Raw genomic sequence first — 45207 nt, forward strand, 5'->3', positions numbered from 1 at the left:
CGATGCAGTTGGGTGAAGAGGTAATGACCGAACTGCGTCAGCTGGATAAAGTGGCGTACGTTCGTTTTGCTTCTGTTTATCGCAGCTTTCAGGACATCAACGAGTTCAAAGAAGAGATTGAGCGTTTGTCTCAGGGTAACGGCGACGCCGCAGATGTGGCGCGTGCGTTGGCCGAGAATCCGACAGGGAAAGGCAAGGTATGATTTCAGACCGCGACAGGGCAATGATGGCACGGGCTATCCAGTTGGCTTGGCGAGGTCGTTATTCCACCCATCCTAATCCACGTGTGGGATGCGTGATTGCCAGAGGCAATCGTATCGTAGGTGAAGGCTGGCACGAGCGAGCCGGTGAGGCGCATGCCGAAGTGCATGCATTGAGCCAGGCCGGGCAGGAAGCACGAGGCGCAACGGCTTACGTAACCTTGGAACCGTGCAGCCATTATGGCCGGACACCGCCATGCGCGAAGGCGTTGATGGAAGCTGGGGTGGCTCAAGTGTTCGTGGCAACGAAAGATCCGAACCCGACGGTTTCTGGCCGGGGGCTGGATATGCTGCGGGATGCGGGCATCAGGGTAACCGAGGGCGTGCTGAGCGAAGAAGCCGCGCGCCTGAACCCGGGTTTTATGAAGCGCATGAACACCGGCCGGCCGTGGGTTCGCTTAAAAATGGCAGCCAGCCTTGATGGCCGAACGGCGATGGCATCGGGCGAAAGCCAGTGGATTACAGGACCTGAGGCGCGACGTGATGTGCAGCGCCTGCGAGCCATGAGCGATGCCATTCTCACGGGCGTAGGTACGGTGTTGGCTGATGATCCCGCGTTAACAGTGCGCCTCGATGACATGGGCGATTTGGGAGAAGCTGCGGCGCCATCACGCCAGCCGCTGCGAGTGATTGCCGATCGTGATGCGCGAACGCCAACGTCAGCCCGCATTCTTCGGGGCGGCAATGTGCAGGTGTTCTGCGCCAGCTCAACCCGGCCAACGGCACCGGCACAGGATTTGGCCGCGCTGGGTGTGAGTATTGCCGGTGTGGCCTGGAGAGATAACGGGGTGGACGTGGTCGAACTACTGGACGCCCTCGGAGAGAAAGGCATAAACGAATTACTGGTAGAGGCCGGGCCAACGCTGGCGGGTACCTTTATCAACGAGAATTTAGTGGATGAGCTTTGGTTGTATCAGGCTCCGGTGTTTTTAGGGAGTACAGGGCGGCCAACGGCTCATCTACCCATAGAAGTTATGGCAGACAAAGTGCAATGGAAGGTGCTGGATCGCCGTCAGGTGGGTGAAGATCAACGGTTGATCCTCGCTCGCAGTTAATCATTCAATTCATTCCTCTTGGCTGTCATTGCGGATAGCCGGGGTGACAGGGTGCAGAAGCGTATGGCACTGAACAGCATTGAAGACATCATCGAAGATATTCGACAGGGAAAGATGGTCATCCTGATGGATGACGAAGACCGCGAAAACGAGGGTGATCTGGTGATGGCTGCAGAACATTGCACGCCGGAAGCGATCAATTTTATGGCGCGTTTTGGCCGTGGCCTTATTTGTATGCCAATGACCCGGCAGCGTTGCGAGCAACTGGGCTTGCCGTTGATGGTTCAACAGAATGCCTCTGGGTTTGGCACCAAGTTCACCCTGTCGATTGAAGCCCGTGAAGGCGTAACCACAGGCATTTCCGCAGCGGATCGTGCCCGCACCGTACAGGCCGCCGTGGCGCGCGATGCAAAAGCATCGGATCTGGTGCAGCCGGGGCACATCTTCCCGCTGATGTCTGATCCGGGCGGCGTTTTGAGCCGTGCCGGTCATACCGAAGCGTCTTGCGATTTGGCATCGCTGGCGGGTTGTGAGCCCGCGGGCGTGATTTGCGAAATCATGAACGATGACGGCTCGATGGCCCGTCGTGAAGATCTCGAGAAGTTTGCGGAAGAGCACGATCTGAAGATCGGCACCATTGCCGATTTGATTCACTACCGCACCATGAACGAGAAAACCGTGGAGTGCGTGGAAGAGAATGACCTGGATACCGAATACGGTGTCTTTAAACTGCGCACCTACCGGGACAACATTCAGGGATCAACCCACCTCGCGATGGTGATGGGTGATATCAGCTCTGAAGAGCCGGTTCACGTTCGTGTTCATATCACGGATACCCTGCGTGATTTGTTGGGCGCGCGCCGCAAGGATTCCCGAAGCTGGCCATTGCACCACGCGTTGGAGAAGGTCGCCAACGAAGGCAAAGGTGTCGTCGTACTTTTGAACAGCGCAGAAGACAGCCGTAACCTGGAAGATCGCATGCAGGAGTTTTTTGACGAGGGCCGTGGGTCTTCGGGCAAGGGCAGCTCCGGTGTGTACTTCACCGTAGGTACCGGCTCTCAAATCCTGCGTGACATTGGTGTTGGCAAAATGCGTTTGCTGAGCCCGCCCGTTAAATTCTCGGCTATCTCCGGTTTCGACCTGGAAGTTGTGGAATACGTACCTTATACCCCCGAATGATAAATCTGGCTGCAGCCGGAACGCGCTGCAGCCCGCGAAGGAGCCCGAGATGGCAGATATCAAAGTAATTGAAGGTGATTTTACCCAGTGTGGCGGACGTTACGCGTTGGTGGTGGGCCGTTTTAACGGTTTTGTAGTTGAGAGCCTGGTAGAAGGTGCCATCGACACTCTGCGTCGTCATGGTATTGCCGAGAGCGATATCACTGTGATTCGCGTACCAGGCGCTTACGAGATGCCGCTTGCGGTTAAGCGCGTAGCAGAAACCTCTGACTATGATGCCATTATCGCGTTGGGTGCCGTTATTCGTGGTGGCACCCCGCACTTTGAATACGTGGCTGGTGAAGCGTCCAGTGGTTTGGGTGCCGTTAGTCTGGAAACCGACGTGCCAGTGACCTTTGGGGTGCTGACCGTGGATTCCATCGAGCAGGCCATTGAGCGTTCAGGAACGAAGGCTGGCAACAAAGGTGCGGAAGCAGCAATTACTGCCCTGGAAATGGTCAGTTTGTTCAAGAAGTTAGGTGAGTAATGAGCGAAGCAGGCGATAGCAATCCCCAACCGGGGAATACAAATAAGCCCAAAGCCGGTGATCGTCGCCGTGCCCGGGCGCTGGCAATGCAGGGGTTGTACCAGCGGCATTTCAGCAAAACCCCTATTTCGGATATTGAAGCCGAGTTCATGGTCGATAACGACATGAGCAAGGTGGATATCATGTATTTCCGGGACATTTTGAGGGGTGTGCACCGCGAGCAGGCGGAACTGGACAGCCTTGTGGAGCCTTTCCTGGATCGTCCTATGAAAGAAGTAGACGCGGTTGAGTTGGCTATCGTTCGTCTGGGTGCTTATGAGCTGAAGTACCGCATTGATGTGCCCTATAAAGTGGTGATCAACGAAGGTGTTGAAATGGCCAAACGTTTTGGCGGCACCGAAGGTCACAAGTTCGTGAACAGTATTCTGGACAAGCTCAGTCGCCGCTTGCGGCTGGCTGAAACCCGTCCACGCTGATTCATGGGCGAATTTGAGCTGATCCGTCAGTATTTTCAGCCGTTGGCTGATAACGCACGGCAAGGGCAGCTCATTCTTGGTCCCGGTGACGATTGCGCCATTCAGCGCGTCCCACCGGGGCAGGATTTAGTGTTTTCAGTGGACACTCTGGTCGAGGGTGTTCACTTCCCCCCGAATTACCCCCCTGAATACCTTGGCTGGCGGTCGTTAGCCGTCGCAGTCAGTGACTTGGCTGCAATGGGGGCCGACCCTGTCTGTTTTACACTCGCGCTCTCGTTGCCCTGTGCAGAGCCGGAATGGCTGGCTGGCTACTCCCGTGGCCTGGCTCGAGCAAGCGATGCGTTTGGTATCACGCTGGCTGGCGGAGACACCACGCGAGGCCCGCTAACATTGACGCTTCAAGTTCATGGTACAGTTCCGAAAGGGATGGCGCTGCGGCGTTCTGGCGCGTGTGTAGGCGATCTTGTGTGTGTGACCGGGCCGTTGGGTGACGCCGGTGCAGCTCTGGATTTTTTGGGGAGCCCGGACCCGACAGGTAATGAACAGGCCGTACTTGCGCGTTACCACTATCCCGAGCCCCGCTTGGCATTGGGCAAAGCGTTGGTTGGCAAAGCGTCTGCCGCCATTGATATTTCAGATGGGCTGCTCTCCGATTTACAGCATATTCTCGACGCGTCTGAAGTGGGGGCTGAGCTCGATGCAGACAAAGTTCCATTATCCAAGGCGTTGGTGGCGCTGAAAGGGCGGGAGGCGCTAACCTGTGCGTTAACCGCGGGCGACGATTACCAGTTATGTGTCACGATTGCGGATGAGCAGCTGGCGTTGATGGATTTGCATGTTCGTGAGCAGCTCATCACTATTGGCCGTATACAGGCTAAGCCCGGGCTAAACGTTGCCAATACAGCGCAAATTGGCTCTCGTCAGGGATTCGATCATTTTAGGAGGTCTGATTGACGGACAACAACGTGATGCAGGAGCCAGATAACGTAAAAGCCATACTGCCGCCGGGGTTTCTGCGCCATCCGGTGCATTTGCTGGCTTTCGGGTTTGGCAGTGGCGCTGCGCCTAAGGCGCCGGGCACCTGGGGAAGCCTTGCGGCAATTCCGTTATGGTACGGATTTGCGTGGATGCCGCCGGTGGCCTATTGGTTGGTTGTTTTGGCGGCATTTGTGATCGGCATCTGGCTGTGCGGCAAAACCGCCGAAGATTTGAAGGTTCACGACCACGGCGGCATCGTCTGGGACGAGTTCGTGGGCATGTGGATTGCGCTGGGACTGTTTCCGGACCAGGTGTATGGGGTGTTGATGGCATTTATGTTGTTCCGGCTGTTTGATGTGCTCAAGCCGTGGCCGATCAGTTGGCTGGATGCCCGTATGCCCGGTGGATTAGGTATTATGTTTGATGATGTCGTTGCAGGTTTTATGGCACTAGGGTGCCTTGCCGCCATTGACCATTGGATAATGCCGTTCATGGTGTGATGGGCATTGCATAGCAGTGAAACGGGATGCGTTGTTAGTGAACTTGTTCTTCAGGCAATAACTTAACGACGTGAAGAAAGCGCTTTAGCCCAATCTCGGCGCGTTCTTTTGAGGCGAAGGGGCCGCTGTCGAAGCCTTCGCGGGTGGTGAAGTACCATTTGCCCCCGACACAGAAGAAGCGGCTGCTCCGAAACGGAGGGGGGCTCTTCTCGCCGGCCCGCTGTTGAGTATCCATATATCCTCCTTCTGCTACGTTGGGGTTCGGGCGTCGATGTGTTTGGCGTATCCTGTTTAGAATTAGCTCAAATACAACCGAATTCAAATTTTTTCTCAAAAAGGATGTGTAAATGAGTATGTGTCACGTTGGTGGTTTTTACAAATTGGTGCTGGCTGTTTTGACGGTTGCGGTTGCAGGGTGCGCATCTTCCTTGGCCAGAATTGATACCTGGGAAGGCAGTTTGCCGGCCGCGACCGAGCCTGCCGTGCTCAAAGCACCTGGAACCATTCGGGTGACCGAGGTCAATGGCAAGGCCATGACCAACTTCCTTATGGACGATCTGGCGTTGGATTACGGCTTGCTGCCGGGCGGTAACGAAGTGGTGTTCACTTATAAGACCATTTGGGCAAAGTCGGGCATTGTTGAAGATGGCGAGTCCAAAGTTCATGTCATCGAAACAGCGCCGCAGGTGGTTCGTTTCGATGCTCAGCCGGGCACGGTTTATGAGTTTGCCGTCGATAAGCCAACCAGCCGTCGTGAAGCGGAAGCGTTTAGCGAAAACTTCTCCGCAACGATTGTGAGTGCCGGTGGTGACGAAGTAGCGGAAGCCAGCGTTTGGGAAGGCCGGACCGCAAGCCGTACGCCGGTGTTTGCCGGTGGAGAAGGCAACCATGACAGCGAAGCCGGCCATACGCTTGAGAAGATGAAGCGTTTGTGGGGAGAAGCGACAGACGAAGAGAAGAAAACCTTCCTTCGCTGGGCGTTCGAGTAACGCGCGTGTTGGCGCTAGCCGAGCGGGCTAGCGCCTAAAACGAAGAGGGCGCTTTTTTAGCAAGCCTTCAAGAAAACTGTAAATTTCGTTCGATAGGGTTCTTGGGTTTTCGCCCACTAGCTGATCCATGGCGGCTTCGCCCGCAGCTTCTGCCCGCGTTTCAATCGCATCAAGGCTGTCATGAACCAAACTTTCCAGGCTCTCACTATCGCGGACCACATCCGGGCACAGGGTGAAGGTGAGCGTTAGCGTTCCTTCATAGCTGACGGCAACTATCACCAGCCCCATGCTGTCGAACAGGGGCGCGGTGTTGTATTGCTGCACCAGCCTGGCGCCTTGCAGGTACACGGGGACTTGGGGCCCGGGTACGTTGGTAATCGGCAGGTTGAACAGCGGTTGGTAACTGCGGCCGACTCGAAGCTCTGAATAAAGCCGAGCGGACAGTGCCAGCAGTGTAGACGGCAGCAATTCGGTTAAGCGGTCGGCGGCGATGGCTTCCCGATAAGGTTCCGTTTTGACGGCATTATGATGGATGTAGCGGATCCGGAGTGCCGGGTCAGCCTCGTCGGTTGCTAGATTTAACAGCATCGCAGACATCTGGTTGCCGGTGGCGCGTCTTAAGCTGCTGGAGCGCACTGAAATTGGGGTCATTGCCACTAGCGGTGTGCTGGTTTTGGTGCCTTGGGTAATCAGATATCGGTTAAGAGTTTCCGCGCAGAGGCCAAGCACCACATCGTTCAGAGTGACATCGCCCAGTTGTGCTTTGATGGTTTTTAGCCGAGCCAAGTCTACGTTGGCAGAAACAATGGACCGATTGCCAGTGATCTGACGGTTGAACGGGCAATGCGGTGCGGTAAAGAGTGACCTCGGCAGCGGGAGTTTGTGAATTTGCTTTTGCACGATGCCGCGCGCGGCCGCCTCTGCGGTATTGAAGGCCAGTGACGCGAACTGCATCGGTGCCTTCAGCATATTGGCCCCGGCCTGCAGAAAGACCCGCTCTTCGGAGGGCTCGGTTCGGGGTTGCCAGGGGCTGGGCGGGTTAATGGCTTTGGGGGTTGGAGAATACTCCAGTAACTTGCCCATGATTTCCTCGCCGCTGAAGGCATCGATTGACGCGTGGTGTAGCTTAACGATCAGAGCGAAGCCGTCTTTGTCGCCATCCGGGGTGTCCAGTTTGAAACCGTCGACAAAGGTGATCTGCCAAAGGGGGCGGTCCCGTTTGAGAGGTTCTTCCAGAATCTTCGCGGCAAGGGCGTTGACGCAGGATTGTTTTCCGCGCTCGCCAAGAGAGACGTAAGCCAGATGGCGTTCGATGCTGAATTCGGTATCGTCTACCCAGTATGGGCGCCCGAGCCGAAGCGGGATCTCCTTGAGTTTCTGCCGAAACATCGGCGCAACGTGCAGCCGGCTGCAAATGTACTTGATGAATGTGGCGTAGGAGACGGGAGTTTCCAGGCTGCTGGCATCAAAAAGATAAACGCCTCCGATGTGCATCGGGGTGGTTTCTGATTCCAGGTACAGAAACGAGGCGTCCAGTTCCGACAGCTGGTGCATGCGAAGAGCTCCCTATAGCGAGTATGTAGCCGGGTCGCCGCAGTATAGCCTAGAACGCATGATACCTTGGTTGGCCGGAAGGCCTTGAATTTGAATGCTTTCCGGCCAGTATTCGATTCTCTATTCGTCAGCTTACGCGAGCGACGGCGGCTTCTGTCAGCAATTCCAGAGCTTCATGATAAGGCGATTCCGGCAAGCAGTTTAGCAGGTTGCGTGCGGTCGCAGCCTCCTCTCTCGCTTTGTTCATAGTGTATTCAATGGCGCCGGACGCTTTCACGATGCTGAGGACTTTGGGGAGGTCGTCCAGGCCACCTTTGCGAATGGCCTGGCGAATCAGTTGGCGCTCGTCCTCACTGCTGTTTTCCATCGCGTAGATGAGAGGTAGCGTGGTTTTGCCTTCGGCCAGGTCGTCGCCCACATTTTTGCCCATGGCTTCGGCATCGCCCTGATAATCCAGTACGTCATCGACCAGCTGGAACGCCAGGCCCAGATGTTTGCCGTAGTCTTTCAGTGCTGTTTCCTGTTCATTATTGGCTCCTGCAAGCAGGGCGCCTGTGTGGGAAGAGGCTTCGAACAGCATGGCGGTTTTGTTGTGGATGACGACCATGTACTGATCTTCCGTAAGATCAGGATTCTTCACGTTCATCAGCTGCATGACTTCACCTTCGGCGATAACCGCGGTGGCGTGGGACAGTACGTTCATAATAGGAAGGCTTTGCAGCTCGACCATCATCTCGAAGGCGCGGGCGTAGAGGAAATCACCTACCAGCACGCTGGGTGCGTTACCCCATTTTGCGTTGGCTGTACTGCGACCCCGGCGCATATCGGAGGTATCGACAACATCGTCGTGTAAAAGGGTGGCGGTGTGCAGGAATTCGATCACCGCAGCCAGCTTCAGGTGGTCATCCTTGCTGTAGCCTGCCGCCTGGCTGGAGAGTAGAACCAGCAATGGCCTCAAGCGCTTACCGCCGCTTTCGATGATGTATTGGGCGATTTTCTCGACCATCGGGACATCCGAGGCAAGCCGCTGGATAATAAGATCGTTCACGCGGCTGAAGTCTTCCGCTACGGTGTCGTGGATGCGCTGGGCTGTCATGGGGCTGATAAGTCCCTTACTGGTATGTTCGTTGAGTTTTCGGGCAGGACGCGGCAATGCTAGGTATTGCTGCGTAGAGTGTCAACTTGAGTCGTAAACTCCCTTGTATTGGTCGGCGGCTTTTCGTACAATCACGCGCCCAACTCATCCCAACCTGCGCTCCCTGCAATAGGGTTGCCGAAGCGCTTCCCTTAGAACCAGGCGGATAAGAGCAGGGATGGGTCAATCGCGGAGACAGAAAATGTACGCAGTTATTGTTAGCGGTGGTAAACAGCACCGTGTAAAAGAAGGCGAAACACTGAAGCTGGAAAAGCTCGAAGTTGAAACCGGCGGCTCTGTTGAGTTTGATCGTGTTCTGCTGGTAGCCAATGGCGACGACGTTAAAGTCGGTGCTCCAGTTGTTGATGGTGCTAAAGTGACTGCGGAAGTGGTTAGCCACGGTCGTCACGACAAGATCAACATCATCAAGTTCCGTCGTCGTAAGCATTCCATGAAGCGTCAGGGCCACCGTCAGTGGTTTACTGAAGTTAAGATCACGGGTATTCAGGGCTAAGCTCTGAACATTCCCCTTAAAGAAGGAGGCTGGTAATGGCTCATAAAAAGGCAGCAGGTAGTACCCGTAACGGTCGCGATTCCGAGTCGAAACGACTTGGTGTCAAGCGCTACGGCGGCGAGACTGTATCTGCAGGTAGCATCATCGTTCGTCAGCGCGGCACTCGTTTCCACGCTGGCAACAACGTAGGCCTTGGCAAGGACCATACCCTGTTCGCGAAAGCGGAAGGTCAGGTGAAGTTCGAAGTTAAAGGCCCGCAGAACCGCAAGTTCGTGAGCATCGTTCCGGCTGCGTAAGCAGCGGCGATCCGGTTCTGTCGAACCTTGGATTTCCTGATATGCTGATTTAATCAGTCCTCAGGTGAATCCGGAGCCCCGCAAAGCTTCCATGAGGCTGCGGGGCTTTTTAGTATATGCAAAGGCATTTGACGTATGAAATTTGTAGACGAAGCCACCATCATTGTTGAAGCGGGAAAAGGCGGCCATGGTTGCCTGAGTTTCCGGCGTGAAAAATACGTACCCAAGGGTGGTCCCGACGGCGGTGACGGCGGGGATGGCGGTTCCGTCTATCTGGTAGCAGACGGTAATCTGAATACCTTGATCGACTATCGTTTTCAGCGCAAACACAAAGCGCAGAATGGTCAACCGGGGGCAGGTCGGAACTGTACTGGTATCAAAGGCGATGATCTGGAGTTGCCGGTGCCGGTGGGCACAACGGTAGTGGATATGGACACCCATGAAGTTTTGGGTGATCTGACCAAAGAGGGGCAGCGCCTGAAGGTGGCTCAGGGTGGTTTTCATGGCCTTGGGAATACCCGCTTCAAGTCATCGGTCAATCGGGCGCCGCGTCAGACCACCAAAGGCTCTGACGGTGAGGCCCGGAATTTACGTCTGGAGCTGAAAGTACTGGCAGACGTTGGGTTGTTGGGGATGCCCAATGCGGGCAAGTCCACGTTTATCCGTTCGGTGTCAGCGGCGCAGCCAAAAGTGGCGGATTACCCGTTTACCACGTTGGTGCCGAACCTCGGTGTGGTCAGTGTTCAAGCCCATCAGAGCTTCGTTATTGCCGATATTCCCGGGTTGATCGAAGGGGCCGCGGAAGGCGCGGGCTTGGGCATTCGCTTCCTGAAGCATTTGGTACGTACCCGTTTGTTGTTGCACCTGGTGGATGTGGCACCTTACGACGGTTCTTCTCCGGTTCAGGCAGTTGAAGCCATTGCGCACGAATTGGAAAAGTTCAGCGAAACCCTGGCAAACCGCCCCCGTTGGTTGGTGCTCAATAAAGTCGATATGGTGCCCGAGGAAGATCGAGAGGCGCACTGTCAGGCGATTGTGGATGAACTCGGCTGGGAAGGGCCGGTGTTTGTTGTCTCTGCGCTTTCTGGTGAGGGTACGAAGCCTTTGGTTCAGGCGGTGATGCGCTGGATTGAAGAGCAGGCGGAAGAAGAAGCCGAGAATCCCGAAATTGCTGAGCAGGAAGCGGCTCGCCGTCGCCAGATGGATGATGAAGCGCGAGCTAAAATTGAGGCCGATCGCAATGCTCGTCGGGCGGCTCGTGAAGAAGACGACGATGACGACTTTGACGACGATGATGACGTCGAAGTGGTTTACGCTCCCGAATAACCCGCAAACCTGAAGAGATATTGCTGCTGTCATGAGTGAACGCATCCAGCTTAAGAAAGCCCGTCGATTGGTGGTAAAAATTGGCAGTGCTTTGTTGACCGATGACGGTAAAGGGCTGGATGTTGCTGCGCTGGGCCACTGGGTCGATCAGATTGCCGGGCTGATACGCAGCGGCGTCGAAGTTGTGGTGGTGTCGTCCGGCTCTGTGGCGGAAGGTATGAGCCGGCTGGGCTGGAGTGAGCGGCCGCAGCATTTGCACGAGCTGCAGGCGGCGGCTGCGGTGGGCCAGATGGGCTTGGTGCAAACCTGGGAGGCCCAGTTCAAACGCCACGACATTCATACAGCGCAAATTCTCCTCACCCACGACGACCTTTCCGACCGAAAGCGTTATCTGAATGGCCGCAGTACGCTGCGTACGCTTCTGGATTACGGCGTGGTGCCGATCGTTAACGAAAACGATACGGTGGTCACCGATGAAATCCGTTTCGGCGATAACGACACCTTGGGTGCATTGGTCGCGAATTTGGTTGAAGCGGATGGGCTCATTATTCTGACCGACCAGTTGGGTTTGTTCACCAAGGATCCCCGCAAGCACGAAGATGCCGAACTGGTAACCGAGCGTAAGGCGGAAGATCCCGAGTTGGATGCGATGGCGGGCGGTGGCGCCGGAGCGTTGGGGCGGGGTGGTATGCTGACCAAGTTGCGGGCGTCCCGGTTGGCGGCGCGTTCGGGTGCGTTTACGGTGATTGTGGGTGGTCGTATCGAGAATGCGATTGATCGTTTGCGGCAGGGCGATGTTATTGGCACCTTGCTGTTGCCGGAGCAGGGCAGGCTGGCGGCCCGGAAGCAGTGGATTGCCAGTCACTTGCAGACTCGCGGCACCTTGGCCCTGGATGATGGGGCGGTAAAGGTGTTACGCCAGGGTGGGCGTAGCTTGCTGCCGGTTGGCGTAAAAGCCGTAAGCGGACAGTTTCGTCGCGGTGAAATGGTTATGTGCGTCGATTTGGCCGGGCGTGAGATTGCTCGCGGGCTGGTTAATTACGATGCGGACGAGGCGGGTGTGATTGCTGGCCATTCCAGTGACCGTATTACCGAACTGCTGGGGTATGTGTCCGATGAGGAAATGATTCATCGGGATAACTTGGTGGTTGTGTAGCGCTACAGGGTGCGCTCCAGGTTTCAGGCATAAAAAAACCGGCTCGTTAGCCGGTTTTTTTATTTGATCGCAAAATCAGGCAGTTTTCAGGGCCTTGATTTTTGCGTTCACACGGCTCTTATGACGAGCAACTTTGTTCTTGGCGAAGATGCCTTTGTTGACCATGCTGTCCAGAACTGGCTGGGCTTCTTTCATGGCTGCCTGAGCTTCTTCGTAGTTGCCGGCCTTGATCTTGGCGTCAACTTTTTTCATGTAAGTACGTGCCATGGAACGCAGGCTGGCGTTGTGCTTGCGGTTTTTCTCGTTTTGACGAGCGCGCTTTTTGGCTTGCGGGGAATTTGCCACCGTAAAACTCCTGAATTCGTTGCTATAAATACGGAATATGTTTAGATCGCGGGCGCGCCATAACGAGCGCGTCGATATAAATGACGCGGAACTATGCCGCCGTAAGCTTGAAATGTCAAGGTTGTTGGCGTAGTAATCCCCGCGTACTGCAGGCCTGTGGTACACTCGCGCATCGCTGCACGGGGCATACTGCGGCGCCTAGGCCCGCCCTGTGGAATACCGAAACGCCGCTCAGGCCTGAACTCTGAAATTGGATTCTCGCAACATGCCCCCGGAACCGCAACCAGCACACGCGTCGTCGCCCCGAAAAGAGCCGCCTAAGCCGCCCGGTTTATTGCGTTCGTCCGGCGTGGTGGGTGTTATGACCATGCTGTCTCGGGTGCTGGGTTTGGTTCGGGACATGGTTATTGCACGTTATTTTGGTGCCGGAACCGCGGCGGATGCCTTCTTTGTAGCCTTTAAAATTCCGAATTTTCTGCGCCGGCTGTTTGCAGAAGGGGCCTTCTCCCAGGCATTTGTGCCGGTGTTGTCGTCCTATCGCCAAAAGGGCGACGTTTCTGAGGTGAAGCGGCTGGTTGATGCAGTGGCTGGCTCCCTGGGTCTGGTGCTTTTGGCGGTCACGTTGGTGGCCATGCTGGGTGCACCGGTGCTGACCGCTGTCTTTGCCCCCGGGTTTCTTGAGGATGATACGAAGTTTGCGCTGGCCAGCGATATGCTGCGCATTACCTTTCCCTATCTTCTGCTGATCTCGCTTACCGCGTTCGCGGGCGGAATACTTAACAGTTACGACCGATTCGCAGTGCCGGCATTCACGCCGGTACTGCTTAATCTGGCGATGATCGCGGCGGCCGTTTTCCTTACGCCGCTGATGAGCGAACCGGTTATGGCGCTCGCCTGGGGCGTTTTTATTGCCGGAGCGCTGCAGTTGTTTTTCCAACTGCCGTTTCTGATGCGGCTTGGCTTGATGCCGCGGCCGCGGGTGGATTATCGCCATGACGGGGTAAGCCGGATCTTGAAATTGATGATGCCGGCTCTGTTCGGGGTGTCGGTGAGTCAGATCAACCTGTTGTTGGATACGGTGCTGGCATCGTTCCTGCAAACCGGCAGCGTGTCCTGGTTGTACTATTCCGATCGTTTGTCGGAATTGCCTTTGGGTGTGTTTGGCATTGCCATCGCAACGGTGATTTTGCCCAGCCTGTCCCGCAAGCATGCGGCGGAATCAAAAGATCAGTTCGCCGCCACACTGGATTGGGCCGTTAGGGCGGTTTTGTTAATCGGTGTGCCGGCAGCGTTGGCGCTGGCGCTGTTAGCGGAGCCTTTGATTGCCACGTTGTTCCATTACGGTGAAGTGACCGATCGGGATGTGGCGATGTCAGCCCAAAGTTTGCGAGCCTACTCAGCCGGGTTGTTAGCGTTTATGTTGATCAAAGTGCTGGCTCCGGGCTTTTTCGCCCGTCAGGACACCAAAACCCCGGTGAAAATTGGCATCATCGCGATGGTGGCCAACATGGCGTTTAATCTGGCGTTGATCGTACCTCTGGCTCATGCCGGGCTGGCGTTGGCTACGTCTATGTCTGCTTGGCTAAACGGTTATCTTTTGTGGCGCGGTTTGCGCAAAGACGGTGTTTGGGAAAGTCAGCCGGGATGGCCTAAGTTTCTGATTCAACTGATGGTGGCGAACAGTGCGCTGGCTGCTGTGGTTATTTGGTTGAATGCGCCGGTGGCCGATTGGCTGGCCTCTGGCGGGCTGCAAAGAACGGCTGATATGGCCGTGCTCGTGGCGGCCGGTGTGGCGGCGTATTTCGTGACATTGCTGCTGTGTGGCGTGCGTCTGAGTCAGTTCCGGCAGAGGTAAGCGTCTTCACGATTTTTACCATACTCGCGACTGGGGTATAATCGCGCGTTTTCTCACCAGTGCATATTCCGTAGGTGTGTGCACCCAAAGCCAGCTGGCAAGTAAAGGTTCGCAGTAGATGCGTCTGATCCGAGGCCTCACCAATCTTAAGCGTTTGTCCGCATCAGCGGACTCGCCGCTCGCGAGTGGCTGCGTTGCAACCATCGGTAACTTTGATGGCGTTCATCTGGGCCACAAAACAATTATCGAGCAGGTGCGGCAAAAAGCGCTGGAGTTGGGTGTTCCGTCGGTGGTGATGTTTTTCGAGCCTCAGCCTCGGGAGTTTTTCCAAGGCAGTGACGCGCCGCCCCGGCTGATGCCATTCCGGCAGAAATTCGAAGCGCTGTTGGCGGAAGGCATCGACATTGTGCTGTGCATCCGTTTCGATGACACCTTCCGCAGCTTCTCGGCTATGGAATTCATCGAAAACGTGCTGATTCACGGTTTGGCGGTTCGCCATTTGGTGGTGGGGGATGATTTCCGTTTCGGCTGTGATCGGGCAGGCGACTTCCGTCTGCTGGAACAAGTGGGGCGGGAGCACGACTTCACCGTTGAGAATACCCGCACGGTCACCGTGGACGGTGAGCGTGTCAGCAGCACCCGGGTTCGCAAGGTTTTGAATGTGAACGGGCTTGAGGACGCGGAGCGGCTTTTGGGGCACCCTTACCGGATTCACGGCCGGGTGGTGTATGGCCGGCAGCTCGGTCGCCAGCTGGGCGCGCCTACGGCTAACATCTTGTTGAGTCGCATGCCCGCATTGCGTGGCGTTTATGTGGTTCGCGCCCACCTTGAGACGGGCGAATGGCAAGATGGCATTGCAAATATTGGCCTTCGACCCACGGTGGACGGCAAACGGCCGGCGCTGGAAGTGCACCTGTTCGACTTTGCTGGCACACTCTACGGCCAGCATTTGAATGTGGTGTTCCGCCATGGCCTGCGGGACGAAGTGAAATTCGATTCTGTTGATGAGTTGCGGCAACAGATCGCCCGGGATTTCGAGCATGCCCGGGCCTGGCTGGCGGACAACCCCGCCCGGCCCAATAACTGATTTAACTGACCAACCAGAGAGTGCGCACACAAACATGAGCGACTACAAGCATACCCTGAATCTGCCGGAAACCGCCTTTCCGATGCGCGGTAACCTGGCCAAGCGTGAGCCGGATATGCTCAAGCGCTGGCAGGATCTCGATGTCTACGGCAACCTGCGCAAGCAGCGCGAAGGCCGGGAAAAGTTCATCCTGCACGATGGCCCTCCTTATGCGAACGGCAGCATTCATATCGGGCATGCGGTCAACAAAATTCTGAAAGACATGATCGTGAAATCCCGTAGCTTCATGGGATACGATGCGCCCTACGTGCCGGGCTGGGACTGCCACGGTCTGCCCATTGAGCACAAGGTCGAGCAGGAAATCGGCAAAGCCGGCGTGAAGGTGGATTACAAAACCTTCCGTCAGGCCTGTCGCGACTACGCGGCGAAGCAGATCGACGGCCAGAAAGCCGACTTCATCCGTTTGGGTGTGATGGGTGAGTGGGATAAACCCTACCTGACCATGGACCCGAAAGTAGAAGCGGGCATCGTACGAGCGCTTGGCAAGATCGTGGCCAAAGGTCATCTGGTTCGTGGCTTCAAACCGGTTTACTGGAGTGTGGTTGGTCAGTCCGCACTGGCGGAAGCCGAGGTTGAGTATCAGGACAAAACCTCTACCCAGATTGACGTGCGCTTTACCGCGGTTGATCAGGCGGCTGTGCTCAAGCTGTTTGGGACCGACGAAGGTGAAGGTGACGTTTCGGTGGTTATCTGGACCACCACTCCGTGGACCATTCCGGCCAACCAGGCGGTTTCTCTGGGTGCTGATCTGGAGTACGCCTTGGTTCAGGTAGATACCGGCAACGGCCCGGAGCGGATGATTTTGGCTACCGATATGGTTGCAGGCATCATGGCGCGTTGGGGGGTGGAAGATTTCCGCGTGCTGGCCAATGTCACCGGTTCCGCGCTTGAGCATCAGTTGCTGCAGCATCCGATTTACGACAAGCAGGTACCTGCGATCCTTGGCGATCACGTTTCTCTGGATGCTGGTACCGGTGCCGTACATACCGCGCCCGACCACGGCATGGAAGACTTTGAAGTGGGCAAAGCCTACGGCATCGAAACCATCAATCTGGTCAAAGCCGACGGTACCTATACCGATGCCGCAGGCGAGTTTGCCGGTATTCACGTGTACAAAGCCGATGAGCCGGTCAGCTCTGCACTGGAGCGTGAAGGCACATTGGTGCGTGCCGAGAAGTTCCGCCACAGCTACCCGCACTGCTGGCGTACCAAAACCCCGCTGATCTACCGTGCAACGCCGCAATGGTTCATCAGCATGGACAAGCTCAACCTGCGCGACGATGCGTTGGAAGCCATCAAAGGTATCCGTTGGGTGCCGGGCTGGGGCCAGAACCGTATTGAAGCCATGTTCCAGCAGAGCCCGGACTGGTGTATCTCCCGTCAGCGCACTTGGGGCGTGCCGATCACCTTGTTCATTCACAAGGAAACGCAGGACCTGCACCCGAACACCCAGGAACTGATCGAAAAAGTCGCGCAAGCGGTTGAAGCCGGTGGTATCGACGCGTGGTACGACATCGACCAAAACGAATTGCTGGGTGACGATGCAGGCCAGTACGATAAGGTGCTCGATACTTTGGACGTCTGGTTTGATTCCGGTGTGACCCACGAATCCGTGCTGCGCGCACGGGAAGAACTGGGGCAGTTCCCGGCGGATCTTTATCTGGAAGGCTCGGACCAGCACCGAGGCTGGTTCCAGTCTTCCCTGAAAACGTCCATCGCGATGAACGGCGTAGCGCCCTACAAGCAGGTGCTGACCCACGGCTTCACCGTGGACGCCAAAGGCTACAAGATGTCTAAATCGATGGGCAACGTGATCGCGCCGCAAGAAGTGATGAACGAATTGGGGGCTGACATCCTGCGATTGTGGGTATCGGCCACCGATTACAGCGGTGAAATGTCCGTTTCCAAAGACATTCTGCGCCAGACTGCAGACGGTTACCGCCGTATCCGGAACACCGCCCGTTTCCTGCTCAGCAACCTGAACGGTTTCGAGCCGGCGCAGCACATGGTGGCGCCGGAAGACATGATCGCCCTTGACCGCTGGATGGTGGATCGCGCCCTGCAGCTGCAAAACGAGCTGCAAGAAGACTACGAAAACTACGCCTTCCTGCGTATCTACCAGAAGGTGTACAGCTTCTGTGAAGCAACATTGGGCGGTTTCTATCTGGATATCATCAAAGATCGCCAGTACACCACTCAGGCCGATAGCCTGGCGCGCCGTTCGTGCCAGACTGCGCTTTACCACGTGGCGGAAGCGCTGGTGCGCTGGATTGCACCAATCCTCAGCTTTACCGCTGACGAGATCTGGCAGCACTTGCCCGGTAAGCGTGGCGAAACCGTGTTCTACGAAACCTGGTATGAAGGTTTGACGGCGCTGCCGGAAGACGCAGAGCTGGGCCGCGACTACTGGCGTGAAATCTACAGCGTGAAAGAAGCGGTCAACAAATGCCTGGAAGACGTTCGTGCCCGCGGTGACATCAAAGGTTCTTTGAGTGCCGAAGTGACCTTGTATTGCGAAGGCAGCTTGGCCGAACGCCTGAACTTCCTGGGTGAAGAGCTGCGCTTTGTGCTGATCACCTCCGAAGCCACTGTAAAACCGGTCAGCGAAGCGGAAGGCGCTGAGCAAACCAGCCACGAAGGCTTGCTGGTGAAAGTGACTCCGGCTACTCACGACAAGTGCGAGCGCTGCTGGCACCACCGTGAAGACGTTGGCCAGAACGACAAATATGCAGACCTTTGTGGCCGCTGTGTCAGTAACGTGGAAGGCCCGGGCGAAACCCGCGCCTACGCTTGATGGACGCTGCAATGGTTGATGAGCGAGAAGGCAGCAAGCTGAAGTGGTTATGGCTGGCCGTGTTGGTGATCGCGGTGGATTTGGGTACCAAGTACCTGGCCACCGCCATGCTGACCTACGGCAACCCGGTTCCTGTGATCCCCAGCTTTAACTTAACGCTGCTGCACAACACGGGCGCGGCGTTCAGTTTTCTGGCCGAGGCCGCTGGTTGGCAGCGTTGGTTTTTCGTCACCTTGGCCTTGGTGGTCAGTGTGGTTTTGACGGGTTGGCTGAAAAAACTTAAAGCCAACGAAACTTGGACTGCCATCGCCATCGTGCTGATTTTGGGCGGCGCCATCGGCAACGTGTACGACCGTGTCGTTCACGGTTACGTGGTCGATTTTCTGCACTTTTACTGGCAGGACTGGCATTTCCCCGCTTTCAATCTGGCTGACACCGCCATCACCATTGGCGCAGCTATGATGGTAATTGATGCATTCCGCAAACCCGCTGGAGACAGCAGGGATGCCGACAGGAGTAACTGATCCTATGAACGACCTGCCAATCGACAAAGGTACCCGGGTAACCCTGCATTTCGCCCTTAAGTTTGAAGATGGCGAAATTGTGGATTCCACCTTTGATAAAGAACCGGCCAAATTGGAAATCGGCGACGAAAACCTGCCGGAGAATTTCGAAGCTTATCTGCTGGGCCTGAAGGCCGGGGACCGCAAAACGTTCGAAGTGCCACCCGAAAAAGCCTTCGGCCAGCACAACCCGAGCAACCTGCAAACCTTCAAACGCCACGAATTCAGTGCGGATATGGTGCTGGAGAAAGGGGTGGTTATTTCCTTCGCCGATGCTCGACAGCAGGAACTGCCCGGTGTGATTAGCCGAGTGGAAGGTGATGAAGTGGAAGTCGACTTCAACCACCCGCTGGCAGGGCGTACACTGAGCTTTGAAGTACAGATCATCGATGTGGAGCCCGCCGGGCAAACACACTGAAGGGCGAAGATATGCAAATCCGATTAGCAAACCCCCGTGGCTTCTGCGCCGGTGTAGACCGTGCCATAGAAATCGTAAACCGCGCGCTCGACGTCTTCGGTGCGCCCATCTACGTGCGCCACGAAGTCGTCCACAATAAGTTTGTGGTTGATAACCTGCGCAATCGGGGCGCTGTGTTTGTTGACGAATTGCACGAAGTGCCTGATGACACCTTGGTGATCTTCAGCGCCCACGGCGTATCCCAGGCTGTTCAAAACGAAGCAGCTCGCCGTGGCCTCAAAGTTTTCGATGCCACCTGCCCGCTGGTCACTAAAGTGCACATGGAAGTCATGCGCAACAGCCGCGACGGCCGTGAATGCATCTTGATTGGCCACCACGGCCACCCGGAAGTTGAAGGCACCATGGGCCAGTACGACCACAGCAACGGCGGGAACATCTACCTGGTTGAAGACGAAGGCGATGTTGAAAAGCTCGAAGTGAAAGACCCCGAGCGTTTGGCCTACGTGACCCAAACCACGCTCTCCATGGACGACACCGCCCGGGTGATCGACGCTCTGCGCGCCAAATTCCCGAAAATCGAAGGCCCGCGCAAAGACGACATCTGCTACGCCACCCAGAACCGGCAGGATGCCGTGAAACAACTGGCCGGCGACTGCGATCTGATGCTGGTAGTGGGCTCCCCGAACAGCTCCAACTCCAACCGCCTGCGCGAGCTGGCGGAGCGTATGGGCACCCCGGCTTTCCTGATTGATGAAGCATCGCAAATCGACAAGCAGTGGCTGGAAGGTAAGACTGCGGTGGGTGTGACCGCGGGGGCCTCCGCGCCTGAAGTGCTGGTGGCGGATGTGATTAACCGCTTGAAGGAACTGGGTGGGGAAGACCCTCAGGAGATTGCCGGACGGGAGGAGAATATTGTGTTTTCTATGCCTAAGGAGTTGCGGATTGATGCGGTGAATGTGGGATAGTGCCAATAAGTGCTAACAAGATCCTCGGTCTGCCCAGACAATAAAAAAGCGTGATTACGGTCACGCTTTTTTATTGTCTGGCTACCGCTCACGCCCGGTTTATCACCGTTTGTCGTTTAGCGGTAGGTGTTCTTTACAGAGTTTCGTAAGCTGAAATTGAGATAATAAGAGGTTTGATCTATGCGTGTCCGGAGTGACGGCGGTTTTACGTTGGTTGAGTTGGTAATCACTGTTGCAGTGATCGCAATCGTTGCAACGATTGCCATACCTGCGATGAGCGATATGGTTACCCGAAATCGCACTACAGGGGCTTTCAACGAACTCAAAGGGTTGGTTGCGTATGCGCGCAGCGAATCAGTTAAAAACGTGGGAGAGTCCGTGCTGCTTTGTGCATCAAACGATGGTGCTGGCTGCACGAACAATGCCGATTGGAGCGTGGGGTGGCTTGTTGTTCGAGACTCCAACGGCAATGGAGCATTCGACAGCGGCGAGCCCTTGTTAAAGGTCATTGGCCCTTTGCCAAACGGGATAAACCTTAGTGTTAAAACCGGCAATAGTACGCAGTTTAATTCTATATCTGTTGCAATTTCAGGTGATGGAGCTCCCGCTGGTGGTAACCCGATAACGTTCAAATTATGCGATGCATTTGGGGCGAGTGAAGCCCGTGGGCTTATCGTATCGGTGTCCGGTCAGGTGCGGGATGCAGCGCGGGATAGTAGTGGGAATCGTGAAGATCATAGAGGAGTCGATTTTCAGTGTTAAAACAACGGCTCGAGAACAGCGCTATGACGAAACGGAAGGAGAATAAGGTGACATTCTCGAACAGACAGCGCGGAATGACCTTGATAGAGATCTTGGTGACGGTACTTGTACTGGCTGTTGGCTTGCTGGGTATGGCCAGTTTGACGGTGGGCAGTCTCAAAAACAACCAAGGCGCATTTTTACGGACGCAAGCAACAATTCTTGCCTACGATATGGCTGACCGTATGAGAGCGAACTCTGCGGAAGCTATTGCGGGAAGCTATGACGGGTTGAAAACGAAAACAGCGAGTGCAGCAACTTGTGGTACATCTGGTTGCACAGAGAGCCAGCGGGTTGCTGCGGATGTTTTTGAGTGGAAGCAGCAAGTCGAAGGGGTTAATGGAAGCATGGCAATGTTGCCCGGAGGGGAAGGCGAAATATCAGGCGGCGGTGGTGCGACAACCGCAGGAAATGCTTTCACGATAACAATCACTTGGAAGGAAGACCGTTGGAGCGAAGCTGATAGTTCAGTTACCACGCAAGACCAGCAGACCGTTATTGGATTCACCCTATGAATACGTTCCGTAGAAACAGCGTGACAGTGCTAAGAAATTTTTCAAGAAAACGACAATCAGGGTTGTCGTTGGTTGAGCTGATGATTGCTCTCGCTCTGAGCGCAACTCTTATCCTTGGTATTTTCACGATTTACATGGATACATCCCAAACGACGAGGGTAGGCGAATCCTTGGCGCGAGTACAGGAATCCGGGCGTATCGGTTTAGAAATAATGTCCAAAGAAATTCGGTTGGCAGGTTATCAGGGCTGCTCGGATACTTACACGGTGCCGATACGCGTTATTGCCAATAATCCTCCGGCATCTTTAACCCCAGAGACGAGAATGTATGACGTAGGGCTCAGAGGTTGGCAGGTTACTGCTGCAACTCAAACGACTTGGGATGCAGGTTCTGATTTCGAAGATGTGGGGATTATCGAAGACGAAGCTCTACCCGGTAGTGATGTTTTAATGGTCCAGCGAGCGCGGCAGCTGAGTGCCGAAATCGAGCCAGGAAGCACCTCAACTAAAGTGAATATCACGGATCCGGATGGTCTATTTGGATCGGGCGCGCGATTTAGATCGGGATCTTTGTTGATGATCGCGGATTGTGAAAATGTCGATATATTCAGGTTGAGTGAGGATCCTACCGGTACTCCTGTTGAGCTAAAGCATGCAGGGTCTACTAATACGAATGGCCAGCTATCGGTTGTTTATGCCGCTGACGAAGATGCCGCTCTATATTCTTTGGAGAGCACAGTTTTCTTTGTCGCAGATACGGGTCGTGTTGACGGTCAGGGTAACAGCATCTCTGCGCTATATCGGGCGACAAACAACTTCCCGAACAGTGCAACACCGAGCTTTCAGCGTGAAGAACTCGTCGAAGGCGTTGAAGCGATGAAAATACAATACGGCATTAGAACCAGTGCAAACAACAACACGATTAATTATGTCGATGCATCGGCGGTTGGAGCTAATGATTGGCGAGATGTTGTTGTTGTTCGGGTTGGCTTGCTGGTGAGTGCTTCGGGCAGCGCACTTGGACAGAATGATACGCAAACCTACCAGTTGCCTGGAACAGTGTTTGTAGCAAGTAGTCCGGGCACAGGGGAGCAGTTGCATGCGGCGGATAGGCGGCTTCGGAAAACCTTCGTAAGCACGATTGATATTCGTAACCGGCGTTGTGGTGAGTTCAAACAGTTGGGGGCCACGGGGCAGTGGGAGTGGGAATCAGCAGATGAAAACGGTGGAGATGGTGACCCATGCAATTAATAAATAGCGATGTTCGTTCGCACGCTCGCGATAGGTCCGCTTTAGTCATGGCTGGAAGTTCACGAGAGCACGGTGCAGCACTGATTATCAGTTTGGTGATATTGGTGGTCATTACGGTCATTGGGATTGGCAGTATGAACTCGTCGATTCTTCAAGAGCGTATGTCTGCGAACGCTCAAAATGCACGCCAAGCGTTTTTCTCAGCCGAAGCGGCGAACCAGGACTTGTTTCGGAAGTTGGAGCCTATGGACTCCAGTTCAGCTGAATGGAAAAGAGCCTTGGATGCGCAGGATGCAGGGATTCTCGTAGCGGGGCCAACAAAGAGCTATGGGGGCGGTGCTTCAGGGAGCGTTGCAACGTCAGAAGTCCGTTATCTCGGCGAGGCCCAGCCACTCAACTATTCGATGGGCGAAGATATAGAGACGTATCGTCATCGGTTCGAGATTATCGGAGATGCGACTGTAACGGGCACTGGAGCAACAGATACCGTGTTTCGTGGTGTGCAGGCTGTCTTTTACTAAAAGTGTTCTAGTCGAATATTTGTTCAGGAGTGAGCTTATGAAATATTTAACAAAAGCTATAGCGCTTGCATGTACCGTCGCGATGCCAATGTCTTGGGCGCAAGAAGCGCCTTCTGCGTTTCAGTATGGAAAGATGACAATGATTGAGGACGCTGTGGAGTCGCCGAGTGTGACCGTTGTTCACTCGGACACCTCTGGGGTGGTAGAAGTTCGCTTCCAAGAGTGTGAAGGCTGCAGTTTTAAAAGCCTTCTCCCGTCGAAGGAGATAAGTTTTGGTGTTGGTGATGGCTCGCTGTCAGCGGCTATGGCCGCAAAAAAATATAAGAATAGCGCCGGAACGGTTTTCTTTGACACTACAACGTCAATGGTGAACCGAGTTCAGTACTTTCAAGCCCAAAAAGGGGGTGAGAAATGAGATCAAATAAAAATAAGTGCACATCTTTTTTAAGCGGATTTATTCTGGCTCTAGGCTCAACAGTTACGTCCGCGGATGATACAGAGATATTTTTTAATACTCAGACATCCACTAGTATTCGGCCGAATTTGCTATTTATACTGGATAATTCTGGCAGTATGAGAACGGAAGTGGAAATTGAAGTTCCCGCTACTGATTATGATTCCGAAAAAACTTACTCGGGTGATTACAAATCCGACAGGATGTATTTCAAAAAATCTAAAGATGGCGAATATGATGACGACGATGAAGATTCTTTCCCCATTGCCAATCTAAAGTGCGAGGATGTTAAAAGTCGTCATAAGAATGGTGTCGGTGAGTTCAAAAGTCATCGAATGGCTTATAAGAATAATAAAGGAAAATGGAAGCCTGTAAAAAAGAATAAAGTTGGTAATCGAGACGTACATTGTGAAAGTGATGGGGCAGTAGAAGGGCTCGATAGTTGGAGTGATATAAAAATATTTGATTATGCTTTTGGTAATTATCTTAACTGGGGGGGCGGTGAGAAAAAAACAGTTAAAAAGTCGCGTTTAGAAATAATGCAGGAAGTTGCTGGCAGTCTCGCAGATAGCACATCAGGCGTAAATATCGGTCTGATGGCCTTTAACCAGAGTCAGCCAAGTGATGGTGGACGAGTTCTAAATGGCGTAGAGGATGTTAAAACAAATGCGGGCACTTTTAAACAAAAAGTTAATGCTTTAAGGGCAAGCGGTAATACCCCGCTGTCGGAAACAATGTTTGAAGCTATGTATTACTACCAGGGAGGTAAGCCGTTTGCCGATAGAAATCCACCGTCGGATGTTCTTGACCTAAACGGTAACTATATATCACCCATTGAGTATGAGTGTCAGTCTAATAATATAATACTTTTGAGTGATGGTGCGCCGACTTCAGATACGACATATAACAATAAGATAGGGACAGTCGTTGGATCTAGATGCAGTGGAAATTGTCTTGATGAACTTGCGGGACATATGAAAAATAAAGATATGTCGTCAGGTTTCGCGGGTGATCAGGTTGTTACAACATACACGGTAGGGTTTGCGATTGACCATAGTTTGCTGGCAAGCACGGCAAAATCTGGTGGGGGGCAGTATTATATAGCAAATGATGCGGAGGAGTTAGCGGACGCCTTTGATGATATTGTAAGAAGTGTTCTTGATACAAGCAGTACTTTCGTAGCGCCTGGTGTAGCCGTTAACTCTTTTAATCGGCTTTCACATTTGAACGCGCTCTATTATTCGGTCTTTGAGCCGGAAACGCGTCCTCTCTGGCAAGGAAACCTGAAACGCTACAAGATTAACGATGATGGTGAAATTGTAGACGTTAAAGGTAATGCAGCCGTTGACTCTGCAACAGGATTTTTCAAAGATACAGCGCAAAGCTGGTGGGCGACTGCAGCAGATGGGAAGGCCGTCACTGCTGGAGGAGCACGCTCTCAGTTGCCAGACGTCGTGAATAATCGGCAGGTGTTTACGTCTATCTCTGGGGCTGCTTTAACTGCTATATCGACAGCAGAGAAAGGGACGTTAACTAAATCGCTATTTGGTGATCCAAATATGAGTGATTCGGATCATGAGAATTTGATCCGTTGGACTCGTGGTGAGGATGTTAATGATGAGGATGGGGATGGCCAAACTACAGATGCCCGCAAGTTTCTTGCGGACCCACTTCACTCGGAACCAAAGTTAATTGTTTATGGAGGCACTGAGAGCGCCCCGGATACGACAGTGTTTTTTGGGGATAACCAGGGCTATATCCATGCTGTTGATGGCGAGACAGGTCAATCCTATTTTGCGTTTATGCCTAAAGAACTTCTCGGCAATCAAAAAACTTTGATGGAAAACAGAAAAAGTGAAGGTTCGCGAGTCTACGGCATGGATGGCTCGATCGTAAGCTGGGTCGGCGCATCGGGTCCTAGCGAACATGTTTACTTGTATTCAGGTATGCGCAGAGGCGGACGAAATTACTACGCATTGGATGCGACCGACAGGAATGCGCCTAAGTTCAAGTGGAGCATTTTGGGTGGCTCAGGTGATTTCCAAGAACTAGGGCAAACCTGGTCGACTCCAGTGAAGAGCAAAGTAAATATAGGTGGCACGGCTAAAGACGTATTATTCTTTGCTGGAGGGTATGACCCCAATCAGGATGACGTAAGCACACGAACAGAAGACTCTATGGGGCGTGCGCTCTATATTGTCGATGCCAAGACAGGCAGTCGATTGTGGTGGGCCGGACCTAAAGGTTCGGGGGCAGACCTGGAGTTGGATGAGCTGAAGTACAGCATACCTGCTAGCCCGAAAGTTCTGGATATGGACGGAGATCACCTTGCAGACCAAGTGTATGTTGGTGATATGGGCGGTCAGGTTTGGCGTTTTGATTTGAATAATGGGAAAGCCGCGAGTGACTTTGCTCATGGCGGGCGCATAGCCGACTTTGCGGGTAGTGAAGTTGCGAATGCTCGCCGCTTTTACCACACCCCAGATCTTTCTATGAGCCAGTATTGGGGTAAGCGATACCTTAATTTGATGATTGGTTCGGGGTATCAAGCGCATCCCTTGAACAAGGTGATAGACGATCGTGTGTATATGATCCGCATGCCGAACCTTTACGACGCGCCGGTTGACCCAGGTACGGGCACCGTCAAGTACACCGCAATAACAGAAACGGATTTGCTGGATATTACGGATAATGCTATCGGCCAGGGTACTGACACAGAAAAGCTTGTTGCCGAGAAAGCGTTGTCGACCAAGAGCGGGTGGATGCTACAGCTCGAAAATGTTGGGGAAAAGATGCTTTCTTCAAGCCTGGTGGTTGATGGGGTGGCTACAGTCACAACTTATCAGCCTGCCCCCTCACTTTCGGCATGCGCACCTTCGACAGGCCGCTCACGGTTGTATTCGGTTAATCTGCGTGACGGAACGCCGGTAAGAAACTACGATGAAATAGGTACGGATACGGAGCTTACCAAGGGTGATCGGAGTAAGGATATATTAGATCCAGGGCTTCCCCCTACGCCAAAGTTGTTGCGGACCCCTAAAGACCCGTTCATTTGTGTTGGTACGCATTGCTTTAAGGTTGATAAGATTAACTCTTTGACCCAGACCTATTGGAGGGAGATTGAGTGATCAACCGTAAGCAAATTGGCTTTACTTTGATCGAGCTTATGATTGTGGTAGCCATTGTCGGCATTCTTGCCGCAGTGGCCTATCCATCCTATCAGGAGCATGTGAAGTCTTCTCGTCGAGCTGAGGCACAGTCAGCGCTGATGGGGTTGGCCTCCGCAATGGAGCGGCATTTTACGGCAAATAATACCTATAAAGGTGCAGGGGCTGGCGGGGACACCGGTGCTCCTAGCATCTATTATGATCAGGTGCCAAATAGCGGTGGGACCGCATACTATAATTTGACGATTACGAGTGCTTCAGACACGGCCTTTTTGGTGACGGCAACCCCGGTGAATGCACAGGCCGGGGATGGTTTCCTCGACCTGAATAATCAGGGTGTTAGGCGCTGGGACCGAGATAATGGAGGTAGTATTGGTACTGGCGAGAATACCTGGAAAAAATAGTGGGTATTCCTTGGGGTTAGCACTGAATCAGTGCCCCCCAAGATAGCCGTATTTTATTGTCTCTATCATGGTCATGCACTGCGCGGAACCGACCGCCACGATTGATGGTGAGGAAGGTCATTGGCTGGTTGGAGTTCTGCGTTGGGCATGCGACTAATGAGCCGCTGGCTCCATGAATGAGGCCGCTTGGGTTAAATGTTAGGTAGCCCCGTCCTCCTGTTCTGGATCTTATGTGATATCTAGGAGTGGGCGGAATTAGCTTCCAGATAATATCATCGTCTGGCCTCAGGTCTTTGTTTCTATCTGGAAATATGGCCGCAGGATTTGTCCAGTCGTCTATACATCTGTTTTCTGAAGATAGGGGGCATATAGTTACGAGGCGCCCTGTATGAACCGCTTGCGCCCGGGCAAATGAAAAAGCGCTATTATAAGTTGTTATTAGTTCTCGTTGCCTTGCGTTAGTCACTTCTCGATCCAGCGCGGGAACTGCGATGCTAAAGCTGATTGCAAGGATGACCAGCGTAATTAGCAGCTCAACAAGAGTTAAGCCTTTGTTGTAATAGGTATTCATTATGCCTCCTTGGCGTCATATAGCTTTCGTCCTGAAAGCCAGATACGATTATCTACTCCATCCCCAACTTCTTCAACCGATACCGCATCGCTCGAAAACTGATCCCCAACCTTTTAGCCGCCGCCGTCTTGTTCCATCGAGTAGCTTCAAGTGCCTTTTCAATGGCCTGCCGCTCGATCGTCTCAAGATAATCTTCCAGATCAATTTCCCCTTCCGGCACTAAATCCGAAATTCCTTCGCCGCCATTGCTGGGTCCGCGCGCGGCACTACCGTGTGCCACACTGCCACCAAGATGCAGGTCCTCCGCATCAATGCGATCCTCATCACACAGCGTAAACGCCCTCTCAAGAATGTTCTCAAGCTCCCGCACGTTGCCCGGGAAATCGTAGCTTTTCAGCCGGTTGATCGCTGCTGTGGTGAGGGTGGCTGGCTCGCACTCGTACTCTCCGGCAATGCGTTCAAGTATGCGCTCGGCCAGCAAGGGGATGTCGTCTCGTCGTTCGCGAAGGGCCGGTACGGCCAGTTCGATCACGTTGATGCGGTAAAACAGGTCTTGGCGAAAGTCTCCGGACAGCACCAATTCAGGTAGGTTCTTGTGAGTGGCGCTCAGCACGCGAATGTCTACCGGGATCTCTTTGGTATCGCCAACGGGCCGCACGGCTTTTTCTTGAATAGCACGCAGCAGTTTTACCTGCATGGCGAGGGGTAAATCGGCCACTTCGTCCAAAAACAGGGTGCCGCCATCAGCACTGCGGAACAGACCGTCTTTATTCTCTACGGCGCCGGTGAAGCTGCCTTTTCTATGCCCGAAGAATTCGCTTTCCATCAGCTCTGAGGGAATTGCACCGCAGTTAACGGCAATGAACGGTGCTTCAGCTCGTGGGCCCTGCAGGTGAATCATTCGGGCAACCAGTTCTTTACCGCTGCCGGATTCACCGCTGATAAACACCGGTGCCTGGCTGCGGGCGAGCTTGCGGGTTTGGTTGCGAAGTTTGCGGAGTTCCGGGGAGTTGCCCAGCAACAGGCCGGGATTGTCGGCCTCGGCCGTCGTTTCGGTTTTGGGTTCCGACAGTTTCAGGGCGCTGTTCACCAGCTCACGCAGCCGGGGCAGTTCGACCGGTTTGGACACGAAATCAAACGCGCCTGCTTTTAGCGATTCAATGGCGGTGTCCATGCTGCCATAGGCGGTGATAACGGCCACGGGGGTGCTGGGGCTGTGTTGTTGGATCCATTGCACGAGTTCAATGCCGTTACCGTCCGGCAGGTTCATGTCGGTCAGGCACAGTTGGGGTTTGTGCTCGTCCAGTATGGCGCGTGCGCTAGCCAGATCGGCGGCGGTATACGTGGTGATACCCATGCGCACCAACGTAATTTCCAGAAGACTACGAATATCCGGCTCGTCGTCTACGATCAGCGCTGTGTGATTACTCATGGTGTTACCGGTTCCCTGTTGAATTGCTAACGCCCGATGGTCGTTGTTGCTTAAATCATCCGCCCGGGATGCGCGAACGTGATGCGAAAGCGGCACCCCGGCTGTTCGTCTTCCACCAGCGACAGGTGTGCTTGATTGGCTTCACACAGTTCTTGCGCAAGGTAAAGCCCAAGCCCGGTTCCGTTCTTATCCAAGGTGAAAAACGGTTCGAAGACCGAGTTGCGATACTCGGGGGCTATGCCGGCTCCAAAATCCCGAATATCAATGCGAGCCCGCTCGCCGTCGGGAGTTGCGCCAACCAGCAATTGTATCTTTTTTTTACCGGTGTTCTGTTCGCTGTACCGCAAACCATTGTCGCACAGGTTAACCATGACTTGTTCAATCTGGCTTTTATCAAAGCGGGCGCCGGGCACCTCGTCTTCAATCAGCAACTCAATGTTCGCGGGAATGCTGCCGGCCTGACTTTGCTGGAAATCGTTGCAAAAGCTCGTTAACCACGCTTGGACATCGACAAGCTCGGTGTTGGCCATACGCCGTCGCGACAGATCCAGAACGTTCTCGATAATACCGTTAACCCGCTTGGAGTGCCGGCGAATAATGTCGAGCATTTGCTGATCGTTTTGGTCTATGTGGGGTGACTCTTCCATCAGTTGAGCCGCATGACTAATGGCCCCTAACGGGTTTCGGATTTCATGCGCGATCCCCGCGGTTAGCCGTCCCAGTGATGCCAGTTTCATCTGCTGAGCCTGTTGAGTGACTTTGCTCATGTCTTCAATAAAAACGAGGATGTGATCGCCGCGCTCTTGATCGAGTTGGGTGAAATTGGCCTGTAGTAGCGGGGAGGTTGGGGTGGCTTGGAACGGTTCGATTTTCGTGTGGTGATCGTTCAGCCAAGCGCTCAGCCCATCTTCTAATGGTGCTGGTAGAGTGAGCGGTTGGTGCATGCCATAGAGATGCGTGGCAGCCTCTTCGAACAACATTTCGTCGGCAGCGGCATTTGCCAAACGAATTTGCCCGAATTGATCCAACACGAGAATGCCGGTGCGCATGCGCTGTATGATTTGCTGGTTGATCTGCTCAAGCTCCGCAATGCTCTTGGCGCGGCTGGTGGCCAATGCTTCGCTTCGAATTACCCGTTTCGAAATACTTTGCAAGATAAAGGCTGCGGCAAAATACAAAATGCCCAAGGAACCTGCTCGAACAATATCGTCGGCCGACGCATTAAGGGTCAGGGTGGCCCAGATGGATATGCTCAGTGAACAGAGGGTTGCAAGCGCCGCGTAAAAGGTGCCCAGGCGGTTCGGGGCAAGGATGTTGCCCGCCGCAACCGACACAATGACCAGGTTGGCCAAGCCGCTGGTGATGCCGGAACTGGCCAGTAATAAGCTGTGAATGATGAGTATGTCGGCCAGAACGGATAGGGTGATGTGCCGTTGGCGGGGATAGAAACCGGCTAATAGTAACAAGGCAATGAGCCCGTTTACGCCGAAGTAGGACAGTGCGCCGATTTGGTAGGTGTCCAGCCAACGGAACTTTGCTTCCGCCATGAAAGGTTCAACAAACAGCAGGCCGACCAGCAAAGTGCTGATCACTAGGCGGTAGTGGTTGTAGACCCGAAATAATCTCGCTTGCTGGTCTGTTGCATGAGGCCCGAAAGGCGAGCGTGCAGTACTTGTCGGAGAGTCTGAGGCCATATCGGAAGTTATCTGTTGTCAGTCAGGAGAATTCCTTGTCTGTGCGTGGTTATAATAGCCTTTTAACGGCAATAAGTTACAGGAGCCTTTTTGCATGACGGCACCCGGCAAAGTATCCGAGGAAGCTAGCCCCGTGAAAAAATTGCGGGTGGTAATGGCCCAGTTGGATTTTCTGGTAGGAGATATTCCCGGTAACACCGAGCGGGTGATTCAGGCCGCGCGTGAAGCATGGCAAGAGCATCAGGCCGATATCGTGGTGTTTCCTGAGCTGTGTCTAACGGGTTATCCGCCGGAAGATCTCCTGCTGCGCCCAAGCTTGGGCATTCGTGTGTCGGATGCTGTCGAGCAGCTTAAGCAGGCAAAGTTGGAACCGGCGATTGTTGTTGGGGCACCGGTGCGTTCGGGTGGATTGCTCTACAACGCCGCACTGGTTATTGAAGACGGTGTCTTGGTGGGAAAATATTTCAAACGGTGCCCGCCCAACTACCAGGTGTTCGACGAAAAGCGTTATTTCGCAGAAGGTCAGAATGCCAAAGTGCTGAACATCAAAGGTGTACAAGTTGGTCTTACCGTCTGTGAGGATATCTGGGCCGATGGCCCGGTTGAAGATGCGGCAGCGGCAGGAGCCCAGCTCATTTTGAACCTGAATGCCTCACCGTACGACATCGACAAACAGGCCCGTCGCAAAGCGCTGCTGGAGCGTAAGGCTGCCAATAACAATGTGAGCATTGTTTATGTCAATCTGATGGGCGGGCAAGACGAGCTGGTGTTTGATGGCGGTTCGATGGTGGTTGACCATTCGGGCACGCTGGCCGCCGAAGTGCCGCAGTTTAAAGAAGGGTTGTTCCCGGTCGAGTTTTTATGCGAACACCATTGCCAGCCGGTGTCGCAATTGCCGTGCCCGGAGCCTTCGCTCGAGGCTAACGTGTACAACGCCTTGGTCATCGGTGTTCGGGACTACGTGAACAAAAACGGCTTTAAATCTGTTGTGCTCGGGTTATCCGGCGGGATCGACTCGGCCCTGACCCTGGCGATTGCGGTGGATGCGCTCGGGAAAGAGCGCGTAAGGGCTGTCATGATGCCGTTCCGCTACACCTCCAGTGCAAGTCTGGAAGACGCGGAAGCTCAGGCCACAACCATGGGCGTGCAGTACGACGTGTTCTCTATTGAGCCAATGTACGACGTGTTCATGAAAACCCTGAAAGCGCCGTTCGAAGGTACCCAGCCGGATACCACCGAGGAAAACCTGCAGGCGCGCCTGCGCGGTGTGCTGCTGATGTCGTTGTCCAATAAGTTTGGTTCGCTGGTGTTAACCACCGGCAACAAGAGCGAGCTCGCGGTGGGCTATTCCACCTTATACGGCGATATGGCTGGCGGTTTTGATGTGCTTAAAGATGTGCCGAAAACGCTGGTGTTTCGTTTGTCCCGTTATCGAAATACGATAGCGCCGGTGATTCCGAAGCGGGTGATAACCCGGCCGCCTTCGGCCGAACTTGCGCCGGACCAGAAAGACGAAGACAGCCTGCCCGGCTACGACACGCTCGATGCCATTTTGCATCTGTACGTTGAGCGGGATTACAGCGCCGAAGCAATCGTGGCCGAAGGGTACGAGCGTGCCGACGTGGAAAGGGTGACCCGCTTGGTGGATATCAACGAGTACAAACGCCGGCAGGCGCCGATTGGTGTGCGTATTACTGAGCGAGGCTTTGGTAAAGACCGCCGGTATCCAATTACCAACGGCTGGAAGATAGGCAAGTAAGGCGTTACGCCTTACTCGTCGCCCAAAAGTCCGAAGGTTACAACATTCAGAAGCGAGCGGTTTTGCCGCTCGAACTGGTTGGCCTGAAACTCGCCGTTGCTGTTGAAGGCTTCGCTGTCCGGGAAGTTTTCACGCAGGGTGGCGATGGCATCGTCGGCACCTTTGTTCAGATCCATAAACAGGAAGGTGTCAGCCAGAATGATCAGCGCATCTTCAACGGCCGGCGACGACGGGTAGTTTTCGACAACGTAGCGCGCGCGGTTGTTGGCCGCTACATAGGCTTCCCGCTTGATGTAGTAGCGAGCCGCGTGAATTTCCAGTTCAGCCATGCGGTTACGAATCGAGATCATGCGCTGACGGGCATCGGGCGCGTACTCGCTGTCAGGGAAACGGCTCAGCAGTTGTGAGAAATCACGGAACGCCTGAAGTTGTTCGCCCGGATTACGTGCGGACGCATCAATCGGGAAGTAGCGGGCGGCTAAGCCTAAATCCAGATTGTAGGAAGCCAGACCGCGCATATAAAGGGCGTAATCCAGCAGCTCACTCTGTGGATTCAGGCGCATAAAACGGTCTGCCGCGGCGCGGGCGCCTTCCAGATCAAGATTTTGGTAGCGGGCGTAAATCAGGTCCAGCTGCGCCTGCTCGGCATAGCGACCGAATGGATAGTAAGTTTCAAGGGCATCCAGATTTTGCTCGGCTTCATTGAAGTTGCCGGCATTCATGGCCTTACGCGCGTTCTCGTAGTAGGTTTGTTCCGGTAGCACTTCCACGTCTTTATTGGAGGCGCAGCCGGCAGCCAGCGCGATGATGGTGGAAAGTAGCAGTAAACGGACAACTGATCTCATGCCGGAATCCCGTATAATGGTCAGACTTATGATTGGATTGGCCATTGTAACGGGGAAGGCTGCCCATGTGCAGTGCTAACGCAAGTATCTCCGGCTAATCTGACTGAAACGTAACATCGGTACCAAGCCGGTGTCCTCACATTTGAAAGCATAGTGGCGAAGCGAGGCTTGATGTCTTCCGAAAACAGAATCACCGGCCAGTTCAAAATTCCTCCGGGTTTGAGCGATAAACGACTCGATCAGGCGGCGGCCGAGTTGATGCCCGAGCATTCCCGCTCCCGTTTGCAGTCGTGGATTAAGAGCGGCGTACTGACGGTTAATGGCAAAACCTGCAAGCCCCGAGACAAAGTAATGCTCAACGACCTGCTTGAGCTGGATGCCGAGCCGGAAGTAAAAGTGACCTGGGAAGCTGAGCCCATCACACTCGATATCGTATATGAAGACGAGCATTTGCTGGTTATCAATAAACCGGCTGGCTTGGTGGTGCACCCGGCTGCAGGCCATGCCGATGGCACCCTGGTAAACGCATTGCTCAATTACGCACCGGAGGTGGAAAACCTGCCTCGCGCCGGTATTGTGCACCGACTGGATAAAGACACGTCGGGCATTATGGTGGTGGCCAGAAGTTTGATTGCCCACACCTCGCTGGTAAACCAGCTACAGGAACGCACCATGGGCCGGGAATACGAAGCCGTCGTGGTGGGTTCGTTGACCGGTGGCGCCACGGTAGATGCACCGATTGGCCGACACCCTCAGGATCGCAAGCGCATGGCAGTGGTGTCGTCTGGCAAGCCCGCGGTAACCCACTACCGTTTGATCGAACGTTTTGCCGCCCATACCCATGTGCGGTGCAAGCTCGAAAGTGGGCGGACGCACCAGATTCGTGTGCACATGACCCACGTTCGGCACCCGCTGGTGGGTGACCCGGTGTATGGAGGGCGTCTGCGTTTACCCAAGGGCACAACGGAGGAGTTGCGAGCCGAGTTGGCCGCTTTCAATCGTCAAGCTTTGCATGCTCGCAAATTGACGCTGGAGCACCCGGAAACCGGTGAAACCATGAGCTGGGAAGTCGACTTGCCAGAAGATATGGTTCAGCTCATAGCCGCATTGCGCAAGCACGCCCGCGAGCTGGAAGAAAATGATTTCTGAAAGGGATCTTATTCGCCCGGACTTGCCCGTATCGAATCGTGTGCGGGCTCTCTGTACCACCCGAAAAGGTGGGGTGAGTCAGTCGCTCTGGCAATCGTTGAATCTGGGTGTGCACGTGGGCGACAACCCGGTTGATGTGGAGCAAAATCGTCAACGCTTAGCCGCGTTTATGGGAATGGATTCCGGCCAATTGGGCTGGCTGAATCAGGTGCACGGCACGCATGTGGTAGAGCTGACGCACGATAATCTGAACGACTGCTCCGATGCCGATGCCAGCTTCACTCGTGAACAAGGCGCGGTTTGCGCAATCCTGACCGCGGACTGCCTGCCGGTGATTGTGGCGGACCGCGATGGCGAGGTGGTTGGTGCGGCTCATGCCGGTTGGCGGAGCCTGTGCGGCGGCGTGTTGGAAAATCTGATTCGTGCCATGGCGGTGGATCCATCAAAGCTGATTGCGTGGTTCGGGCCCTCTATTGGTCCCGCAAACTTTGAAGTCGGCCCGGAGGTTCGAGCGGCTTTCGTCGCGCAGCAGGCTGAATCGGAGACGGCTTTCTCCGAATGCGGTGCCCGTCCCGGCCATTTTGTCGCAGACATATACGAGTTGGCCCGGTTGCGCCTGTCTCGAGCAGGGGTTTCCGATATCTCCGGGGGCGGACTGTGCACCGTGAACGACCCTGAACGATTTTATTCCTACCGCCGAGACGGCCAAACGGGTCGAATGGCTACCTTGATCTGGCTTGCCTGACGAGCGTCAATTTTCTGACATTATTTCAGTTTGCTTCCTTGAAGTCCCTTTTCTAGCCCCTACATTAGTTATCAAGACATCGCGAACGCCGTTCATGCCACGCGTCTAGCCAAGTGTGGAAATGTCGGCGCGCAAAAGCTATTCGGGGAAAAGACATTATGAGAATTGATAAGTTGACCAGCAAGTTGCAGAGCGCCCTCGCGGATGCTCAGTCGATTGCGGTTGGGAAAGATCACAACTTTATTGAGCCGGTGCATTTGATGCAGGCTTTGCTGGACCAGCATGGTGGTTCAGTCAAACCGTTGTTGCAGCAAATCGGTGTTGAACCTAATCGGGTTCGACAGGCGGTTGCGAATGAAATTGGAACCCTGCCGGAAGTGCAAGGTAATGCCGGGGACGTGTCCATGTCGAACGACATGGGGCGGCTGTTCAATATATCCGACAAATTGGCCCAGAAGCGTGGCGACCAGTTTATTTCCAGCGAACTGATCTTGCTGGCGGCCGTTGAAGACCGTGGCTCGCTAGGCCGTATTCTGCGTGAGCATGGTGTGGATAAGGCGGCTTTGGAAAAGGCCATTGATGAGGTGAGAGGTGGTGAAGCTGTGAATGATCCCGGAGCGGAAGAAAACCGACAGGCGTTATCGAAGTACACCATTGATCTCACCGAGCAGGCCGTTGCCGGCAAACTGGACCCGGTAATCGGTCGGGACGACGAGATTCGCCGCACCATTCAGGTGTTGCAGCGCCGCCGTAAGAATAACCCGGTGCTCATCGGTGAGCCGGGGGTTGGTAAAACCGCTATTGTTGAAGGCTTGGCGCAGCGCATTGTGAATGGCGAAGTGCCGGACAGTCTGAAAGAGAAGAAAGTGTTGTCGCTGGATATGGGGGCCCTGATCGCCGGAGCCAAGTTTCGCGGAGAATTTGAAGAACGTCTGAAAGCGGTTCTGAACGAATTGTCGAAACAGGAAGGTCAGATCATTCTGTTCATCGACGAGCTTCATACCATGGTCGGTGCCGGTAAGGCAGAAGGCTCGATGGATGCGGGCAATATGCTCAAGCCAGCGCTGGCGCGAGGTGAGCTGCATTGCGTGGGCGCCACCACTCTGAACGAATATCGGGAGAATATCGAGAAAGACGCGGCCCTGGAGCGCCGATTCCAGAAGGTGCTGGTTAGTGAGCCGACCGAAGAAGACAGTATTGCCATTCTGCGTGGTCTCAAAGAGCGTTACGAGGTGCACCATGGGGTGGAAGTGACAGACAGCGCCATCATTGCTGCGGCCAAACTATCCCATCGGTACATCACCGACCGCCAATTGCCGGATAAGGCGATTGATTTGGTGGACGAAGCGGCCAGTCAGATCCGCATGGAAATGGATTCCAAGCCGGAAGCGCTGGATCGTCTCGAGCGGCGCCTGATCCAGCTCAAGATTGAGCGGGAAGCGCTGAAGAAAGAAACCGATGCGGCATCTAAAAAGCGTTTGGAAGAGTTGTCGTCTGTGATTGGTGATGTCGAGCGTGAGTACGCCGATCTGGAAGAAGTCTGGAACACGGAAAAGGCTGCTCTGCACGGTTCCCAGAAAATCAAAAGCGAGCTGGAGCAGACTCGAATCGATCTGGAAAACGCCCGTCGCAGCGGCGACCTTGGCAAAATGTCGGAATTGCAATACGGCAAGATTCCGGAGCTTGAACGGCAATTGGATATGGCCAGTCAGGCTGAAATGATGGAGATGACGCTGCTACGCAATCGCGTCACAGAGGAAGAAATTGCCGAGATTGTTTCCAAGTGGACCGGTATTCCTGTCTCCAAGATGATGGAAGGCGAGCGCGATAAGTTGATGCGCATGGAAGAGGCGTTGCATGGTCGGGTGATTGGTCAGGACGAAGCGGTGGAGGCGGTTTCTAACGCCGTACGCCGTTCTCGCGCTGGCTTGTCGGATCCCAACCGCCCCAACGGTTCCTTCTTGTTCCTTGGGCCGACCGGTGTTGGTAAAACCGAGCTGTGTAAGGCTCTGGCGGCGTTCTTGTTCGATACCGAAGATGCCATGGTGCGTATTGATATGTCCGAGTTCATGGAGAAGCATGCCGTGGCTCGCTTGATTGGTGCGCCCCCGGGCTACGTTGGCTACGAGGAGGGCGGATATCTGACCGAAGCGGTTCGTCGCCGGCCATACTCCGTACTCTTGCTGGATGAAGTGGAGAAGGCGCACCCGGATGTCTTCAATATTCTGTTGCAGGTGCTGGATGATGGTCGTTTGACCGACAGCCAGGGCCGCACGGTGGATTTCCGTAATACAGTGGTGGTGATGACCTCGAACCTAGGGTCGCACATCATTCAGGAAAAAGCCGGTGAAGAGAATTACGAGGCAATGAAATCCGCCGTTATGGAGGTTGTAGGCACCCATTTCCGTCCGGAATTTATCAACCGTGTGGACGACGTTGTGGTGTTCCATCCGCTGGCCGAGAGTCAGATCCAGGGTATCGCGAGCATCCAGATAGAGAATCTGGCAAAACGCCTGAAAGATCAGGATATGAATCTGGAGTTGGGCGAAGACGCTCTGCATTTGCTGGCCGAGGTGGGTTACGACCCGGTGTATGGTGCACGTCCGTTGAAGCGAGCAATTCAGCGTTTGATCGAAAACCCGTTGGCGCAGAAGCTTTTGCAAGGCGAGTTTGTGTCTGGCGACACCGTCCAAGCCATGGTGGATGGAAGCGAGCTGACGTTTACGAAAGCATAAGTGCTTCGCCAAAGTTCGGCGTCATAAAAAAGCCAGAGGGTGTGAGCCCTCTGGTTTTTTTGTTTTGGTACCGTTACCGGTCGGTGTTGTTATCCGAGGCCGGGCCGCAGTTCTCTTCTGCAAACGCTTCAAATTTCTCTCGTTGTACGTCGATTTCTTCCGGGCTCAGGTAACGTTGTTCGCCATTCTCTTCAACCCGAATACGCGCGTTGCTACTGATCACCTTCAGGTTGGCTTTGGCGGTTTTGCAGTTGGCCTCACGCTGCTTGCGTTTGGCTTCTTCAACCGCAGATTCTTTTTTGCGTTCCGCGGTTGCTTGCTGCTGCTCTTCAAGCTGGCTCAGGCGTTCTTGCGGAGACGCTCGGTTCGAACTGGCGTTTCGGCTGGTGCCCGAACGAACGTTCACTTGCTCGGCTGCCTTGCCGGTGGGTTGCCGGTCGCCAAAATGGGTTACGCCGTTGTCGTCTGTCCATTTGTATACTGAACTATCAGCGGCCAGGCCGGGAGTCGCGGCCATCAGAATAGAAAACATCAGTATCTTTCGGTTCATGTCGTTGCCCGTTGTTCGTTTATCGCCTGTAAATAGTGCCACCAGAGCGAGGATTTTTCTTTCGTCTGGTTCAAAACTCTAGCATGGTTATTTTCGCAGTATGGCAGAGAAGCGCATAAAATGGTGCCAATTAAGCCACAACGGCTATTGACAGCGAGTTTCCCGCTGTCAGAATTACCGACTGCCTGAAGATAGGGGTAAATACGGCTCGGCAATCCCGAATAAGTATCCCCCGTTAATCACCACACCGAGTGCGCCATTACTAGGCGGGCGATGGTTGTTGCTAATCTGCAACCCGTTGCTGGCCGTTCTCCGCAACCCTCAGGAGTGCGGCTGGCCAAGAGACAACCTCTAAAGAATTGGTGTGGAGGAGTACGCCGGTACGGCTTTCACAAGAAGCTGGTAAACCGTGGATCCAGGCAACCGGGGCGAATCCCGGCTCATTCACTTGTATAAGAGGGTAGAAAACGTGGAGTTATTGTCTGGTGCCGATATGTTGATCCGGTCCCTTCAAGATGAAGGTATCGAACACGTATACGGCTATCCGGGTGGCGCAGCCCTTCATATTTATGATGCGCTGTTCAGGCAGGATAAAGTCAAACACATTCTGGTTCGACATGAGCAGGCGGCGGTCCATATGGCTGACGGCTATGCCCGTGCAACCGGAAAACCAGGTACCGTACTGGTGACCTCTGGCCCTGGCGCTACCAATACGATTACTGGCATTGCCACCGCTTTTATGGATTCCATTCCTATGGTGGTTCTCTGTGGCCAGGTTGCATCCACCTTGATTGGTGAGGATGCGTTCCAGGAAACCGACATGATCGGTGTGTCTCGCCCTGTGGTTAAACACAACCTCAGCGTCCGGCATCCGGAGGAAATCCCGGAAATTATCCGCAAGGCCTATTACATTGCCTCAACTGGCCGTCCCGGCCCGGTTGTTGTCGATATTCCCAAGGATATGACCGCGCCCAACGAGCGTTTCGAATATTCTTATCCGAAAAAGGTCAAACTGCGCTCGTACAACCCGGCCGTTCGTGGCCACGCCGGGCAAATCAAGAAAGCCGTCGATATGCTGATGGCCGCCAAGCGCCCGGTGATCTATGCCGGTGGCGGTGTCATTCTTGGTAAAGCATCCGACCAGTTAACCGAACTGACCCGAAAGCTTGGCTTCCCGATTACCAACACACTGATGGGCATTGGCTGTTACCCGGCAACCGACAAGCAGCACTTGGGCTGGCTGGGTATGCACGGTACCTACGAAGCCAACATGGCCATGCACCACTCCGACCTGATCCTGTGCGTAGGCGCCCGTTTTGATGACCGGGTAACCAACGCCACAGAGAAGTTCTGTCCGGGTGCTCGAATTATCCACATTGATATTGATCCGGCATCGATTTCCAAAACCATCGATGTTGATGTGCCGATCGTTGGGCCAGTGGATGCCGTGCTGAAGGAGATGCTGTCTTTGGTGAAAGAATCCAAAGAAAAGCCGGAAGCCGATGCACTGGCAGCCTGGTGGAAGCAAATCGACGAATGGCGCGCGTTTCACGGTATGCGTTACGAAACCAGTCCGGATGTCATCAAACCGCAAGAAGTGGTTGAGATGCTCTGGAAGCTCACCAATGGTGATGCGTTCGTGACCACCGATGTTGGCCAGCACCAGATGTTTACCGCGCAGTACTACAAGTTCGACAAGCCAAACCGCTGGATTAACTCGGGTGGTCTGGGCACGATGGGCTTCGGTTTGCCAGCGGCTATGGGGATCAAACTGACTCACCCGGATGACGAAGTCTTGTGCTTCACCGGCGAAGGCAGTATCCAGATGAACATCCAGGAGCTGTCGACCTGTAAACAGTACGATCTTCCGGTCAAGATTATTAACCTGAACAACCAGGCCTTGGGCATGGTGAAACAGTGGCAGGACATGAACTACGAGTCTCGCCATTCGCAGTCCTACATGGAATCACTGCCGGACTTCATCAAGCTGGCGGAAGCCTATGGTCATGTGGGCGTGCGCATTGATCGCAAAGAAGATCTTGAGCCCAAGCTGAAAGAAGTTCTGGCGATGAAAGACAAGCTGGTGTTCGTAGACATTTATGTTGACCGTTTTGAGCATGTGTACCCGATGCAAGTTGCCCGTGGTTCGATGAAAGACATGTGGCTCAGCAAGACGGAGAGGGTGTGATCATGCGTCGAATCATTTCTGTATTGCTGGAAAACGAACCGGGCGCACTGTCCCGGGTGGTTGGTCTGTTTTCTCAGCGCAACTACAACATCGAGACGCTCACGGTCGCGCCGACTGAAGATCCGACTCTGTCACGCCTGACCGTCACGACGTCCGGTTCCGACAAGGTTATCGAGCAAATCACCAAACAGCTGAACAAGCTGATTGAAGTGGTTAAGCTGGTGGACCTTACGGAAGGTGCCCACATCGAGCGGGAAATGATGTTGGTAAAACTGAAAGCGACAGGCTCTCAGCGTGCCGAGATCAAGCGCACGGTGGATATCTTTCGTGGCCAGATTGTTGATGTCACCAGCTCGGTTTATACCGTTCAGCTGGCGGGTGATAGCAGTAAGCTCGACGGCTTCATACAGGCAGTTGGCACCTCTGGAATCCTGGAAGTGGTGCGTACCGGTGTATCCGGTATCGCGCGAGGCGAAAAGGTGCTCAGCCTCTGATAGGCTGGTAGACGAATCGAATACCATGGCCGTTCGCGGCCAATACTTATAATAGTTGAGGTTTGAAATGCAGGTTTATTACGATAAAGATTGTGATCTTTCCATCATCCAGGGCAAGAAAGTTGCCATTCTTGGTTTTGGTTCCCAGGGCCACGCACACGCGTGCAACCTGAACGATTCCGGTGTAGACGTTGTTGTAGGTCTGCGTGCAGGTTCTTCTTCTATCGCTAAAGCAGAAGCCTATGGCCTGAAAACCAGTGATGTCGCTTCTGCAGTAGCTTCTGCTGATGTTGTTATGGTGCTGACACCGGACGAGTTTCAGGCTGAACTGTACCGCGACGAAATCGAGCCGAACCTGAAGCAGGGCGCTACTCTGGCCTTCGCTCACGGTTTTGCTATCCACTACAACCAGATCGTTCCTCGTAAAGATCTGGACGTAATCATGGTTGCTCCGAAAGCGCCTGGCCACACTGTACGTACCGAATTCACCAAAGGCGGTGGTATTCCTGACCTGATCGCAGTTTTCCAGGACGCTTCCGGCAACGCCAAGAACGTTGCTCTGTCCTACGCCAGCGGTGTGGGTGGTGGTCGCACCGGTATCATCGAAACCACATTCAAAGACGAAACAGAAACGGACCTGTTCGGTGAGCAGGCGGTTTTGTGTGGTGGTGCGGTTGAGCTGGTTAAAGCCGGTTTCGAAACTCTGACCGAGGCAGGCTACGCTCCGGAAATGGCGTACTTCGAGTGTCTGCACGAGCTGAAGCTGATTGTTGACTTGATGTACGAAGGCGGTATCGCCAACATGAACTACTCCATCTCTAACAACGCTGAGTACGGCGAGTACGTAACCGGCCCAGAGGTGATCAACGACGAGTCTCGCGCAGCGATGCGTAACGCTCTGAAGCGCATCCAGAGTGGCGAATACGCCAAGATGTTTATCTCTGAAGGCGCTCTGAACTACCCGTCAATGACTGCGCGCCGTCGTGAAAACGCCGCTCACGAAATTGAAGTGGTTGGTGAGAAGCTGCGTTCCATGATGCCGTGGATCTCCGCGAACAAAATCGTGGACAAAGATAAAAACTGATCCGGAATTTCCGGTACGGTTTGAAAGCGCGGCCCTAGTGGCCGCGTTTTTCGTATATACTCCGCACAAATGCTTTCCGGAGTTGAAGGAATGACAGAACAGAATACATCGACAAACAAGACCGACCCCCATCTGGCTGCTGAAGCAGAAATCGAAGCGGGGGAGGTGGTGGAAGAAGAAGTGGTTGAGGGCGCAAAGGTCCGGCGTAAAGGTATATTTTTACTACCCAACGCCCTGACGACGGCATCGCTGTTTTCGGGCTTTTATGCCATCGTTTCTGCCTCGAACGGCGTGTTCGATAATGCCGCTATCGCGATATTCGTTTCCATGATTCTTGACGGTCTTGACGGTCGGGTCGCGCGGATGACCAATACCCAGAGCAAATTTGGCGAAGAATACGACAGCTTGGCCGATATGGTTGCTTTCGGTGTGGCGCCGGGGTTGGTGGCGTTTTTCTGGTTGCTCAATGGCATGGGCAAGTTAGGTTGGGCTGTCACCTTCATCTATGTGGCTGGCGCGGCGCTGCGACTCGCGCGATTCAATACCCAGATTGGCTCTGTCGACAAGAAGTACTTTGTGGGGTTGGCTAGCCCGGCGGCCGCGGCCTGTGTTGCAGGGTTGGTCTGGAGCTTTCACGCCTTTGAGCCGGCCGCCTGGCTAACGGCGCTCACCATGATCGTTGTGGGTGGGACTGGTGTGTTAATGGTCAGCAATATTCTGTACCGCAGCTTTAAAGATCTGGATTTGCGGGGCAGGGTGCCTTTTGCTGCGATCCTCTTGGTCGTGCTCATCTTCGTGGTGATTGCGCTGGATCCGGCGACTGTGTTGTTCTCCGCATTTTTGATCTACGCGGCCTCTGGCCCAGTAAGAGCGTTGTTCCGCCGCAAAGGCAAGCGCGCTTAATTGAGCAATCATTCCCGCCCATTGTTATTGGGCGGGAATTTCTCCGGAAAAGTGTGGTCTACTGATAGAACCACGACATCTGGAGCCTGCTAATGCATTTCAAGAAACGCCCGTCCTGGGCTATCTCCGAATCTGAAGTCACGCCTGAATCTGTCTACCTGAATCGTCGTAAATTTATGTCGGGCGTTGCCGTATCCGCCGCCGCGATGGCTGCTCCCGGGCTCGTTTGGGGCAGTCAGCATAACAACTTATCCGCCTTGACCTATCGAAAAGCGGATACCTACGCGCCGAACGAAGACCTTACTCCGTATAAAGACGTTATTCGTTACAACAACTTCTATGAGTTTGGGCCGGGCAAGGAAGACCCATCTCGCCATGCCGATCAGTTGGTGGTTGATCCTTGGTCTATCAATGTTGAAGGCGAGTGCGCGCGGCCCGGACGATATGCGCTGGAAGACCTGCTGCAACCGCATAGCTATCAAGAGCGTATCTATCGGCTCAGGTGTGTTGAGGCTTGGTCGATGGTGATCCCGTGGGTGGGTATTCCCTTGGCGGATGTACTGGCGCAGCTGGAGCCGACATCTAAGGCGAAGTACGTGTATTTCGAAACTCTGGAACGCCCCGAGCAAATGCCGGGACAGCGCTCTGTGTTCAGCACGATCGACTGGCCCTATCGGGAAGGGTTGAGGATGGACGAGGCCATGAACGAGTTGTCGTTCCTCGCAGTTGGTTTGTATGGTCGCGAGCTACCGAATCAGAACGGAGCGCCCATTCGCTTGGTGGTGCCCTGGAAGTATGGGTTCAAAAGTATCAAGTCGATTGTCCGGATTCGGTTTATGGAAGAGCAGCCGAAAACCAGTTGGGAAATGATTGCCCCGGATGAATATGGCTTCTACGCCAATGTAAATCCGGAAGTTGATCATCCGCGCTGGAGCCAGAAGCGAGAGCGGAGGCTGCCGTCTGGCATTTTCAGTCCGAATTGGCGAGAAACGGAAAAGTTCAATGGATACGGTGAGCAGGTAGCGCACCTGTACAAAGGCATGGATTTGGCGAAGTACTATTGATGTTGGTTCATTGGAGTCAGGCGACCACTCTGCGTGTGGTGAAGGTAACGCTTTTTCTAGCGGCCTTGGTTCCGTTGTTCGTGTTAACTCAGCGAATAGTGATGGGTGATTTGGGGCCGGATCCCGCTCAGGCGATTACCGAAAGCTTGGGTAAAGCGGCGTTTCAGTTGCTATTGGCGACTTTGTTGATGACCCCTCTGCGAAAGCTGACCGGTTGGGCGGGGTGGATACGTTGTCGGCGAATGCTTGGATTGTTTGCTTTCTTCTATGCCGTGCTGCATGTGTCGGCTTTCTTGCAGTTGATCTTAGGGTGGGGGGATTTATGGGCGACCTTCACTCGCCGCCCATACATCATCATGGGCGCTGCGGGGTTTCTTTTGCTGGTGTCTCTGGCGCTGACCTCAACGCAAAAGATGATGAAAAGAATGGGGCGAAGCTGGAAGCCGTTACATCGACTCATCTATCTGTCATCTATCTGTGTATGGCTGCACTTTCTCTGGCAAGCAAGAAGTGACGTATTGGAGATGGTGATTTACGGCGTTGTGTTGTTGGTTTTGCTGTTGGTTCGGGCATATTGGTTTGGGGTGTCTTCACTCGTCCCTTTGAAAAAGGCCTGAATTCGCCGGTTAATTGATCGTTCTGCTTGTGTTTTGATCAGGCGAGTAGGTGGAAGCCGAAGAGTGGTGAATTTTCTTCAGAAAGCCTGTTGACTCCTAAGCTGGGCTCTGTAGAATGCGCATCTCGCTTGAGGGGCTAGCCGCTAAACACGGTCAGCAACGAAGCGGTAACTGCTTGAAAGTTCTGAAGAAAACGTTTTAAAGATTCTTCAAAAAGCAGTTGACAAGGTGGCG

General features: G+C 54.1%; 43 protein-coding genes (1 of these 43 cut by a window edge). 35 read left to right on the forward strand and 8 right to left on the reverse strand.

The window, feature by feature from the left end:
* The 7 genes from nrdR to MWU64_RS13230 form a co-directional block, all read left to right on the forward strand.
* Positions 1-203: the end of a transcriptional regulator NrdR gene (nrdR, locus tag MWU64_RS13200; RefSeq protein WP_247064857.1), read on the forward strand. Its footprint begins 313 nt before the window's first position; only the last 203 of its 516 coding nucleotides appear in the window; the start codon falls outside the window, past its left edge; it ends in the stop codon at positions 201-203.
* Positions 200-1315, forward strand: a complete 1116-nt coding sequence (gene ribD / locus MWU64_RS13205; RefSeq protein WP_247064858.1) for a bifunctional diaminohydroxyphosphoribosylaminopyrimidine deaminase/5-amino-6-(5-phosphoribosylamino)uracil reductase RibD — start codon at positions 200-202, stop codon at positions 1313-1315. Before nrdR ends, ribD begins: the two co-directional genes overlap by 4 nt.
* 63 nt (positions 1316-1378) lie before the next feature.
* A complete protein-coding gene (gene ribBA, locus MWU64_RS13210; RefSeq protein WP_114335884.1) occupies positions 1379-2494 on the forward strand; it encodes a bifunctional 3,4-dihydroxy-2-butanone-4-phosphate synthase/GTP cyclohydrolase II in 1116 nt (371 codons plus the stop codon).
* Positions 2495-2543: 49 nt separating this feature from the next.
* Positions 2544-3020 carry a 6,7-dimethyl-8-ribityllumazine synthase gene (gene ribE, locus MWU64_RS13215; RefSeq protein ID WP_199007924.1) on the forward strand — a complete coding sequence of 159 codons (477 nt, stop codon included), beginning with the start codon at positions 2544-2546 and terminating at the stop codon, positions 3018-3020.
* Positions 3020-3496 (forward strand): transcription antitermination factor NusB, encoded by a 477-nt coding sequence (gene nusB / locus MWU64_RS13220; protein ID WP_247064859.1) that lies wholly within the window; start codon positions 3020-3022, stop codon positions 3494-3496. Before ribE ends, nusB begins: the two co-directional genes overlap by 1 nt.
* 3 nt (positions 3497-3499) lie before the next feature.
* The gene (gene thiL / locus MWU64_RS13225; RefSeq protein WP_247064860.1) at positions 3500-4450 is read left to right on the forward strand and encodes a thiamine-phosphate kinase; all 951 of its coding nucleotides are present in this window, start codon (positions 3500-3502) and stop codon (positions 4448-4450) included.
* 14 nt (positions 4451-4464) lie between these two features.
* Positions 4465-4974 carry a phosphatidylglycerophosphatase A gene (locus MWU64_RS13230; protein WP_247064891.1) on the forward strand — a complete coding sequence of 170 codons (510 nt, stop codon included), beginning with the start codon at positions 4465-4467 and terminating at the stop codon, positions 4972-4974.
* A gap of 34 nt (positions 4975-5008) precedes the next feature.
* Here MWU64_RS13230 and MWU64_RS13235 read toward each other — a convergent pair whose 3' ends face one another.
* Complete coding sequence (locus tag MWU64_RS13235; RefSeq protein ID WP_247064861.1) at positions 5009-5209, reverse strand: DUF6316 family protein; 201 nt, start codon at positions 5207-5209, stop codon at positions 5009-5011.
* A gap of 112 nt (positions 5210-5321) precedes the next feature.
* Between MWU64_RS13235 and MWU64_RS13240 the strand changes: the two genes are divergently transcribed.
* On the forward strand, positions 5322-5963 hold the full coding sequence (locus tag MWU64_RS13240) for a DUF2057 family protein (protein WP_247064862.1): 642 nt from the start codon (positions 5322-5324) through the stop codon (positions 5961-5963).
* Between the two features lie 27 nt (positions 5964-5990).
* Here MWU64_RS13240 and MWU64_RS13245 read toward each other — a convergent pair whose 3' ends face one another.
* Positions 5991-7517: a wax ester/triacylglycerol synthase family O-acyltransferase gene (locus MWU64_RS13245; RefSeq protein ID WP_247064863.1), complete on the reverse strand. Its 1527-nt coding sequence runs from the start codon at positions 7515-7517 to the stop codon at positions 5991-5993.
* A 127-nt stretch (positions 7518-7644) separates the two neighbouring features.
* Positions 7645-8613: an octaprenyl diphosphate synthase gene (ispB, locus tag MWU64_RS13250; protein WP_247064864.1), complete on the reverse strand. Its 969-nt coding sequence runs from the start codon at positions 8611-8613 to the stop codon at positions 7645-7647.
* Between the two features lie 241 nt (positions 8614-8854).
* Between ispB and rplU the strand changes: the two genes are divergently transcribed.
* The 4 genes from rplU to proB all read left to right on the forward strand — a co-directional run bounded on the left by rplU (position 8855) and on the right by proB (position 11944).
* Positions 8855-9166, forward strand: coding sequence for a 50S ribosomal protein L21 (gene rplU / locus MWU64_RS13255; protein WP_114335893.1), 312 nt, complete (start codon positions 8855-8857; stop codon positions 9164-9166).
* A 35-nt stretch (positions 9167-9201) separates the two neighbouring features.
* Positions 9202-9462, forward strand: a complete 261-nt coding sequence (gene rpmA, locus MWU64_RS13260) for a 50S ribosomal protein L27 (RefSeq protein ID WP_114335894.1) — start codon at positions 9202-9204, stop codon at positions 9460-9462.
* 135 nt (positions 9463-9597) lie between these two features.
* The gene (gene cgtA / locus MWU64_RS13265; protein ID WP_247064865.1) at positions 9598-10788 is read left to right on the forward strand and encodes an Obg family GTPase CgtA; all 1191 of its coding nucleotides are present in this window, start codon (positions 9598-9600) and stop codon (positions 10786-10788) included.
* Positions 10789-10819: 31 nt separating this feature from the next.
* Positions 10820-11944: a glutamate 5-kinase gene (gene proB, locus MWU64_RS13270; RefSeq protein ID WP_247064866.1), complete on the forward strand. Its 1125-nt coding sequence runs from the start codon at positions 10820-10822 to the stop codon at positions 11942-11944.
* Between the two features lie 75 nt (positions 11945-12019).
* Here proB and rpsT read toward each other — a convergent pair whose 3' ends face one another.
* The gene (gene rpsT / locus MWU64_RS13275) at positions 12020-12289 is read right to left on the reverse strand and encodes a 30S ribosomal protein S20 (protein WP_114335897.1); all 270 of its coding nucleotides are present in this window, start codon (positions 12287-12289) and stop codon (positions 12020-12022) included.
* A gap of 265 nt (positions 12290-12554) precedes the next feature.
* Between rpsT and murJ the strand changes: the two genes are divergently transcribed.
* The 13 genes from murJ (at position 12555) to MWU64_RS13345 (ending at position 27143) form a co-directional block, all read left to right on the forward strand.
* Positions 12555-14144: a murein biosynthesis integral membrane protein MurJ gene (gene murJ, locus MWU64_RS13280; protein WP_281496368.1), complete on the forward strand. Its 1590-nt coding sequence runs from the start codon at positions 12555-12557 to the stop codon at positions 14142-14144.
* A gap of 118 nt (positions 14145-14262) precedes the next feature.
* Positions 14263-15231 (forward strand): bifunctional riboflavin kinase/FAD synthetase, encoded by a 969-nt coding sequence (ribF, locus tag MWU64_RS13285; RefSeq protein ID WP_247064867.1) that lies wholly within the window; start codon positions 14263-14265, stop codon positions 15229-15231.
* A gap of 34 nt (positions 15232-15265) precedes the next feature.
* Positions 15266-18085 (forward strand): isoleucine--tRNA ligase, encoded by a 2820-nt coding sequence (gene ileS, locus MWU64_RS13290; protein ID WP_247064868.1) that lies wholly within the window; start codon positions 15266-15268, stop codon positions 18083-18085.
* A complete protein-coding gene (lspA, locus tag MWU64_RS13295) occupies positions 18085-18609 on the forward strand; it encodes a signal peptidase II (protein ID WP_247064869.1) in 525 nt (174 codons plus the stop codon). The genes ileS and lspA overlap by 1 nt, the downstream gene beginning before the upstream one ends.
* A 4-nt stretch (positions 18610-18613) precedes the next feature.
* On the forward strand, positions 18614-19066 hold the full coding sequence (gene fkpB, locus MWU64_RS13300) for an FKBP-type peptidyl-prolyl cis-trans isomerase (RefSeq protein WP_247064870.1): 453 nt from the start codon (positions 18614-18616) through the stop codon (positions 19064-19066).
* An 11-nt stretch (positions 19067-19077) separates the two neighbouring features.
* Positions 19078-20031, forward strand: coding sequence for a 4-hydroxy-3-methylbut-2-enyl diphosphate reductase (gene ispH / locus MWU64_RS13305; RefSeq protein ID WP_247064871.1), 954 nt, complete (start codon positions 19078-19080; stop codon positions 20029-20031).
* Positions 20032-20211: 180 nt separating this feature from the next.
* The gene (locus MWU64_RS13310; RefSeq protein ID WP_281496369.1) at positions 20212-20793 is read left to right on the forward strand and encodes a GspH/FimT family pseudopilin; all 582 of its coding nucleotides are present in this window, start codon (positions 20212-20214) and stop codon (positions 20791-20793) included.
* 47 nt (positions 20794-20840) lie between these two features.
* Entirely contained in the window at positions 20841-21347 is a 507-nt protein-coding gene (pilV, locus tag MWU64_RS13315) for a type IV pilus modification protein PilV (protein WP_247064873.1), read from the forward strand.
* A complete protein-coding gene (locus tag MWU64_RS15445; RefSeq protein ID WP_281496370.1) occupies positions 21344-22597 on the forward strand; it encodes a PilW family protein in 1254 nt (417 codons plus the stop codon). The genes pilV and MWU64_RS15445 overlap by 4 nt, the downstream gene beginning before the upstream one ends.
* The gene (locus MWU64_RS13330; RefSeq protein WP_247064874.1) at positions 22588-23118 is read left to right on the forward strand and encodes a PilX N-terminal domain-containing pilus assembly protein; all 531 of its coding nucleotides are present in this window, start codon (positions 22588-22590) and stop codon (positions 23116-23118) included. The genes MWU64_RS15445 and MWU64_RS13330 overlap by 10 nt, the downstream gene beginning before the upstream one ends.
* Positions 23119-23155: 37 nt before the next feature.
* Entirely contained in the window at positions 23156-23533 is a 378-nt protein-coding gene (locus tag MWU64_RS13335) for a hypothetical protein (RefSeq protein ID WP_247064875.1), read from the forward strand.
* A 158-nt stretch (positions 23534-23691) separates the two neighbouring features.
* Positions 23692-26700 carry a PilC/PilY family type IV pilus protein gene (locus MWU64_RS13340; protein WP_247064876.1) on the forward strand — a complete coding sequence of 1003 codons (3009 nt, stop codon included), beginning with the start codon at positions 23692-23694 and terminating at the stop codon, positions 26698-26700.
* Entirely contained in the window at positions 26697-27143 is a 447-nt protein-coding gene (locus MWU64_RS13345; RefSeq protein ID WP_348645560.1) for a type IV pilin protein, read from the forward strand. The genes MWU64_RS13340 and MWU64_RS13345 overlap by 4 nt, the downstream gene beginning before the upstream one ends.
* A 623-nt stretch (positions 27144-27766) precedes the next feature.
* Here the strand turns inward: MWU64_RS13345 and MWU64_RS13350 are convergent.
* The gene (locus tag MWU64_RS13350; RefSeq protein WP_247064877.1) at positions 27767-29146 is read right to left on the reverse strand and encodes a sigma-54 dependent transcriptional regulator; all 1380 of its coding nucleotides are present in this window, start codon (positions 29144-29146) and stop codon (positions 27767-27769) included.
* A gap of 50 nt (positions 29147-29196) precedes the next feature.
* On the reverse strand, positions 29197-30840 hold the full coding sequence (locus tag MWU64_RS13355) for an ATP-binding protein (protein ID WP_247064878.1): 1644 nt from the start codon (positions 30838-30840) through the stop codon (positions 29197-29199).
* Between the two features lie 94 nt (positions 30841-30934).
* Here MWU64_RS13355 and MWU64_RS13360 point away from each other — a divergent pair, with 94 nt between their 5' ends.
* Positions 30935-32599 carry an NAD+ synthase gene (locus tag MWU64_RS13360; protein ID WP_247064879.1) on the forward strand — a complete coding sequence of 555 codons (1665 nt, stop codon included), beginning with the start codon at positions 30935-30937 and terminating at the stop codon, positions 32597-32599.
* A gap of 11 nt (positions 32600-32610) precedes the next feature.
* Here MWU64_RS13360 and MWU64_RS13365 read toward each other — a convergent pair whose 3' ends face one another.
* Positions 32611-33444, reverse strand: coding sequence for an outer membrane protein assembly factor BamD (locus tag MWU64_RS13365; protein ID WP_247064880.1), 834 nt, complete (start codon positions 33442-33444; stop codon positions 32611-32613).
* Between the two features lie 171 nt (positions 33445-33615).
* Here MWU64_RS13365 and rluD point away from each other — a divergent pair, with 171 nt between their 5' ends.
* The 3 genes from rluD (at position 33616) to clpB (ending at position 38073) form a co-directional block, all read left to right on the forward strand.
* A complete protein-coding gene (gene rluD / locus MWU64_RS13370) occupies positions 33616-34593 on the forward strand; it encodes a 23S rRNA pseudouridine(1911/1915/1917) synthase RluD (RefSeq protein WP_114335913.1) in 978 nt (325 codons plus the stop codon).
* Positions 34583-35338, forward strand: a complete 756-nt coding sequence (gene pgeF, locus MWU64_RS13375; protein ID WP_247064881.1) for a peptidoglycan editing factor PgeF — start codon at positions 34583-34585, stop codon at positions 35336-35338. Before rluD ends, pgeF begins: the two co-directional genes overlap by 11 nt.
* A gap of 158 nt (positions 35339-35496) precedes the next feature.
* A complete protein-coding gene (gene clpB / locus MWU64_RS13380) occupies positions 35497-38073 on the forward strand; it encodes an ATP-dependent chaperone ClpB (protein WP_247064882.1) in 2577 nt (858 codons plus the stop codon).
* Positions 38074-38146: 73 nt separating this feature from the next.
* Here the strand turns inward: clpB and MWU64_RS13385 are convergent, their stop codons facing one another.
* Positions 38147-38623: a DUF4124 domain-containing protein gene (locus MWU64_RS13385; RefSeq protein WP_247064883.1), complete on the reverse strand. Its 477-nt coding sequence runs from the start codon at positions 38621-38623 to the stop codon at positions 38147-38149.
* 469 nt (positions 38624-39092) lie between these two features.
* Here MWU64_RS13385 and MWU64_RS13390 point away from each other — a divergent pair, with 469 nt between their 5' ends.
* The 6 genes from MWU64_RS13390 to MWU64_RS13415 all read left to right on the forward strand — a co-directional run bounded on the left by MWU64_RS13390 (position 39093) and on the right by MWU64_RS13415 (position 44973).
* Positions 39093-40811 (forward strand): acetolactate synthase 3 large subunit, encoded by a 1719-nt coding sequence (locus MWU64_RS13390; RefSeq protein WP_247064884.1) that lies wholly within the window; start codon positions 39093-39095, stop codon positions 40809-40811.
* A 2-nt stretch (positions 40812-40813) separates the two neighbouring features.
* The gene (ilvN, locus tag MWU64_RS13395) at positions 40814-41305 is read left to right on the forward strand and encodes an acetolactate synthase small subunit (protein WP_114335918.1); all 492 of its coding nucleotides are present in this window, start codon (positions 40814-40816) and stop codon (positions 41303-41305) included.
* Positions 41306-41372: 67 nt separating this feature from the next.
* Positions 41373-42389 carry a ketol-acid reductoisomerase gene (gene ilvC / locus MWU64_RS13400; protein WP_199007891.1) on the forward strand — a complete coding sequence of 339 codons (1017 nt, stop codon included), beginning with the start codon at positions 41373-41375 and terminating at the stop codon, positions 42387-42389.
* A gap of 90 nt (positions 42390-42479) precedes the next feature.
* Positions 42480-43292 carry a CDP-diacylglycerol--serine O-phosphatidyltransferase gene (gene pssA / locus MWU64_RS13405; RefSeq protein WP_247064885.1) on the forward strand — a complete coding sequence of 271 codons (813 nt, stop codon included), beginning with the start codon at positions 42480-42482 and terminating at the stop codon, positions 43290-43292.
* A gap of 92 nt (positions 43293-43384) precedes the next feature.
* A complete protein-coding gene (gene msrP, locus MWU64_RS13410) occupies positions 43385-44356 on the forward strand; it encodes a protein-methionine-sulfoxide reductase catalytic subunit MsrP (protein ID WP_247064886.1) in 972 nt (323 codons plus the stop codon).
* Complete coding sequence (locus MWU64_RS13415; RefSeq protein ID WP_247064887.1) at positions 44356-44973, forward strand: protein-methionine-sulfoxide reductase heme-binding subunit MsrQ; 618 nt, start codon at positions 44356-44358, stop codon at positions 44971-44973. The genes msrP and MWU64_RS13415 overlap by 1 nt, the downstream gene beginning before the upstream one ends.
* The last annotated feature ends 234 nt before the right edge of the window (positions 44974-45207 follow it).

The organism is Marinobacter sp. S0848L (genome assembly GCF_023016065.1).
GTDB lineage: Bacteria > Pseudomonadota > Gammaproteobacteria > Pseudomonadales > Oleiphilaceae > Marinobacter.

Excerpts from the sequence above, each read along its gene's own strand:
- ribD (WP_247064858.1), top strand. The coding sequence starts at position 200 with ATGATTTCAGACCGCGACAGGGCAATGATGGCACGGGCTATCCAGTTG.
- ribBA (WP_114335884.1), top strand. The coding sequence starts at position 1,379 with ATGGCACTGAACAGCATTGAAGACATCATCGAAGATATTCGACAGGGA.
- ribE (WP_199007924.1), top strand. The coding sequence starts at position 2,544 with ATGGCAGATATCAAAGTAATTGAAGGTGATTTTACCCAGTGTGGCGGA.
- nusB (WP_247064859.1), top strand. The coding sequence starts at position 3,020 with ATGAGCGAAGCAGGCGATAGCAATCCCCAACCGGGGAATACAAATAAG.
- thiL (WP_247064860.1), top strand. The coding sequence starts at position 3,500 with ATGGGCGAATTTGAGCTGATCCGTCAGTATTTTCAGCCGTTGGCTGAT.
- MWU64_RS13230 (WP_247064891.1), top strand. The coding sequence starts at position 4,465 with ATGCAGGAGCCAGATAACGTAAAAGCCATACTGCCGCCGGGGTTTCTG.
- MWU64_RS13235 (WP_247064861.1), bottom strand. The coding sequence starts at position 5,209 with ATGGATACTCAACAGCGGGCCGGCGAGAAGAGCCCCCCTCCGTTTCGG.
- MWU64_RS13240 (WP_247064862.1), top strand. The coding sequence starts at position 5,322 with ATGAGTATGTGTCACGTTGGTGGTTTTTACAAATTGGTGCTGGCTGTT.
- MWU64_RS13245 (WP_247064863.1), bottom strand. The coding sequence starts at position 7,517 with ATGCACCAGCTGTCGGAACTGGACGCCTCGTTTCTGTACCTGGAATCA.
- ispB (WP_247064864.1), bottom strand. The coding sequence starts at position 8,613 with ATGACAGCCCAGCGCATCCACGACACCGTAGCGGAAGACTTCAGCCGC.
- rplU (WP_114335893.1), top strand. The coding sequence starts at position 8,855 with ATGTACGCAGTTATTGTTAGCGGTGGTAAACAGCACCGTGTAAAAGAA.
- rpmA (WP_114335894.1), top strand. The coding sequence starts at position 9,202 with ATGGCTCATAAAAAGGCAGCAGGTAGTACCCGTAACGGTCGCGATTCC.
- cgtA (WP_247064865.1), top strand. The coding sequence starts at position 9,598 with ATGAAATTTGTAGACGAAGCCACCATCATTGTTGAAGCGGGAAAAGGC.
- proB (WP_247064866.1), top strand. The coding sequence starts at position 10,820 with ATGAGTGAACGCATCCAGCTTAAGAAAGCCCGTCGATTGGTGGTAAAA.
- murJ (WP_281496368.1), top strand. The coding sequence starts at position 12,555 with ATGCCCCCGGAACCGCAACCAGCACACGCGTCGTCGCCCCGAAAAGAG.
- ribF (WP_247064867.1), top strand. The coding sequence starts at position 14,263 with ATGCGTCTGATCCGAGGCCTCACCAATCTTAAGCGTTTGTCCGCATCA.
- ileS (WP_247064868.1), top strand. The coding sequence starts at position 15,266 with ATGAGCGACTACAAGCATACCCTGAATCTGCCGGAAACCGCCTTTCCG.
- lspA (WP_247064869.1), top strand. The coding sequence starts at position 18,085 with ATGGACGCTGCAATGGTTGATGAGCGAGAAGGCAGCAAGCTGAAGTGG.
- fkpB (WP_247064870.1), top strand. The coding sequence starts at position 18,614 with ATGAACGACCTGCCAATCGACAAAGGTACCCGGGTAACCCTGCATTTC.
- ispH (WP_247064871.1), top strand. The coding sequence starts at position 19,078 with ATGCAAATCCGATTAGCAAACCCCCGTGGCTTCTGCGCCGGTGTAGAC.
- MWU64_RS13310 (WP_281496369.1), top strand. The coding sequence starts at position 20,212 with ATGCGTGTCCGGAGTGACGGCGGTTTTACGTTGGTTGAGTTGGTAATC.
- MWU64_RS15445 (WP_281496370.1), top strand. The coding sequence starts at position 21,344 with ATGAATACGTTCCGTAGAAACAGCGTGACAGTGCTAAGAAATTTTTCA.
- MWU64_RS13330 (WP_247064874.1), top strand. The coding sequence starts at position 22,588 with ATGCAATTAATAAATAGCGATGTTCGTTCGCACGCTCGCGATAGGTCC.
- MWU64_RS13335 (WP_247064875.1), top strand. The coding sequence starts at position 23,156 with ATGAAATATTTAACAAAAGCTATAGCGCTTGCATGTACCGTCGCGATG.
- MWU64_RS13340 (WP_247064876.1), top strand. The coding sequence starts at position 23,692 with ATGAGAACGGAAGTGGAAATTGAAGTTCCCGCTACTGATTATGATTCC.
- MWU64_RS13350 (WP_247064877.1), bottom strand. The coding sequence starts at position 29,146 with ATGAGTAATCACACAGCGCTGATCGTAGACGACGAGCCGGATATTCGT.
- MWU64_RS13355 (WP_247064878.1), bottom strand. The coding sequence starts at position 30,840 with ATGGCCTCAGACTCTCCGACAAGTACTGCACGCTCGCCTTTCGGGCCT.
- MWU64_RS13360 (WP_247064879.1), top strand. The coding sequence starts at position 30,935 with ATGACGGCACCCGGCAAAGTATCCGAGGAAGCTAGCCCCGTGAAAAAA.
- MWU64_RS13365 (WP_247064880.1), bottom strand. The coding sequence starts at position 33,444 with ATGAGATCAGTTGTCCGTTTACTGCTACTTTCCACCATCATCGCGCTG.
- rluD (WP_114335913.1), top strand. The coding sequence starts at position 33,616 with ATGTCTTCCGAAAACAGAATCACCGGCCAGTTCAAAATTCCTCCGGGT.
- pgeF (WP_247064881.1), top strand. The coding sequence starts at position 34,583 with ATGATTTCTGAAAGGGATCTTATTCGCCCGGACTTGCCCGTATCGAAT.
- clpB (WP_247064882.1), top strand. The coding sequence starts at position 35,497 with ATGAGAATTGATAAGTTGACCAGCAAGTTGCAGAGCGCCCTCGCGGAT.
- MWU64_RS13385 (WP_247064883.1), bottom strand. The coding sequence starts at position 38,623 with ATGAACCGAAAGATACTGATGTTTTCTATTCTGATGGCCGCGACTCCC.
- ilvN (WP_114335918.1), top strand. The coding sequence starts at position 40,814 with ATGCGTCGAATCATTTCTGTATTGCTGGAAAACGAACCGGGCGCACTG.
- ilvC (WP_199007891.1), top strand. The coding sequence starts at position 41,373 with ATGCAGGTTTATTACGATAAAGATTGTGATCTTTCCATCATCCAGGGC.
- pssA (WP_247064885.1), top strand. The coding sequence starts at position 42,480 with ATGACAGAACAGAATACATCGACAAACAAGACCGACCCCCATCTGGCT.
- msrP (WP_247064886.1), top strand. The coding sequence starts at position 43,385 with ATGCATTTCAAGAAACGCCCGTCCTGGGCTATCTCCGAATCTGAAGTC.
- MWU64_RS13415 (WP_247064887.1), top strand. The coding sequence starts at position 44,356 with ATGTTGGTTCATTGGAGTCAGGCGACCACTCTGCGTGTGGTGAAGGTA.